Source organism: Streptomyces sp. E11-3 (assembly GCF_046540415.1).
In the GTDB taxonomy this organism is placed as follows: domain Bacteria; phylum Actinomycetota; class Actinomycetes; order Streptomycetales; family Streptomycetaceae; genus Streptomyces.
In genome coordinates this window covers 1,087,563-1,139,854 of record NZ_JAZGRL010000001.1, presented here as the reverse complement: position 1 = coordinate 1,139,854, position 52,292 = coordinate 1,087,563, and the positions used below count along the sequence as shown (strand labels likewise).

The window sequence follows — 52,292 nt, the reverse complement described above, 5'->3', positions numbered from 1 at the left end:
GTCCGGGGGCTTGCCCCCGGTTTCGGGAAGGGGCGGGGTGGGGAGAAGGCCCGCCGCAGGCGCACCCGCCCGCACGACCAACGCCGCCGGAGCCCGCTCACACAACCCCAGGCAGGGGCTGGCCTCCCACACGGAACTACCCGACGGAGTCCCGGCCGGGCCAAGCCGCGCGGCCAAGGACGCGCAGAGCGACCCCGCGCCGCGCGCCGCGCACGCCAGGTCCGTGCAGACGCGGAGCACCGTCGCGGGGCGGGGCCGCACCGAGAAGAGGGAGTAGAAGGTCGCCACCCCGTACGCCTCAGCAGGCGGCACCGTCAGCCGTCGGCACAGGTAGTCCAGGGCCCCCGCACTGATCCAGCCCACCCGGTCGTTCACCGCGTGCAGCCCCGGCAACAGCAGATCCCGCCGCTCCCGAGCGACCGCCCGCCCGCCCCGCGCCCAGCGCAGATCGGCGTCACTACGGTCGTCCGCGCCCTCCCACGCCGACGTGGGCGGCCCGAGCAGCGCGTCGACCGCGGCCCTCTCCTCGTCCGTCGGCTTGCTGTCACCGAAGTGCAGATCCACTGAACTCTCAGCTCCTCAACTCGACGCCGAAGCAGCGGGCAGCTTCTCGATGCGGATCGCGGACGCCTTGAACTCCGCCGTCCCCGCGATCGGACAGTTCGCCTCGATCGTCAGCTGGTTGGTGTCGACCTCGTCCGGAAAGTGCATGGTCATAAAGGCGAGCCCCGGCCGCAGTCCGGGATCGACCCACACCGGCGCGACCACGGCCCCCCGCCGCGATGCCACCCGTACCTCCTCGCCGACCACCACGCCGTACGCCTCCGCGTCCTCCGGACACAGCTCGACGTACTCGCCGCGCCGCAGCGGAGAGGCGAAACTCCCGCTCTGTACCCCGGTGTTGTACGAGTCGAGCCGCCGACCGGTGGTGAGTCGTACGGGATACGCCTCGTCGGTCAGGTCGACCGGTGGGTCGTGCTGGACGAGCCCGAACGGGGCGGGCGCCCCGCGCCGCGCCGGATCGGTCTCCCAGAGCCGCGCGTGCAGGAAGCTGGACGGCAACTCGTCCAGGTCCGGGCAGGGCCACTGGAGCCCCTGGTGCTCCTCCAGCCGGGAGTACGTCATCCCGAAGTGGTCAGGGGACAGCGACCGCAGCTCGTCCCACACCGATTCCGAGTCGGCGAACTTCCAGTCATGGCCGAGAAGTTCGGCGAGGGCGCACAGGATGTCGATGTCCTCGCGGGCCTCACCGGGCGGGGCCAGCGCGGCCCGTACCCGCTGAACCCGCCGCTCGCTGTTGGTGGTGGTGCCGTCCGTCTCCGCCCAGGCGGCGGTCGCGGGCAGTACGACGTCCGCCAGCTCGGCGGTCTTCGTCAGGAAGATGTCCTGGACGACGAGATGGTCCAGGGCCGCCAGGCGGCGCACCGCCTGCCCGCTGTCCGCCTCGGACTGCGCGGGGTTCTCGCCGATGCAGTACACGGCGCGCAGCCCGCCGTGCTCCATCGCCTCGAACATGTCGGTGAGGGTCATGCCGTACCGGGGCGGGATCGAAGTCCCCCAGGCCCGCTCGAACTTGATCCGCGATGACGCGTCCAGGATGTCCTGGAAGCCGGGCAGCCGGTTGGGGATGGCCCCCATGTCGCCGCCGCCCTGGACGTTGTTCTGGCCGCGCAGCGGCTGCACCCCGGACCCGTACCGCCCGACGTGCCCGGTGAGCAGGGACAGGTTGATCAACGCCCGTACGTTGTCGGTGCCGTTGTGGTGCTCGGTGATGCCCAGGGTCCAGCACAGTTGGGCGCGTTCGGCGGTGGCGTAGGCATGGGCCAGGTCCCGGATCGCGGCGGCCGGTACGCCGGTCACCTTCTCGGCCAGCGAGAGGGTCCACGGCTCGACCAGCTCGGCGTAGGCCTCGAATCCGGTGGTGGCCCGCTCGACGAACGCGCGGTTCACCAGGCCCGCGTGGATGATCTCGCGGCCGACCGCGTGGGCGAGCGGGATGTCGGTGCCGACGTTCGGCCCGAGCCAGCTCTCGGCCCACTCGGCGGTGCTGGTGCGGCGCGGGTCGACGGCGTACATCCGGGCCCCGTGGCGTATCCCCTTCAGGACGTGCTGGAAGAAAATCGGGTGCGCGAAGCGGGCGTTGGAGCCCCACATCACGACGAGGTCGGTGTGCTCCACCTCCTCGTACGACGAGGTGCCGCCGCCGGAGCCGAAGGCCGCGGACAGGCCCGCGACGCTGGGCGCGTGGCAGGTGCGGTTGCAGGAGTCGACGTTGTTGGTGCCCATCACCACGCGGGTGAACTTCTGCGCCACGTAGTTCATCTCGTTGATGGCGCGGGCGCAGGACAGCATCGCGAAGGCGTCGGCTCCGTGCGCGGCACGGGTGCGCCGGAACCCGTCCGCGGCCCGCGCCAGGGCCTCGTCCCAACTGGCCCTGCGCAGTGGGCCGCCGCGCTCGTCGCGGACCAGCGGGTGGGTCAGCCGGGTGTAGTTCACGGGTGTGCGGTCACGGTCGGACCTCCGGTCGCGTGTGCTCATGCTGCGCTCCTTACGGGCGTGGACCCGCGGGCCAGCAGGTCGGAGATGGCCCCCACCGTGCGCAGGGTCGGTACCGGGACGCCGGTGATCGCGGCGAGTTCCACCACCGCGGCGAGCAGGACGTCGAGTTCGAGTGGCTTGCCCTTCTCCAGGTCCTGGAGCGTCGAGGTCCGGTGGTCCCCGACCCGCTCGGCGCCCGCCAGGCGGCGCTCCACGGAAATATCCGGGCGGCAGCCCAGGGCCGCGGCGACGGCCAGGGTCTCGGTCATCATCAACTCGATGACCTCACGGGTCGATCCGTGCAGGCACATCTCCCGCATGGTGGCCCGGGTCAGCGCGCTGATCGGGTTGAAGGAAATGTTGCCGAGCAGCTTGATCCAGATGTCGTCGCGGATCTCCGGCTCCACGGGGCACTTCAGACCGCCCGCCCGCATCGCCTCGCCGAACTCCAGACAGCGCCCGGAGACGGAGCGGTCCGGTTCGCCGATGGAGAACCGGGTGCCTTCCAAGTGCCGTACGACGCCTGGCCCGGCGAGCTCGGTGGCCGCGTAGACGACACAGCCGATGGCGCGCTCAGGCGGCAGTACGGCACTGACCGTGCCGCCGGGGTCGACGCTCTCGACGCGGTGTCCGTCGTGCGGGCCGCCGTGCCGGTGGAAGTACCACCAGGGGATGCCGTTCTGGGCGGCGACGACCGCGGTGCGCTGGTGGAGCAGCGGCTCGATGAGCGGCCCGCACGCCGCGTACGAGTTCGCCTTGAGGCCGAGGAAGACATAGTCGGCCGGGCCGATGTCGTCCGCGCTGTCGGTGGCGTGCACCCGCGCGGTGAAGTCTCCGCGCGGGCTGTGCACCCGTACGCCGTGCTGCCTCATGGCCGCCAGATGCGGTCCACGGGCGATCAGATGGACGTCGGCACCGGCGCGGTGGAGCGCGGCTCCGACATAGGCGCCGATGGCACCGGCGCCGACGACTGCGACTTTCACGTGGCTCTCCGTTCGGTTCGAGGGATACCGAGGGAAGGGCGTCAGGAAGGGGATCTGCAGATTCTAGATGTCTACGAAATATTGTCTACAGTATGGAGTCATGGCCGACAAGGCTTCGGGATCGCATACGGTCGGCAAAGTTTCCGGCGCTTGTCGGCGGCACACCCCGCGCCGCCATGCAGATCATGTGAAGCCTCCAAGGGCAGCGTCGGAATCCTGTCGCTTCACGTGTCCTCGTACTGGTGAGTCGCTCCGCAGACTGTGTTTCTTGTACGTCACCGCTACGGAAGGCCCCCTGCACATGAACGGCTCTCGCATCGTCGCGGTCGGCCACTACCAGCCCGCCAAGGTCCTCACCAACGCGGAGCTGGCGGACCTGGTCGACACCAGCGACGAGTGGATTCGGAGCCGGGTAGGCATCCGTACGCGCCATGTGGCCGGACCCGACGAGCCGGTCGACGAGCTCGCCGCGCACGCGGCGGCCAAGGCGCTGGCCGCCGCGGGCCTGGGCCCCGAGGACATCGACCTGGTGCTGGTCGCCACCTCCACCGCCATCGACCGCTCCCCGAACATGGCCGCCCGGGTGGCCGCCAGGCTCGGCATCCCCTCGCCCGCGGTCATGGACATCAACGTGGTCTGCGCGGGCTTCCCGCACACCCTGGCCACCGCCGACCACACCCTGCGGGCCGGGGCCGCGACCCGGGCGCTGGTGATCGGCGCCGACAAGATGACCGACGTGACCGACTGGACGGACCGCACCAGCTGCGTCCTGACCGGCGACGGAGCGGGCGCCGTCGTCCTGGAGGCGGTTCCGGACGGCGAAGAGCCCGGCATCTCCCCCGTGCTGTGGGGCTCGGTGCCCGCCATGGGCAACGCGGTACGGATCGAGGGCACGCCGCCGCGTTTCGCCCAGGAGGGCCAGAGTGTCTACCGCTGGGCGACCACCCAGCTGCCCGCGCTCGCCCGGCAGGTGTGCGAGAAGGCGTCGCTGACGCCCGAGGACCTCGCCGCCGTCGTTCTGCACCAGGCCAACCTGCGGATCATCGAGCCGCTCGCCGCGCGCATCGGGGCGGTCAACGCGGTCATCGCCCGCGATGTCGTCGACTCCGGCAACACCTCGGCCGCGAGCATTCCGCTGGCCCTGTCGAAGCTCGTGGAGCGCGGCGAGGTCGAGCGCGGCGCGCCGGTGCTGCTCTTCGGCTTCGGCGGCAACCTCTCGTACGCGGGGCAGATCGTCCGCTGCCCCTGAGAGCCTTGCGCTCGGTAGACTGTAGACAATAACCAATGTCAAGTCGCCGACGAGGATGACGAGGACGAGGGGGACCGCGATGTTGTCCGCTGGACTGCCGCAGGGTGCCGTGCCCAAGCTCGAGCGGCCGGGACCGTTGCGCGAGCGGGTCTACGAGGCCCTGCTCGAGCTCATCACGACGCGCGCCCTGCGCCCCGGCCAGCACCTGGTCGAGAGCGAACTGGCCGGGCACCTCGGGGTGTCCCGGCAGCCCGTACGCGAGGCGCTGCAGCGACTGAACACCGAGGGCTGGGTCGATCTCCGCCCCGCCCAGGGCGCGTTCGTCCACGAGCCCACCGAGGACGAGGCCGACCAGCTGCTCACCGTGCGCACCCTCCTGGAGGCCGAGGCCGCCCGGCTCGCCGCCGCGGGCGCGGGCTCCGCGGGAATCGCCGCACTCGAAGAGCTGTGCGCCAAGGGGGAGCGGGCCGTCGAGGACGGCGACGTGGACGCGGTGGTGGCGACCAACGCCGCCTTCCACGCCAAGGTCATGGAGCTTGCGGGCAACGTGGTGCTCGCCGAACTCGCCGGTCAGGTCGACCGCCGGGTCCGCTGGTACTACACGCCGGTCGCCCGGCAGCGCGGCAGGCAGTCGTGGATCGAACACCGCGAGCTGATCGCCGCGATCGTGGCGCGCGACGAGCAGCGCGCCACGGACGTCATGCGGGCCCACACCGAGCACACCCGTACGACGTACCACCAGCGCGCCGAGTCCTGAGCGGACGCCACCGCTGCGCGCGGCTTTGTCCTGTGGGTGGAGAAAGTTGGAATGGATTGGTGCGCAAGTTCTTCCCACCCCCGACAAGCGCTGCTACGTTCCCCTCGAAAGTAGACGGCAGACGGCAGACGCCGCCGATGTCGATATCGATGTCGATGCCGTGAGCGGTGGGAGGGGTGACGTGAGACGGATGACGGCTCGACCCGGCAACGCGCACCAGGCGCGGCTGCTCCGCCTGCTGCGGGACGGCGGGCCCAACTCCCGTGCCCAGCTGGGTGATCAGGTCGATCTCTCCCGGTCGAAACTGGCCGTCGAGGTCGACCGTCTCCTTGACACCGGCCTGGTCGTCGCCGACGGGCTCGCCGCGTCCCGTGGCGGTCGCCGCTCGCACAACATCCGGCTTGCACCCGAACTGCGCTTCCTGGGCGTGGACATCGGCGCCACATCGGTCGACGTAGCGGTTACCAACGCCGAGTTGGAGGTGCTCGGGCACCTCAACCAACCGATAGACGTACGAGAAGGCCCGGTCCCCGTCTTCGAGCAAGTCCTGGCCATGGCCGCCAAGTTGAAGGCCTCCGGGTTGGCCGAAGGTTTCGACGGCGCCGGTATCGGCGTGCCGGGACCCGTGCGCTTCCCCGAAGGTGTACCGGTCGCTCCGCCGATCATGCCCGGCTGGGACGGCTTCCCGGTCCGCGAGGCGCTCAGCCAGGACCTCGGCTGCCCGGTGATGGTCGACAACGACGTGAACCTGATGGCCATGGGGGAGCAGCACGCGGGCGTCGCCCACTCCGTGCACGACTTCCTCTGCGTCAAGATCGGCACCGGTATCGGCTGCGGCATCGTCGTCGGCGGTGAGGTCTACCGCGGCACGACGGGCAGCGCCGGAGACATCGGCCATATCCAGGTGCAGCCCGACGGGCGGCCCTGCGCCTGCGGCAACAGGGGCTGCCTGGAAGCCCACTTCAGCGGCGCGGCCCTGGCCCGCGACGCACAGGAGGCGGCCGCGTCGGGGCTTTCGCCGGAGCTCGCGCTCCGCCTGGACGCGGTCGGCACCCTCACCGCCGCCGATGTCGCCACCGCGGCGGCCGCCGGTGACGCCACCGCCCTCGACCTCATCCGCGAGGGCGGCAACCGCACCGGGCAGGTCATCGCGGGCCTCGTCAGCTTCTTCAACCCCGGCCTGGTGGTGATCGGCGGCGGGGTCACCGGCCTCGGCCACACCCTGCTCGCCGCGATCCGCACCCAGGTCTACCGCCAGTCGCTCCCGCTGGCGACCGGCAACCTCCCCATCGTCCTGGGCGAGTTGGGCCCCACCGCAGGGGTCATCGGGGCCGCCCGCCTCATCAGCGACCACCTGTTCTCACCGGCCTGACCAGCAGGCAGGTCCCGCAGGAGCCGCGCCACCCGCCGTACATCCCGCAAGAGCCGCGCCACCCGCCGTACGTCCCACACGAGTCGCGCCACCCGCCGCACCCAGCACTGTACGACCCACCGCACAGCGTTCGCGTCACCGTACCCGGCTCCGCCCTGCCCGCTCACCGGCCGCACCCGCCGAGGGGACCCGCCATGGCACCCACGCTCCACAAGGCGTCGCACGACAGAACATCAGCCACCCCCCTGCTCAGCATGGACGGCATCACCAAGTCCTTCCCGGGAGTCCGCGCCCTGGACGGTGTCGCCCTGGAGGTCCAGGCGGGGGAGGTGCACTGTCTGCTCGGCCAGAACGGCGCGGGCAAGTCCACCCTGATCAAGGTCCTCGCGGGCGCCCACCAACCCGACACCGGAGAGATCACCTGGCGCGGCGAAAGCGTCACGCTGAAGTCGCCCATCGCCGCCATGCGCCTCGGCATCGCGACCATCTACCAGGAACTGGACCTGGTCGAAGGGCTCTCCGTCGCCGAGAACGTCTACCTCGGGCACGAGCTCACGGCCGCCGGATTCGTCGTACGCGGCAAAGACGCCCGCGCCGCGACGGCCCAACTGCTCAAGCGACTTGGCCACAGCGAGATCAGACCCGGCCGCCTGGTCGGCGAACTCTCCGCCGCGCAGCAGCAGATCGTCTCGATGGCCCGCGCGCTCTCCCACGACGTACGGCTGATCGTGATGGACGAACCGTCCGCCGCCCTCGACCCGGACGAGGTCGACAACCTCTTCCGCATCGTCGGCGATCTGACGGCGGACGGCGTCGCGGTCGTCTACATCTCGCACCGCCTGGAGGAGATCCGCCGCATCGGCGACCGGGTGACGGTACTCAAGGACGGCCGGGCCGTGGCCGTGGGGCTGCCCGCCAAGTCGACGCCGACCCGCGACGTCGTCACCCTGATGACCGGCCGCAACGTCGAGTACGCCTTCCCGGACCGGCCCCCGTACACCCCTCCGGGCGAGGCGGTGCTGAGGGCTGAAGGGCTCGCCAGGGACGGCGAGTTCGAGCCGCTCGACCTCGAACTGCACCCCGGAGAGATCGTCGGGCTCGCCGGACTCGTCGGCTCCGGGCGCTCCGAGATCCTGGAGACGATCTACGGGGCGCGTCGGCCCAGCGCCGGACATGTGCTGGTCGACGGGGTGCCGCTCAGGCCCGGCAGCGTACGCGCCGCCGTCCGGGCCGGACTCGGCCTCGCCCCCGAGGAACGCAAGGCGCAGGCCCTGCTGATGCTGGAGTCGGTCACTCGGAATGTGTCTGTCTCCTCCATGTCCCGCTACTCCAGGGCCGGTTGGCTCGACCGGCGCAGAGAGCGCGCCGCCGCCCACCGGGCCACCCGTGAGCTGTCCCTGCGCCCCGACAACCCGTCCGCGCCGGTACGCACACTCTCCGGCGGCAACCAGCAGAAGGCCGTACTCGCCCGCTGGCTGCTGCGCGGCTGCCGGGTGCTGCTCCTGGACGAACCCACCCGCGGCGTCGACGTCGGAGCCAGGGCGGAGTTGTACGCCGTCATCCGTCGGCTCGCCGACGAGGGACTCGCCGTACTGCTCGTGTCCAGCGAGGTGCCCGAAGTGCTGGGCCTCGCCGACCGGGTGCTGGTGCTCCGCGAAGGGCGTGTCGTCCATACGGCGCCCGCGCGCGAGCTGGACGAACACCGCGTACTCGACCTGGTCATGGAAGGGAGCCCGACGTCATGACGCAGCCCGCATCGCCGGCCCGGCCCGGAGGCTTCGGCGTGGAGCCCGCGCCACCCACCAAGCGCCCGGTGGGGGACGGCGTCCCCTGGTGGCGCGCCCTGCTCAGCGGCGCCGATGTACGGACCATGTCGCTGATCGGCGTACTGGTCGTGCTGGCCGCGATCGGCGGGTTCACCAAGCCCGACGAGTTCCTGGCCGTCAGCAATGTGCAGCTGATCCTCACCCAGGCGTCGATCATCGGTGTGGTGGTGGTCGGGATGACCTTCGTCATCACCAGCGGCGGCATCGACCTCTCGGTCGGCGCGATCGTGGCACTCGCCTCGGTGTGGGCCACCACCGTCGCCACCCAGGAGTTCGGCTTCGCGGGCGTGCTGTTCACCGCGGTGGTCGTCGGGTTGGGCTGCGGCCTGGTCAACGGCGTGCTCATCGCGTACGGGGCGATGGTGCCGTTCATCGCCACCCTCGCCATGCTCGCCTCGGCCCGCGGCCTCGCCCTGCAGATCACCGACGGCAAGACCCAGGTGGTCACCATCCCCTCGGTACTCGAACTCGGCGAGCGTGACGCGTACATCCTCGGCATCCCGCCGCTGGCGCTCATTTTCGCGGGCGTCACCGTCGTCGGCTGGCTGCTGCTGAACCGTACGACGTTCGGACGGCGCACCGTCGCGGTCGGCGGCAACGCGGAGGCGGCCAGGCTCGCCGGTATCGACGTACGCCGCCAGCGGCTCTACCTCTATCTGCTCTCCGGGCTGTGCTGCGGCATCGCCGCCTTCATGCTGATCATCCTGTCCGGCTCGGGACAGAACACCAACGGCAATCTGTACGAGCTCGACGCCATCGCCGCGGCGATCATCGGCGGCACCCTGCTGACCGGCGGCCGGGGCACCATCACCGGCTCCGTGCTCGGCGTCCTGATCTTCACCACCATCACCAACATCTTCGCGCTCAACAACCTGCAGAGCGCGGCGCAACAGATCGCCAAGGGCGCGATCATCGTCGCCGCCGTCCTGGTCCAGCGCCGTACTTCCACCACGCCGTAAACCTTCCGCGAAGGGGCTGTCATGCCAGAGATCACGAGCCGCAGAGGGCTGCTCTTCGGAGCCGCCGCCGTGTCCACCGGTGCTCTCCTCACCGGCTGCACGAGCAACGACCCCAAGGATGAGGGCGGGGACAAGACCCAGGACTCGGCTCCCGTCGCCGACGACAAGCCAGGAAAGCCCGTCACCATCGGTTTCGCCGGACCGCAGGCCGACCACGGCTGGCTCAACGCGATCAACGTCAACGCCCGTGAGCGCGCCAAGAAGTACTCCGAGGTGACACTGGAGATCACCGAGGGATCCAACGACACGGCGGCCCAGATCGGCCAGATCGACACGCTGATCAACAAGAAGGTCGACGTCCTGGTGATCCTGCCGGCCGACGGGAAGGCGATGACCCAGGCCGGACTCAAGGCCATGCGCGCGGGCATCCCGGTGGTCAACCTCGACCGGATCTTCGCATCGCCGCAGGCCTACCGGTGCTGGATCGGCGGCGACAACTACGGCATGGGCCTCAACGCGGGCCATTTCATCGGCGAGCAGCTCAAGGACAAGAAGAACGCACGGGTCGTGGAACTCGCCGGGCTCGACAACCTGGAGCTGACGCAGCAGCGCACAGAAGGCTTCGACGCGGCCCTGAAGAACTACCCGAACATCAAGAAGGTCGCCCGGCAGGCGGCCGACTTCACCGTGGAGTCCGGGCAGGCCAAGATGTCCCAACTCCTGCAGGCCCAGAAGAACTTCGACGCGCTGTGGAACCACGACGACGACCAGGGAGTCGGCGCGCTGCGGGCGATCAAACAGGCGGGCCGGGACGACTTCCTGATGGTCGGCGGCGCCGGCGCGCGCTCCGCCTTCGACGCGATCAAGGCCGACAGCGGCGTACTGAAGGCCACCGTCCTGTACCCGCCCACCATGGCGGCATCCGCGATCGACCTGGCCCGCGCCCTGGGCCAGGGCAAGGGCATCAGCGGCATGGCGGAGTTCGAGATCCCGTCCTCGCTGACCCTCTACTCGGCCGTGGTCACCAAGGAGAACGTCGACGCATACATGCCCACCGGCTTCAAGTGATGCGCGATACACCCGCCTTACGGGCGAATTCGCCGCCAGTACGGGCGGACCTGTCCCCAGCACGGGCGGACCTGCCCCCACCGAGCGTCGACCAGGAGGAGAAAGGTATGCAGGAGACCGAGATGGAGCCGGGGGCGGTGCCGCCGCTCGGAGTGGGCATGGTCGGCTACGCGTTCATGGGCGCCGCCCACTCACAGGGCTGGCGCACCGTGTCCCGCGTCTTCGACCTGCCGCGCCGCCCGGTCCTGTCGGCCGTCTGCGGCCGCGACGCCACCGCGGTCCGGGCGGCCGCCGACCGGCTGGGCTGGGCGGCCGCCGAGACCGACTGGCGCGCGCTCCTCGCCCGCGACGACGTACAGCTCGTGGACATCTGCACCCCGGGCGAGAGCCATGCCGAGATCGCCGTCGCCGCGCTGGACGCGGGCAAGCATGTGCTGTGCGAGAAGCCGCTGGCCAACACGGTCGAGGAGGCCGAGGCGATGGCCGAAGCCGCCCAGCGCGCACAGGTCCGTGGCCAGGTCGCCATGGTCGGCTTCAACTACCGCCGGGTGCCCGCGATGACACTGGCCCGCCAGATGGTCGCCGCGGGCCGGATCGGCGCCGTACGGCATGTCCGGGTGGCGTATCTGCAGGACTGGCTGGTCGATCCCAAGGCCCCGCTCACCTGGCGCCTGCAGCGCGAACGGGCCGGGTCCGGGGCGCTCGGCGACCTGGGGGCGCACATTGTGGACCTGGCGCAGTACGTCGTGGGGGAGCCGCTGGTCGGGGTGTCCGCGATGACCGAGACATTCGTACGGGAGCGGCCGCTGGCAGGCGGTGGCCTCGTACGCGGGTCGGTCACCGTCGACGACGCCGCGCTGTTCACCGGGCGGCTGGCCTCCGGCGCGCTCGCCTCCTTCGAGGCCACCCGGTACGCGGCCGGGCGAAAGAACGCCCTGCGCCTCGAACTCAACGGCGAGAAGGGCTCGTTGGCCTTCGATCTGGAGCGGCTGAACGAGCTCTCCTTCCATGACCACACCGAGCCCGCCGCCTCGTCCGGGTTCCGCCGGATCCTGGTGACCGAGCCGGACCACCCGTATCTGGAGGGCTGGTGGCCGCCGGGTCACGCCCTCGGCTATGAGCACACCTTCGTGCACCAGGCGCGCGACCTGGTGCACGCGATCGCGGACGGTGCCGCGCCCGCGCCCACCTTCGCCGACGGGCTGCAGGTGCAGCGGGTCCTGGCGGCGGTAGAGGAGAGCGCGGCCAAGAACTCCGCGTACACCGCGGTCCCGCACGCCGCGGTCCCGGACACCGCGGCCCCGGACACCAAGGTCCCGCACACCGCCGACCCTGACACCGCCGACCCGGCACAGGAGGCCCGGATATGACCCGCCCCTTCACGCTCTTCACCGGACAGTGGGCCGACCTCCCGCTTGAGGAGGTCTGCCGCCTGGCCCGCGACTTCGGCTACGACGGCCTGGAACTCGCCTGCTGGGGCGACCACTTCGAGGTCGACAAGGCCCTGGCCGACCCCTCGTACCTCGACTCGCGGCGCCAACTCCTCGACAAGTACGGGCTGAAGTGCTGGGCCATCTCCAACCATCTGGTCGGGCAGGCCGTCTGCGACGCGATCATCGACGAGCGCCACCGAGCGATCCTGCCGTCCCGCATCTGGGGCGACGGCGAGGCCGAGGGCGTACGGCAGCGGGCGGCGGCGGAGATCGCCGACACGGCACGGGCCGCGGCGGCCTTCGGTGTGGACACCGTCGTCGGCTTCACCGGGTCCGCGGTCTGGCACCTGGTCGCGATGTTCCCGCCCGTGGTGCCCGGCATGATCGAGCGTGGATACGAGGACTTCGCCGAGCGCTGGAACCCGATCCTGGACGTCTTCGACGCGCAGGGCGTCCGGTTCGCGCACGAGGTGCACCCCAGCGAAATCGCGTACGACTACTGGACGACCCACGAGGCCCTGAAGGCCGTCGACCACCGCCCCGCCTTCGGCCTGAACTTCGACCCTTCACACTTCGTGTGGCAGGACCTCGACCCGGTCGGCTTCCTCTACGACTTCCGCGACCGCATCTACCACGTGGACTGCAAGGAGGCCCGCCGCCGCCTCGACGGCCGCAATGGCCGCCTTGGCTCCCACCTCCCTTGGGGCGACCCGCGCCGCGGCTGGGACTTCGTCTCGGCGGGGCACGGGGACGTCCCCTGGGAGGACGTCTTCCGCATGCTCCACTCGATCGCCTATCAGGGCCCGATCTCGGTGGAGTGGGAGGACGCGGGCATGGACCGCCTCCAGGGCGCACCGGAGGCGCTGAGGCGCCTGAAGGCCTACGACTTCGACCCGCCGTCGACGTCGTTCGACGCGGCGTTCGGCGCGTCGGACTAGCCGCGCCCGCACACCCGAGGCCCGCTTTGTCCTCAACCAGGAGAAAGCTCAACTCACTTACTGCGCAAGCCCTTCCCGAGCCCGACAAAGCTAGCTACCGTCCTGAGGCGTACAGGACAAGCGAGGCCCCGGGGTGACGGCGCACCCCGGCGCCAAAGGAACAGCCACCCACCCGCACGACCGCCCCACCCGGAGGAATCCGTGCACAGGAAACGGCTCAGACTTCGCAAGGCACTCGCCCTCGTCACCGGCGCCCTCCTAGCCGGCGCATCCCTCGCCCTCACCCCCGCCGCCGGCGCCGCCGAACCGGACCGGGGCGCTCAGCCCCAGCCCGCACCCGCCGCGGAGAACTTCCAACAGGTCACCCTCGCCAAGGGCGAGCAGGAGGTCGGCGAGCCCATGACGCTCGCCGTACTCCCGGACCGCTCCGTCCTGCACACCTCACGCGACGGCACCCTCCGCCTCACCGACGCCGGCGGCACCACCAAGATCGCCGGAAAGATACCGGTCTACTCGCACGACGAGGAGGGCCTGCAGGGCATCGCCGTCGACCCCGCCTTCACCGAGAACCGCGCCCTGTACCTCTACTACGCGCCCCCGCTCGACACCCCCGAAGGCGACGCCCCCGAGAACGGAACCCCCGAGGACTTCAAGGCGTTCGAGGGCGTCAACCGCCTCTCCCGCTTCGTCCTGAACGAGGACGGCACCCTGGACGAGGCAAGCGAGAAGAAGGTCATCGACATCCCCGCCGACCGCGGTCTGTGCTGCCACGTGGGCGGCGCCATCGACTTCGACCAGGACGGCAACCTCTACCTGTCGACCGGCGACGACACCAACCCCTTCGCCTCCGACGGCTACAGCCCCCTCGACGACAGCCCCGGACGCAACCCCGCCTACGACGCCCGCCGCAGCGCGGGCAACACCAACGACCTGCGCGGCAAGATCCTGCGCATCAAGGTCGCCGACGACGGCTCGTACACGATCCCCGAGGGCAACCTCTTCGCCGAAGGCACCGACAAGACCCGCCCCGAGATCTACGCGATGGGCTTCCGCAACCCGTTCCGGATGAGCGTCGACAAGCCGACCGGCATCGTCTACGTCGGCGACTACGGCCCCGACGCGGGCGCCGCCGACCCCCAGCGCGGTCCGTCGGGCCAGGTCAAGTTCGCCCGCGTCACCGGGCCCGGCAACCACGGCTGGCCGTACTGCGTAGGCGACAACGAGCCCTACGTGGACTACGACTTCGCCACCGGCACCTCCGGCGCGCCCTTCGACTGCGCGGCGCCGAAGAACGACTCGGCGCACAACACCGGGCGCACCGACCTGCCGCCCGTCGAGTCCGCCTGGCTCCCCTACGACGGCGGCTCCGTACCGGAGTTCGGCGACGGCTCCGAGTCCCCGATGGGCGGCCCCGTCTACCGCTACGACGCGAACTCCGACTCTAAGGTCAAGTTCCCCGAGGCGTACGACGGCGACTACTTCGCCGGCGAGTTCGGGCGCCGCTGGATCAAGCGCATCGAGCACGACGCGGACGGCACCGTACAGTCCATCAACGACTTCCCCTGGACCGGCACCCAGGTGATGGACATGGAGTTCGGCCCCGACGGCGCGCTGTACGTCCTCGACTACGGCACCTCCTGGTTCGGCGGCGACGAGAACTCCGCGCTCTACCGCATCGAGAACGCCACCGACGGCTACTCACCGGTCGCCGAGGCGGCCGCGGACGTCACCAACGGACAGGCCCCGCTCAGGGTCAAGTTCACCTCCGAGGCCACCGACGCGGACGGCGACCCGCTGACGTACCGCTGGGACTTCGGCGACGGCAAGAAGTCGAAGAAGCAGAACCCCACCCACAGGTACCGGAAGAACGGCAGCTACCAGGCGACCGTGACGGCCAAGGACCCCTCCGGACGCACCGGCACCGCCAGCGTCTACATCACTGTCGGCAACACCGCGCCCACGGTGACCCTGGAACTCCCCGGTGACGGGCAGCTGTTCACCTTCGGCGACGAGGTCCCGTTCAAGGTGACCGTGACCGACCCGGAGGACGGCCCCATCGACTGCTCGAAGGTCAAGGTCACCCATGTCCTGGGCCACGACAGCCACGGCCACCCCATCACCTCGGCCAACGGCTGTGAGGGCACCCTCAAGACCTCGGCGGACAGCGAACACGACCCGAACGCCAACATCTTCGGGGTCTTCGACGCCGAGTACACCGACCAGGGCGGCGGCGGGCAGCCCCCGCTGACCAGCCACGACCAGAACATCGTCCAGCCGGGGAAGCGCCAGGCCGAGCACTTCGACGACTCCCGCGGCATTTCCGTCGTCGACCACACCCCGGCGCACGGCGGCAAGGCCGTCGGTAACGTCCACAACGGCGACTGGATCTCCTTCACGCCGTACATCCTGGGCGACGCCACCGCGCTGACCGCACGGGTCGCTTCGGCGGGGGCCGGTGGCACCTTGGAGGTCCGTGCCGGGGCGGCCGACGGTCCGCTGCTCGGCAGCGCGGCGGTCGAGCCGACCGGCTCGTGGGAGACGTACGAGGACGTGACCATGGACCTCGCCGGAGGCTCCGCGAAGACCACGACACTCTTCCTGGTCTTCAAGGGCGACGGCGGCGGTGCCCTCTACGACCTGGACGACTTCACCTTCACCACAGGCTGAGAAAGGGGTCACCATGCGCGCAGCGACACGGCTCGCCACGGCCACCGCGGCAGCCACCCTGCTCATCGGCTGTGTATCGGGCCCCGCCGCTTCAAAGGGCCCCGAGGAAGAAGCCATGGACAAGGGCAGCAAGGGCAGCGACGTCGGCAAGAGCAGCAACGGCAGCAAGGGCAGCGACGTCGGCAAGGGCAGGAAGCGGGAGGAGAGCCGCGTCCTGGTCTTCTCCAAGACCGCCGGCTTCCGGCACGACTCGATCCCCGACGGGATCGCGGCCATCCGGGAACTCGGCGCCGAGCACGGCTTCGCCGTCGACGCGACCGAGGACGCCAGAGTCTTCAGGCCCTCGCGGCTGCGCCGGTACGACGCCGTCGTCTGGCTCTCCACCACCGGCGACGTCCTCAACTCGGCGCAGCAGACCGCCTTCGAGGAGTACGTCGGCGACGGCGGAGGCTATGTCGGGGTGCACGCCGCCGCCGACACGGAGTACGACTGGGAGTTCTACGGCGGTCTCGCGGGCGCGTACTTCGTCTCGCACCCCGCGATCCAGCCGGCCACCGTCACCGTGGAGAACCACGCACATGCGGCGACGGAGCACCTCGGGGCGACCTGGGAGCGTACCGACGAGTGGTACAACTACCGCTCCAATCCACGCGACCGCGCCCGCGTCCTGGCCACGCTCGACGAGTCGTCGTACTCCGGCGGCACCATGGGCGACGACCACCCCATCGCCTGGTGCCAGGAGTACGCGGGCGGCCGCTCCTTCTACACGGGCGGCGGACACACCAAGGAGTCCTTCACCGAGCCCGCCTTCCGACGGCATCTGCTCGGCGGCATCCGGTACGCGACCGGCGCGGTCCAGGCCGACTGCCGCCCGGAGCGGGGTTACACGCCGCTCTTCGACGGCAGTTCGGTGGACGGCTGGAAGCAGGCGGGGCCCGGCTCCTTCGAACTGGGGGACGACGGGACGCTGCGGTCGGTCGGCGGGATGGGCCTGTTCTGGTACGAGGGCCAGGAGTTCGACTCGTACTCGCTCAAACTCGACTGGCGGATGACGGGCGACGACAACTCGGGGGTCTTTGTGGGCTTCCCGGCGTCGGACGACCCGTGGTCGGCCGTGCGCAACGGCTACGAGGTGCAGATCGACGCCACGGACGCGCCGGAGAAGACCACCGGTGCGGTCTACGGCTTCCAGTCCGCCGACATCGCGGCGCGCGACCGGGCGTTGAACCCGCCGGGGGAGTGGAACACCTACGAGCTGCGCGTCGAGGGCGAGCGGCTGCGGATCTGGCTCAACGGCACCCTGATCAACGACTTCACCAACACCGATCAGGCACGCAGCCTACCGGGCCACATCGGCATCCAGAACCACGGAGACGGTGACGACGTGTCCTTCCGCGACATCCGAGTCAAGCAACTGGCGCCGCCGACGGGGGAGGGAGGCCACTAGCCCGCCCGACCTCACCGCGCCCTCCCCGCGCCTTGCTCGCGCTCCCTATCCGTCCCGCTTGTTCCGTCCGTCCCGTCCGTCTGGAGGGATAGCCGGGCCGGGACAGTGGCCCTCTCGCGGGACTGGTCTGGGAGCGGGGCGGTGGGGGCCCATTCGGCGGGCCGTTCGCTGGCTGGTCCCGCGGGCCACTGATGGAGCCCGTCGGCGGCTACGTGTGAGGGCCCGCCAGGTGGGCCGTTCACCGGGCCGTTCACCTGGCCGGTCGACTCGGCCCGTGACGGGGGCAGGTCAGTCGTCCCGTGACGGGGGGCCAGTCGTCCCGTGACGGGGGTGGGCCAGCCGTCCCGTGCCGGGGGGCGGCCAGTCGTCCCGTGCCGGGGGGCCCGGTCCGGGGCCCCGCTCGGCCGACCGGTCACGCGGGCGGGGGCCGNCCCCCGACCAGGGACCGTCCCCTAACCAGGGCCCCGTCCCCGCCTGGGAGTTGAGGTTCGCGGAAGCCGGCCGCCGCTGCGGTGCCGAGCACGCGGATGCCGCCCGTGTCCTCCTGCTCCACACCATCAGAGCCGACCCCGCCACCCTCACCCGCTGCTACCGGCAGGGCACCGCCGACGAACGGCGCGCCGTCCTGTACGCCCTGCCCCACCTCGTACCGGGCCCCGAAGCGCTGCCCCTCACCGAGGACGCCCTGCGCACCCATGACACCCGCCTACTGGCCGCCGCCCTCGGCCCGTACGCGGCCGCCCACCTCGACCCGCACTCCTGGCGGCACGGCGTCCTCAAGTGCCTGTTCACCGGCGTCCCGGTGGACGCCGTCGCCGCCCTGGCGGAGCGCGCCCACGGCGACACCGAACTGGCCCGCATGCTCGGCGCCTACGCGGACGAACGCACCGCCGCGGACCGCCCCGTCCCCACCGACCTGCACCGCGTCCTGGCCCTGACCGTCCCCCTGACCGGCGAGGAGTCCTGATGCGCATCTTCGACCCCCACATCCACATGACCTCCAGGACCACCGACGACTACGAGGCGATGTACGCCGCGGGCGTCCGCGCCGTCGTCGAACCGTCCTTCTGGCTCGGCCAGCCCCGCACCTCACCCACCTCCTTCCTCGACTACTTCGACGCGCTCCTCGGCTGGGAACCCTTCCGCGCCGCCCAGTACGGCATCACCCACCACTGCACGCTCGCCCTCAACCCCAAAGAGGCGAACGATCCCCGCTGCACCCCCGTCCTCGACCAACTGCCGCGCTATCTCGTCAAAGACAACGTCGTCGCCGTCGGCGAGATCGGCTACGACTCCATGACCCCCGCCGAGGACACCGCACTGGCCACCCAGCTCCAGCTCGCCGCCGACCACGAGCTGCCCGCGCTCGTGCACACCCCGCACCGCGACAAGCTCGCGGGCCTGCGCCGCACCCTGGACGTCGTCCGCGAATCCGCACTCCCACCGGAGCGCGTGCTGCTCGACCACCTCAACGAGACCACCGTCAAGGAAGCCAAGGACGCCGGCTGCTGGCTCGGCTTCTCCATCTACCCCGACACCAAGATGGACGAGGGCCGCATGGTCGAGATCCTGCGGACCTATGGACCGGAGAACGTCCTGGTCAACTCGGCCGCCGACTGGGGCAAGAGCGACCCGCTGAAGACCCGCGCCACCGGTGACGCCATGCTCGCCGCGGGCTTCGACGACGACACCGTCGACCAGGTGCTGTGGCGCAACCCCACCGCCTTCTACGGCCTCAGCGGCAGGCTCGCCCTCGACACCCGGCACCCCGCCCCCACCCACGAGGGGAACTCCATCCTGCGCGGCGGAGCGTGACCGATGCGCTTTCGCCACCCCGACGGCTCCACCGTCCACCTCGCGTACTGCACCAACGTCCACCCCGCCGAGACCCTCGACGGCGTGCTCGCCCAACTCCGCGACCACTGCGAACCGGTGCGCAAACGCCTCGGCCGGGACCGTCTCGGCATCGGCCTCTGGCTCGCCAGGGACGCCGCGCGTGCCCTGGTATCCGACCCGGCCGCCCTGCGCTCCCTGCGCGCCGAACTCGACCGGCGAGGCCTTGAGGTCGTCACCCTCAACGGCTTCCCCTACGAGGGCTTCGGTGCCGAAGAGGTCAAGTACCGGGTGTACCAGCCCGACTGGACCCACCCCGAGCGACTGACCCACACCACCGATCTGGCCCGACTGCTCACCTCCCTCCTTCCGGACGATGTCACCGAGGGCAGCGTCTCGACCCTCCCGCTCGCCTGGCGCACCCCGTTCGATACCGATCCCGCCGCCGCGGAGTCCGCCCGCACAGCACTGGTCACCCTGGCCGAACGCCTCGACGCCCTGGACGAGCTCACCGGCCGGTCCATCCGGATCGGCCTGGAGCCCGAGCCCGGCTGCACCGTCGAAACCACGGCCGACGCCATCACCCCGCTCACCGACATCGGCCACCCCCGCATCGGGCTCTGCGTCGACACCTGTCACCTCGCCACCTCCTTCGAAGACCCGCAATCCGCACTCGACCGGCTGGCCGCCGCGGCCATCCCCATCCCCAAGGCCCAGCTCTCCGCAGCCCTGCACGCCCAGCACCCCCATCTCCCCGAAGTGCGCCAGGCATTGGCCGCCTTCGACGAACCCCGCTTCCTCCACCAGACCCGCACCCGCACCCCCGCGGGGCTGCGCGGCACCGACGACCTCGGCGAGGCCCTCACCTCCGGCGCCCTGCCCGACACCGCACCCTGGCGGGCGCACTTCCACGTCCCCCTGCACGCCGCACCCGCCCCGCCACTCACCTCCACTCTCGCTGTACTCCGCGACACCCTGGCGCACTTGGTCGGCGGCCCGACCCCACGCACCCGCCACCTGGAGGTCGAGACCTACACCTGGCAGGCCCTGCCACCCCAGCTGCGCCCCCGAGCGCGTCCTCAGCTCGCCGACGGCATCGCCGCTGAACTCACCCTCGCCCGTGACCTCCTGACGGACCTCGGCCTGAAGGAGCTCCCATGACCGCCCCCACCGAGCAGAACAGCCCCAGCGCCAGCACCGGCCCCGCTGGCACGCCCACCTCCGTCACCCCCCTTCTCGTACTCGACGTCGTAGGCCTCACCCCCCGTCTCCTCGCTCATATGCCACGGCTCACGGCCCTGGCCCGGTCAGGTTCCAGCGCCCCGCTCGGCACCGTCCTGCCCGCCGTGACCTGCGCGGCCCAGTCCACCTTCCTCACCGGCACCACCCCCGCCGAGCACGGCATCGTCGGCAACGGCTGGTACTTCCGCGAGCTCGGCGACGTCCTGCTGTGGCGCCAGCACAACGGCCTGGTCTCCGGCGACAAACTCTGGGACGCCGCCCGCCGCGCACACCCCGGCTACACCGTCGCCAACATCTGCTGGTGGTACGCCATGGGCGCCGACACCGACCTCACGGTCACCCCACGCCCCGTCTACTACGCCGACGGCCGCAAGGAACCCGACTGCTACACCCGGCCGCCGGACCTCCACGACGAACTCACCGAGAAACTCGGGACCTTCCCCCTCTTCCACTTCTGGGGCCCCGGCGCCGACCTCACCTCATCCCGCTGGATCATCGACGCGACCCGCCACATCCTCGCCACCCGTCACCCCGACCTGGCCCTGTGCTACCTCCCTCATCTCGACTACGACCTACAGCGCTACGGCCCCGACGACCCCCGCTCGCACCAGGCCGCCGCCGACCTGGACGCGGCACTCGCCCCGCTCCTGGACGACGCACAGGCGCAGAGCCGCACGGTCGTCGCCCTCTCCGAGTACGGCATCACCCGGGTCAGCCGTCCCGTCGACATCAACCGTGCACTGCGCCGGGCAGGCCTGCTCGAGGTCCACACCCAGGACGGCATGGAGTACCTCGACCCGATGGCCTCCCGCGCCTTCGCGGTCGCCGACCACCAGATCGCCCACATCTACGTACGACGTCCCGAGGACCTGGACACGGTCCGCGTGGCTCTGCGGGGCGTAGCAGGCATCGAGCGGCTCCTCGACGACGAGGGAAAGAAGCAGCACGGACTGGACCACCCGCGCTCCGGCGAACTCGTCGCCGTCGCCGAACCCGACGCCTGGTTCACGTACTACTACTGGCTCGACGACGCCCACGCTCCCGACTTCGCGCAGCTCGTCGAGATCCACCGCAAACCCGGCTACGACCCGGTCGAGCTGTTCATGGATCCGCTCGATCCGTATGTACGCCTCAGGGCCGCGGGAGCGCTCGCACGCAAGAAACTCGGCCTGCGCTACCGCATGGCGGTCGTGCCCCTGGACCCGTCACCTATTCGCGGGAGCCACGGCAGGCTCCCCGACGACACCCAAAACGGTCCGCTCATCCTGTGCTCCACCCCCCGCGCCGTCACCGGCCCGCTCCGGGCCACCGACGTGAAATCGCTGTTGCTCCAACTCGCTGGTCTCCACTGAACCAGACACCACTGACAACGCTCTGTGACAACGAGGAGTTCCCCGCAATGAACCGCTTGAGCCGCACCTCGGCAGACCCGGAACTGACCCACAGACTCAGCAGACGCGGCATGCTCGGCGTGGCCGCCGGAGCCACCGCCGCCGCCATCCTCGGCACGACCGCAGCCGCCACCCCGGCCGCGGCACAGCCCGCAGCCGGGCCCGCCACGGCCGGCAGCCGCGGCAAGGGCCGCCCCGTCCTGCCCGAGGGCCGCCTCGGCATCCAGCTGTACAGCCTGCGCGACAAGGTCTCCACCCTCGGCTTCGCCCCCGTCTTCGCCGAGCTGCGCAAGTACGGCTACGACGAGGTCGAGTACGCCGGATACACCCAGGGCACGGCGGGCCCCATCACGCTGGCCGAACTGCGCCAGCTCACCGCGGACCACGGCCTCAACGCCATCGGCAGCCACGTCGGCTACTACTCCGACAACCCCGAGGCCTACACCTTCGCGCAGAACCTGACGCGCGTACTCGACGACGCCGAGGCCCTCGGCCTCAAGCACATCGGCACGGCGTCGGGCCCGTGGCGCTACGGTGCGACCGTCGACGGCTGGAAGCGCTGCGCCGAGGAGTTCAACACGTACGGGGTCGAGGCCAGGAAGCGCGGCATGAAGTTCTACCAGCACAACCACGCGGAGGAGTTCTCCTTCGCCACCGACCAGCCCGGCGTCCGGCTCTACGACGTCCTGCTGGCTGAGACCGACCCCGAGCTGGTCCACCTGGAGATGGACATCTACTGGGCCTACGCGGGCCAGTTCCGCTTCTCTCAGCAGGTCGACGGCACTCCCGCTCCCTTCGACCCCCTCGACTACGTCCTGCGCCAGCCCCAGCGCTATCCGCTGTTCCACGTCAAGGACGGCATACGCGACGACTCCGTACGCGATGGCTATCGCATGGCGGACGTCGGGGACGGGGACATCGACTACCAGCGGTTCCTCTCGGCGGTCACCCGCAGGACGCACGGCGGGCGCCGCTACCACCACTGGCAGGCCGAGCACGACAACCCCGTCGAGTCCTTCGCCTTCGCGCGCAAGTCCAGCGCACATCTCCATTCGCTGCGGGAGAAGTGCGGCTGACCTGGCCCCCTGGGAGGGGGCCGGGGGTGTGGTGCCCACGGTCCCTTCCGAATCGCACATGCGTTCCCAGATTGCCTTCCGGAGCCCGCTTTCCGGGCCGAATGGACCCTGACCAGGGACGTTTGTACCGCTCCTGGAAGGAGGGGATGGCGAGACGGTGATCGCATGTTCACTTCAGGCCAGAAGCGACGGAAACCGCATAGATGGCTGGCCATGCCGCAGAACACGAACATCGACAAGGCCGGTGCCATCGCGTTCGCCCGCGTCCTCATCGGAGTCCTCTGGCTCTTCGAGGTCACTGTCGGGCACAACTGGAAGATCGGCGGATTCGGCTCCGGGACCAACCCCGGCTGGATAGGACCCGGGGCCGGAGACACGGTCCGAGAGTCGATCGGAGAGGCCGTCGACGACGGCACCTGGCAGTGGGCCGCCTGGTTCTACGAAAACGCCATCGAACCCAACGCCACCGCCTTCAGCTACCTGGTCATCGTGCTGCAGGTCGCCCTGGGGCTGTTCTTCATCTTCGGCTTCATGGTCCGGCCGATGGCGCTGCTCGCGCTGACCTTCGACCTGAGCGTGTTCTTCCTCGGCAACTCCCGCATCCCGCCGTTCTTCAGCGCCTTCCACCTGTTCCTGCTCTACACCGGGGCCGGACGGTACTTCGGTGTGGACGGCTGGATCGAACAGAGGTGGAAGGACGCCCGTAGTCGTACGGCCCGGACGGTGCGCTGGCTGATCGACCTGCCACCGCTGGCGAAGGCGCGGACACAGACCGCGATCCTGGCGGCGTGTGTGCTGCTGTCCGCGTACTTCCTGATGCAGATCGCGCTGCGTGAGACACCCCGGATGAACATGGTGGCCATGGACCTGGCGGTGCTGTTCGGGCTGGTCGCGGCCGGGCTCTACTTCGCACGTGCCACCAATGACCGGTTCGCGGTCGTGATGGCACTGCTGCGGATCTTCGTCGGCTACAAGTTCCTGCACGAGATCTGGGTACGCAGCGAACCAGGGATCAACGGACTGCCGGGCTGGGCCGCCAAGGGCGAGCAGACCACGCTCTTCGAGACGATCTCCGACAACCACTGGGGCCCGTTCGCCTGGCTCGTGGACACGGCGTTCCTCCCGGCCATGTCGCTGTGGGTGGTCGTCTTCGGCGTGGTGCAGTTCGCCGTCGGAGCCCTGCTGATCCTCGGCTACCGCACCCGGCTGACGGCCATGGTCGGAACCGGATATCTGGGCCTGCTGCTGATCCTGGGCTTTACCCGGTACGTGCCGTTCATCCTCGGGCTGATGGTGCTGGTCCTCGCTCTGGACGCCGGGCGCGCCCTGGGCCTGGACGCCGCCGACGCCCGGCGACGAGCGCCCCGCTACGGGCTGCCGATCCCGCACAAGGCGGTGCCCGTGCTCGCGGTCATCGCCGCGGCGAACGCGGTGGCGGCAGGCATCATGGTGGTCACCAGCGGCGGTATCGCCCCGGACGGCTACACCGAGTCGATGGGGCAGATGACCACGGCCATGGTGGCGATCTTCTCCGGGATGTTCGCCCTCATCGGATGGCTCGACCTGACCGCCGAACACGATCGGGACAGGGCCCCCGAGGCGGTGACCGGAAAGCCACCCGGATGACCCGCACGTGAGGGGCCGCCCGACCGCAACGGCCGGGCGGCCCCTCACTGTTCGCCGGCCCTGGTGTCACATCACCTCACGGCTGACCGGAGAGGGATTGGGCGTGATGGCGCCCCGCCGGGGCCGCCCCGGCTGATACAGGAACAGCGCCATGAAACCGGCCAACAGCGAGATCGAACCCGCCAGGACGAACGCCCCGCCGTAGCCCCACGCACCCACCACCACGGCGCCCATCCCGGAACCCAGCAGTCCGGACACCAGCTTGGAGCTGTAGACCAGACCGTAGTTGGAGGCGTTGTTGTTCTCCCCGAAGTAGTCGGCGGTCATCGCCGCGAACATCGGGAAGATGGCGCCGCCACCGAACCCGGAGATGGACGAGAACAGCAGGAACAGCGGCAGGTTGTGGATGTTCCCCGACCAGAGAATGCCGTACTGGGAGAGCCCCAGGACGATACAGACGAAGATCAGGCACTCCTTGCGGCCGTAGCGGTCGGAGAGCCAGCCGATCACCCCGCGCCCCGTGCCGTTCACGATGGCCTTCATCGACATGGCCGTCGCCACGATGCCGCCCGCGAAGCCGACCTCCTTGCCGAACGGCACCTGGAAGGCGATCCCGAAGATGTTCACGCCCGAGGTGCACAGCAGACAGAACCACATCAGCCCGACCCGGCCCGTCTGCCAGGCCTCCCTGGGCGTGTACTGCCGCACGGCCGGGGGGTTCTTCTCCAGCGCACGTCGCGCGCGTGGATCGTCGGGCTTCCTCAGGGGATCGATCTCAGCGGGCCACCAGTTCTTGGGCGGGTCCCGGAAGAAGTACCCGGCGACGGCCACCATGGCCGCCAGGAAGACCCCCACCGACACCAGCACCCAGCGGAAGTTCGTCAGATCCATGTAGCCGGTGAAGAGGTACACGAACGGCACCGAGCCGTAGGCGAATCCGCCGTTGACGAAGCCGGTCTTGCCTCCCTTGCGTTCCGGGTACCACTTGCCGACCATGTTCACGCAGGTCGCGTAGACCATGCCCGCGCCCATACCGCTGAACATGCCGAAGCCGATGTACGCGACGATCACATGCGGCGCGTACGCGAGCGACAGATAGCCGAGCAGCGTGCCGAGCGCGCCCAGCATCATCGCCCAGCGCGCGGGCAGCTTCCCCGACTCGCGCAGCTTGCCGGCCGGAAAGGCCACGGCGGCCTGGAAGAAGACCCACACGCCGAGCATCCAGAAGATGTGCCCGCTGCTCCAACTGTGCGCGGTGTGCAGGGTGTCCTCGGCGGACGCGAACGCGTACTCCGCCGAGCTGATGCCCATCATGCCCACCCACGGCAGGATGACCATCCACTTGCGTGGGCGGCCCATGATGTCGATATCGGTCTCGCCGATCCGGTACATCCGGCCGCCGGCGTCCGTCACCTCCCTGTAGGGGACGGAAATGGAGATGTCCGTTGTCGCCATGTCGATCGAACCCCTTGCGTCGAAGAATCCTGGCCAGCGCCCCCTGTCCGGTCCTTCTCGTGCCGGGACCCGCGGTGAGCGGCCGCCGCGGGCCCCGTGGTCCGAGCTCGCTCAGCTCATCGACCACCCCCGAGCAGCCCTGCGGCCCGCGCCCACCGGTACTTGGCGCCGAGCACCGCCACCGGCTTCTCGGTCGTGTACGGATACGCCACGACACCGCGCTCGTAGAGGTACTGGCACGCCTCCTCGACCTCGACATCGCCCGCCAGCGACGCCACCACCGGCTTCTCGATCCCGCGCTCCCGGAACTCCGCGACCACGCGGGCCGTTAGTTCGGCGAAGACCATGGGAGGGGTGACGATGGTGTGCCAGTAGCCGAGCACGAGAGCATGAATGCGCGGGTCTTCCAGGCCGAGCCGGATCGTCGCCTCATAGGTTGACGGAGGCTCCCCGCCTGTGATGTCCACGGGGTTCCCCGCGGCCCCGAAGGGCGGGATGAACGTCCGGAAGGCCGCGTCCAGATCCTCGGGAATCTCCATCAGGGACAGTCCGTTGTCGGTCACCGCGTCCGAGAGCAGCACCCCCGAGCCGCCCGCGCCCGTGATGATCACGATGTTGTCGCCCTGGGGCGTCGGCAGGACGGGCAGCGCCCGCGCGTACTCCAGCATCTCGTTCAGCCCGGGCGCCCGGATCACGCCCGCCTGCCGCAGGATGTCGTCGTACACGGCGTCGTCGCCCGCGAGCGCACCGGTGTGTGAGCCCGCGGCCTTCGCACCCGCGGCCGTACGTCCCGCCTTGAGGACCACGACCGGCTTCTTGGGGACGGTCGCCCGGGCCGCCGCCACGAAGGCCCGCCCGTCCTTGAGGTCCTCCAGGTGCATGGCGATGCACTCGGTGTGGGGGTCCTCGCCGAACCACGTCAGCAGGTCGTCCTCGTCCAGGTCCGACTTGTTGCCCAGACCGACGATCGCCGAGACACCCGTCCTGGTGGTCCGCGCGAACCCCAGGATCGCCATCCCGATGCCCCCGGACTGCGAGGTCAGGGCGACCGGGCCCTTGACGTCGTACGGCGTACAGAAGGTCGCGCAGAGGTCCTGCCAGGTGGAGTAGTAGCCGTAGATGTTCGGCCCCAGCAGCCGCACGCCGTGCCGCTCGGCGATCTCCACGATCTGGTCCTGCAGCGCGTGTTCCCCGGTCTCCGCGAAGCCCGAGGGGATCAGTACCGCGTTGGGAATCCCCTTGCGGCCCACCTCTTCGAGAGCCGAGGCCACGAACTTGGCGGGGATCGCGAAGACCGCCACATCCACCTCACCGGGAACGTCCGTGACACTCTTGTACGCCTTGCGGCCGAGAATGTCATCGGCCTTGGGGTTCACCGGGTGGATCTCCCCGGAGAAGCCGCCGTCGACCAGGTTCCGCATCACCGAATTACCGATCTTGCCCTGCTCGTTGGAGGCTCCGATCACGGCCACCGACCGGGGCTGCATCAGCCGGCGCATGGACGCCAGGATCTCCTCGCGGCTGTATGTACGGCGCTCCTTGACCGCGTCCGACGCGAGGAGCACCCGGATGTCCGCCGCCAGCGCCCCGTCGGGTGTGGCGATCACCGGGTTGAGGTCCACCTCGGCGATCTCCGGGAAGTCGGTGACCAGCTCCGAGACCCGCCGTATCTGCTCGGCCAGCGCCCACCGGTCCACGCGCGGTGCGCCGCGTACACCCCGCAGGATCTCCGCCGCCCGGATCGAGTCCAGCATCGAGGACGCCTCGTCCGCGTCGAGTGGTGCCAGCCGGAACGTGACGTCCTTCAGCACCTCGACCAGGACGCCACCCAGTCCGAAGGCCACCACCTTCCCGAACGTCGGGTCGGTCACCGCACCGACGATGACCTCCGTGCCCTGCGGCAGCAGTTGCTGCACCTGCACCCCGTCGATCCGCGCGTCGGGAGCGTGGGCGCGGGCGTTGTCGACGATCTGCCGGAAGGCGGCGCGCACCTGGGCCGGGCCCTCGACCCCGACCACCACCCCGCCCGCGTCGGTCTTGTGCAGGATGTCCGGCGACACGATCTTCAGTACGACGGGCCCGTCGAAGCGGGCCGCGTACGCCACCGCCTGGTCCACATCGCGGGCCAGCTCCTCACCGGGCACCGCGATGCCGTACGCGTCCGCGAGGACCTTGCCCTCGGGTGCGGTCAGTGCGGTGCGCCCGTCGGCACGTACGGAATCGAGCAGCGCCCGTACCGTCCGCACGCGGTCCTGAGCCATCACGTCAGATCACTCCGTTCGACTTGAGCAGGCGCAGCTCCTCGTCACCGAGGCCGAGCTCGCCGATGTACACCTCTTCGTTGTGCTCGCCGAGCAGCGGTGAACTGGCGATGTCCGCGGGGGAGTCGGAGAGCTTGAGCGGGCTGCCGACGGTGGTGAACTCGCCCCGCTGGGGATGCGGAACCTTCACCACCATCTCGTTCGCGGCCAGCGACTCGTCCTCGAAGATCTCCTTGGTGGAGAGGATCGGGCCGCACGGGATGCCCAGCGCGTTGAGCCGCTCCAGGACCTCCCACTTGGGCAGCGTCGAGGACCACTCCTCGATCAGCTGGAACATCTTGTTGAGCTTGGGCAGCCGAGCCCGCGGCGTCGCCCACTCGGGGTCGTCGGCCAGTTCGGGCCGGCCGATCAGTTCGCTGATCGGCCGCCATCCGACGGGCTGCACGATCACATACACGTAGTCGTTCGGGCCGCCCGGCGCGCACTTGACCGCCCACCCCGGCTGACCACCGCCGGAAGCGTTTCCCGAGCGGGGAACTTCCGTACCGAAGTCCTCGTTGGGATATTCAGCGAGCGGGCCATGGTCCAGGCGCTGCTGATCGCGCAGCTTCACCCGGCAGAGGTTGAGCACAGCATGTTGCATGGCCACATTCACCCGTTGCCCACGCCCGGTGTTCTCCCGCTGGAACAGCGCGGCCAGTATCCCGGCGACGGCATGAATGCCCGTACCCGAGTCGCCGATCTGGGCCCCCGTCGCCAGCGGCGGCCCGTCCTCGAAACCCGTGGTCGACATGGACCCGCCCATGGCCTGCGCCACGACCTCGTACGCCTTGAAGTCGGTGTACGGGCCCTCACCGAATCCCTTGATGGAGGCATAGACGATACGAGGATTGATCTCCTGGACGCGTTCCCAGGTGAACCCCATACGGTCCACGGCGCCCGGGCCGAAGTTCTCGACCATGACGTCGCTGCGCCGGATCAGCTCGGTCAGGATCTCCTTGCCGCGCTCGGTCTTGGTGTTGAGGGTGATGCTCCGCTTGTTGCAGTTGAGCATCGTGAAGTAGAGCGAGTCGACCTCGGGCAGATCCCGCAGCTGATTACGGGTGATGTCGCCGGTCGGGGCCTCCAGCTTGACCACGTCGGCGCCGAGCCAGGCGAGCAGTTGGGTCGCCGAGGGACCGGACTGGACATGCGTCATGTCGAGGACGCGGATACCTTCCAGAGCCTTGGTCCGCGTCGTCGCTGTCGTCTGCGTCATGGCACAGCGCTCCTCTACTTGTACATGGTCTGGTTCATGGTTCCGGGGGCGTACGCGTCCGGGTCCACCCAGACGTTGATCAGCGACGGCTTGCCCGACTCGCGGGCGCGCCGCAGGGCGGGGCCGATGTCGGCGGGGTCGCGGACCTCCTCGCCGTAACCGCCCAGCATCTGCGCGAACTTGTCGTAGTGGACGTCGCCGAGGGTGTTGCCGACGCGCTCGCGCGCGTCGCCGTACTTGGCCTTCTGGCCGTAACGGATCTGGTTCATCGAGGAGTTGTTGCCGACGATGCCGACGAAGGGGAGGTTGTAGCGGACGAGGGTCTCGAAGTCCCATCCGGTCAGTGAGAAGGCGCCGTCGCCGAAGAGCGCCACCACCTCCTTGTCCGGCCGCGCCTGCTTGGCGGCGAGGACGAAGGGGACACCGACGCCGAGGGTGCCCAGCGGTCCGGGGTCCATCCAGTGGCCGGGTGACTTGGGCTGCACCACCTGCCCGGAGAAGGTGACGATGTCCCCGCCGTCGCCGATGTAGATGGAGTCCTCGGTGAGGAAGTCGTTGATCTCGCTGACCAGCCGGTAGGGGTGGATCGGTGACGCGTCGGACCTCAGGCTCGGCAGGCGCTTCTCGATCGCCGTCTGCTCGGCCGCGCGCAGCTCGTCCAGCCACTCCTTGCGCCGGGACGCCCCGCCGCCACTGTGTCCGTTGAGGACACGACCGGAGGCGGCCTCGGTGACCGACTTGAGGATCAGCCCGGCGTCGCCCACGATCCCCAGGTCGATGTCCCGGTTCTTGCCCACCGTGCGGTAGTCGAGGTCGATCTGGACGACCGTCGCGTCCGGTGAGAGCCGCTTGCCGTACCCCATGCGGAAGTCGAAGGGAGTACCGACGATGACGATGACGTCGGCGCCCGCGAAGGCGTAGCGCCGTGACAGCTGGAAGTGGTGCGGGTCCCCGGGCGGCAGGGTGCCGCGCCCCGCGCCGTTCATATAGGCCGGGATGTTGAGGGTGCGGACGAGCTCGGTGGCCGCCTCGGTGCCCCGCGTCGTCCACACCTGGCTGCCGAGCAGGATCGCCGGCTTCTCGGCGTGCACCAGCAGGTCGGCGAGCCGCTCGATGGCCTCGGGGTCTCCGGCCGTGCGGGTCGACGCCCGGTACTGCCCGGCCTGCGGCACCCGGGCCGTGTCGACCGGCACCTTGGCGTCCAGGACGTCGCGCGGGATCTCCAGAAAGGACGGGCCAGGAGCACCGTGGTAGCACTCGCGGAAGGCCATCGACACCATGTCGGCCGCCCGCGCCGTGTCCGGCACGGTGGAGGCGAACTTGGTGATCGGGGTCATCATGTCGACATGCGGGAGGTCCTGCAGCGACCCCATCTTGTGCTGGGTGTGCGCCCCCTGGCCGCCGATCAGCAGCATCGGCGACTCGGCACGGAAGGCGTTCGCGACACCGGTGACCGCATCGGTCGTACCGGGGCCCGCGGTGACCACGGCGCACCCCGGCTTGCCGGTGAGCCGGGCATAGCCGTCGGCCGCGTGGGCGGCGACCTGTTCATGGCGTACGTCGACGACGTCGATGCCCTCGTCGACGCATCCGTCGTAGATGTCGATGATGTGGCCGCCGCAGAGGGTGTAGATGACCTCCACACCCTCCGCCTTGAGTGCCTTGGCGACCAGGTGCCCACCGGAGATGAGGGATTGGCTGGTGTCGCTGCTGTCGTCGGGCATGGCGAAGTCCTGTCCCTTCGTAGGGGAGTTGGGGTACTCACGCATCGCTCTCGGTGCTGCTCACGCGGGCACTGACGTGCTCTCGCGGCAGATTGCATACAGTCGACGAATACTGTATGAAGCTTGTTATCCCCCATCCGGTGGGTGGTGTCCAGGGGGTGTGCGGCACTTTCACAGGAGGAGCCGAGATGGATCTGTATGAACACCAGGCGAGGGAACTCTTCGAGGACTACGGCGTGCCGGTACCGAAAGCCGAGGTCACGGACTCGGCGAAGGAGGCCCGACAGATAGCGGAACGCCTCGGCGGCCGCGCCGTCGTCAAGGCCCAGGTCAAGACGGGCGGACGCGGCAAGGCGGGCGGGGTGAAGCTCGCGGCCGACCCGGCCGCCACCGAACTCACCGCCCGCCAGATGCTCGGCATGGACATCAAGGGCCACACCGTCCGCACGGTCATGCTGGCCCAACCCGTCGACATCGAGGCGGAGTTCTATGTCGGCTACGCCCTGGACCGCGCGGCCGGGCGCTTCCTCGCGATGGCCTCGGCCGACGGCGGCATGGACATCGAGGAGGTGGCCGAGGCGCGCCCCGAAGCCGTCGCCCGGATCGCCGTCGACCCCGCGCTCGGCGTCACCGCGGACAAGGCGGCCGAGATCACCGCGGCGGCGGGCCTGCCCCCCGAAGCCGCCGACGTCCTGACCAGACTCTGGACCGTACTCGTCGAGGAGGACGCGGTCCTGGTCGAGGTCAACCCCCTGGTACGTACCCGCGACGGGCGGCTGCTGGCCCTGGACGGCAAGGTCACCCTCGACGACAACGCCCGCTTCCGGCAGGCACGTTGGGGCGCGTCCGAAGTGACGTACGACGACCCGCTGGAGGAGCAGGCGGCGGCCAAGGGCCTCAACTACGTCAAGCTCGACGGCCAGGTGGGCATCATCGGCAACGGCGCGGGCCTGGTGATGTCCACCCTCGACGTGGTCGCGGGCTGCGGCGCGCGGCCCGCCAACTTCCTGGACATCGGGGGAGGGGCATCAGCGCAGGTCATGGCCGACGGCCTGACCGTGATCCTCTCCGACCCGGACGTGAAGTCCGTCTTCGTGAACGTCTTCGGCGGCATCACCGCCTGCGACGCCGTGGCGGACGGCATCGCCCGGGCCCTGGACTCCGTCCATCTGACCAAACCCCTGGTCGTACGCCTCGACGGAAACAACGCCGCACGCGGCCGCGCGATCCTCGACGGCCACGCCCATCCACTGCTCGAACAGGCCACGACGATGGACGGTGCCGCCCGTCGAGCCGCCGACCTTGCCAAATAGGGCCCGCCCCGCACTTCAAGACGGCAAGGGCCCAGCAGGGGTACCGACCAAGGACACCCACCAAGGGACAGGAGTACGAGATGGCCATCTACCTGACCAAGGAGAGCAAGGTCCTCGTCCAGGGCATGACCGGCGCCGAGGGCATGAAGCACACCCGCCGCATGCTGGCCGCAGGCACCGATGTCGTCGGCGGCGTCAACCCCCGCAAGGCCGGACAGCGCATCGACTTCGACGACCGCGCCGTCCCCGTCTTCGGCACCGTACGCGAGGGCATCGAGGCCACCGGAGCCGACGTCACCGTCGTCTTCGTACCGCCCGCCTTCGCCCGCGCCGCGGTCACCGAAGCGGCCGACGCCGGAATCGGCCTCGCCGTCGTCATCACCGAGGGCATCCCGGTGCACGACGCCGTCGCCTTCCACACGTACGCGAAACAGCGCGGCACCCGCGTCATCGGACCCAACTGCCCCGGCCTGATCACCCCCGGCCAGTCCAACGCCGGCATCATCCCGGCCGACATCGCCAAACCCGGCCGCATCGGCCTGGTCTCGAAGTCCGGCACGCTCACCTACCAACTCATGTACGAGCTCCGCGACATCGGCTTCTCGACCTGCGTCGGCATCGGCGGCGACCCCGTCATCGGCACCACGCACATCGACTGCCTGGAAGCCTTCCAGGACGACCCCGACACCGAACTCATCGTGCTCATCGGCGAGATCGGCGGCGACGCGGAGGAGCGGGCCGCCGCGTACGTCCGTGAACACATCAGCAAGCCGGTCGTCGGCTACGTCGCCGGGTTCACCGCGCCCGAGGGCCGGACGATGGGCCACGCGGGCGCCATCGTCTCCGGCTCCGCGGGCACCGCCACGGCGAAGCGGGACGCCCTGGAGGCCGCGGGCGTACGGGTGGGCACGACGCCGACCGGGACGGCTCGGCTGGTGCTCGACCGGCTCGCCGGATGATGACCCCCAGCCCGTACAAAGACCACCGTGTCCAAGAAGCGAGGTGTCCAAGCGGCGAGGTGCCCAGGAGGCGAGGTGCCCGAGAAGTGCCGCCGCCCACCCCTATAGGTGACGTCACTCATAGGTGACGGCCGCCGAGCCCACTACCGTCCTGCGGACAAGCCACGCACCCCCCGCCCCCGACTGTGCACCGTGAGCGGAGACACCCCGATGGCATCCACCCCGACCCCCACCCTGGCTCTCAAGCCGGGCACCTCCTGGTCAGACGCCTGGCAGCGCTGCCTCGCCGTCGCCCCCGAGGCCTTCGCCGACGACCGCGTACGCAACCTCTGGGCAGCCGACTGGCACCCCGACGGGCGCTCCCTGTCCGCGACTTCACCGGTGGACGGCAGCCCCATCGCCGGCCCGCCCCGGCTGGACGCGGCCACCGCCCACCAGGCCGTACGCGCCTCACTCGACCAGCACCGCGCCTGGCGCCACGTCCCCCTCGAAGAGCGCCGCGCCAAGGTGGCCGCCACCCTCGATGCCCTCACCGAACACCGCGAACTCCTCGCGCTCCTCCTGGTCTGGGAGATCGGCAAGCCCTGGCGGCTCGCGCAGGCCGACGTCGACCGCGCGATCGACGGAGTGCGCTGGTACGTGGACGGGATCGAGCCGATGCTCGAAGGCCGTACGCCCCTTCAGGGCCCGGTCTCCAACATCGCCAGCTGGAACTATCCGATGTCGGTGCTCGTTCACGCCATGCTGGTCCAGGCCCTGGCCGGCAACGCGGTGATCGCCAAGACCCCGACCGACGGCGGCCTCGCCTGCCTCACCCTGGCCTGCGCACTCGCCGTACGCGAAGGCATCCCCGTCACCCTCGTCAGCGGCAGCGGCGGCGAGCTCTCCGAGGCGCTGGTGCGAGCCCCGGAGATCGGCTGCGTCTCCTTCGTGGGCGGCCGTGACACCGGAGCCGCGGTGGCCACCGCCGTCGCCGACCTCGGCAAGCGCCACATCCTGGAACAGGAGGGCCTGAACACCTGGGGCATCTGGAACTACACGGACTGGTCGACCCTGTCCGCCGTCATCCCCAAGCTCTTCGACTACGGGAAACAGCGCTGCACGGCCTACCCGCGCTTCGTGGTCCAGCGCTCGCTCTTCGACGCGTTCCTGTCCGCGTACCTTCCGGCGGCCCGCTCGATCCGCATCGGCCACCCCCTGGCCGTCGCCGACCCGGCCGACCCCCTCCCCACTCTGGACTTCGGCCCGCTCATCAACCCCGCGAAGGCCAAGGAACTCACCGACCAGGTCACCGAGGCCATCGACCGAGGCGCCGTCCCCCTCCATCGCGGCGCCCTCACCGAGGGCCACTTCCTCCCCGGCCAGGACACCTCGGCCTACGTCCCACCCGTCACGCTCCTCAACCCGCCCCCGTCATCGCCGCTCCACCACGCGGAACCCTTCGGGCCCGTCGACACCATCGTCCTGGTCGACACGGAGGCCGAGCTGCTCGCGGCGATGAACGCCTCCAACGGAGCCCTGGTCGCCACCCTCTCCACCGACGACCGGGCCACGTACGAACGCCTGGCCCCCCAGATCCGCGCCTTCAAGGTCGGCCACGGCAAACCGCGCTCCCGGGGCGACCGCGAGGAGCTCTTCGGCGGCTTCGGCGCGTCCTGGCGCGGCGCCTTCGTCGGCGGCGAGCTCCTGGTCAGGTCCGTCACCCAGGGCCCGGCGACCGAACGCCTCCCCGGCAACTTCCCCGACTACCACCTGATGCCATAGGCCCCACCGCACCCCATACGTGACCGACCCTTCACGCACCGTAAACCTCTGACGCCACCCGCCCCGGACCCGGTGTACCCGGCAGATACGCAGGTGAAAGGCACCGGGAATCCTTGGTATTGTTGTCCATGTCGCCGCGGGGCCCGCCCCGAGGCCGACAGGCACCTAGTCCGGGTGGCGGAATGGCAGACGCGCTAGCTTGAGGTGCTAGTGCCCTTTATCGGGCGTGGGGGTTCAAGTCCCCCCTCGGACACCGTCAGTACACCAACAAAGTGCTGGTCAGGAGCGATCCTGGCCAGCACTTTGCGTTGTCCGTAGCGCCAGCCCGGTCGCGCTGGGTCAGCCTGGTCGCGCTGGGCCAGCCCGGTGGCGCTGGAGGGACGCGCGCGGTGCCCGAGGCCGGGATCGTGGCCGAGGCGATGGTCGCGCTGGTCCTGGCGGACGCGGTCGCGGGCCGGGATCGTGGCCGAGGCGATGGTCGCGCTGGTCCTGGCGGACGCGGTCGCGGAGAAGTTCGGCGGCGACAGCGTCCCCGAGACCCGCCGCAACGTACGCGGTCGCGGAGAAGTTCGGCGGCGACAGCGTCCCCGAGACCCGCCGCAACGTCGAGAATGTTCTTGATCGTCGGATTTCGTGACCTTCACGAGCAACCTTCCCGCAGTGTCCGGAGTCTCATGAAGTGAGTACTGATTCCACACAACACATCAGGAAATACGGGGGATTCGTATGACTGATCGTCGTTTCGCCGCGCGTGACGCGCGGATCCGGGCCGCCGAGGTGGAGTTCCAGCGCCCCGTGCCGGTCCAGGCGGCCAACGGGGAGGAGACGGACCACCCCTTCGTGGCCAACTACTCCAAGGCACTTCCGCACAACGAGTACGGAGAGGTCGACCCGGCCGCGTACCGGCTGCTGCGCCGGGCGCTGGCCACCGGGAGTTTCGAGGACTTCGAGCGGATCCCGCTCGGAGGTACCCGCAAACTGGTCAATCCGCAGGCCGGGCTGGCTTTCGACCCCGAGGGGCCGGACGCCCAGGCGCTGTCCATCCCGCCCGCTCCACGGATCGACAGCGCGCAGAACTCCGCCGAGGCGGTCGAGCTGTACTGGATGGCGCTCTGCCGTGACGTGCCGTTCACCGAGTTCGGTGACAACGAACTCGTCGGCGAGGCGGCCACCGAGCTGAGTGGTCTCGCGGACTTCCGGGGGCCCGGCCAGCACGGCACGGTGACCGCGCGGACGGTCTTCCGCGGGGACACACGGGGCGACCTGGCGGGGCCGTACGTCTCGCAGTTCCTGCTCAGGGATGTCCCGTTCGGCACGCTGCTGGTCCCGCAGCGGCAGGACACGCTGGTCGACCCGGTCGACCACCTGACCGCCTGGGACGAGTGGCTGGCCGTGCAGAACGGCGCCGAACCCGCGGCCGACGCCCGCGACTTCGCCCTGCGGCGGTACCTCCAGACCCCGCGCGACCTGGCGCACTACGTGCACTACGACGCGCTGTACCAGGCCTACCTCAACGCCGCGCTGATCCTCATGGGGATGAAGGCGCCGGTGGACGCGGGCAATCCGTACAACTTCTCGCGTAACCAGATCGGTTTCGGGACGTACGGCGACCCGCACCTCCTGACCTTGGTGACCGAGGTGGCCACCCGGGCGCTCAAGGCGGTGTGGTTCCAGAAGTGGTACGTGCACCGGCGGCTGCGGCCCGAGGAGTTCGGCGGCCGGGTACACCAGCAGCTGTGCGGAGGGCGTGAGTACCCGATCGACCCCGCGGTGCTGGAATCGGCCGCCGTCAAGCGGGTCTTCGGCAGGTACGGCAGCCATCTGCTGCCGCAGGCCTTCCCCGAGGGGAGCCCGACCCATCCCGCGTACGGCGCCGGGCATGCCACCGTCGCCGGGGCGTGCGTGACCGTGCTGAAGGCCTGGTTCGACGAGTCGTACGTGCTGCCGGACCCGGTCGTGCCCACGACGGACGGCATGGCCCTTGAGCCGTACGACGGGGCGGACGCCGACCGGCTCACTGTCGGCGGCGAGCTGAACAAGGCCGCCGCCAACATCGCCATCGGCCGCAACATGGCAGGTGTCCACTGGCGTACGGACTACAGCGAGGCCGTCCGGCTGGGCGAGGAGATCGCCATCGGCGTCCTGCGCGAGGCCAAGGAGGCCACGCTGGAGGACGCGGTCCTCACCCTCAGCCGCTTCGACGGCACCACTATCGCCGTCTGAGTCGCGCCGTCTGACTGGCAGCGGGGGAGCCTCGCCTGGTGCCGTCGTGGTGCCGTCGTGGTGCCGTGGTGCCGCGATGTCGCTGTGGCACTGCGGCACCAAGCGGGCCGTGTCTGTTCGTCTGCCTGCCTGCCCGCTCTACCGGGCAGCCAGCGAGCCATCGACCAGAGTCTCCTCGACAGCCTGAGCGAACGCCCGCGCCGGTGGCGACGGGTTGCGGCGGTGCCAGACCAGGCCGAGCTCGGAGTCTGGCAAGCCCTCGACCGGCACGAAGGCGAGGGAGCCGCGTCGGTCGTGGTAGTTGGCGGTGGCACGGCACAGCAGCATCGCCCCGTGGTCCGCCGCCGCCAGACTCAGCCCCTCCTGCAGCGTGTTGACCAGCGGGCCGGTCGGCACGGGCCGGCCGCCGGGAGTCCGGCCGGGGGCCTGGGCGTGCCGCCAGTACTCGGGCGCGGGCCCGGACGCCCCGCCGACGCCGATGAGCCGACAGTCGGTCAGTTCCTCGGCCGCCACCGACTCCCGGGCCGCGAAGGGATGCCGAGTCGACACGGCCAGTGTCTGCGGCTGCCGGGAGAACACCGGGCCGAGTACGAGATCCTCTTCCCGCACCGGCAGCAGCACCACCGCGCAGTCCACCTCCTGGCGGCGCAGTGCCCCAAAGGGGTCCGACAGCGGGATCTCGACCAGCTCGATGGCGCAGTCCGGGTACCGGCGCTCGAACACCGAGATGGCGCGGGCGAGACAGTCGTCCACGGTGCCCTGGAACCCGATGCGTAGCGGGCCCCCGATACCGCGGGCGGTGGCCCGGGCCGCGTCGACGGTCTCCCGCAACGCCTCGTACGCGGGCCGGAGCTCGGACAGGAAGCTCTCGCCGAGCGGGGTCAACCGCACCCGGCGGCTGGTCCGTTCGACCAGCGGGGCCCCGATCCGGCTCTCCAGCGAGCGGAGCAGCTGACTGACCCGGCTCTGGGACACGTACATCCGCTCGCCGGCCCGGCCGAAGTGCAACTCCTGTGCGAGTACGAGGAATGCCTCCAGCTCGCGGATCTCGATCCCGCGCATGAGACTCCTTGGTGCGGGGGACGGCAGGGGCGTGCCGGGTGTCCCCGCGTCGACGATCGATGAGCCCTGCTTATTGAAGGATGAGAGATCGGCCGTTGTTCCCGCAGGTCGCGGCGGGTTGGCTGGATGCATGGCACAGACAGAGGAATGGACAGACACGGCACCGGAGGCGAAGCGTCCGGCCGCCGGAGGGTGGCCCGGAGTCGTCGCGGTCGCCGGTGCGACCTTCACCGTGGTCACCTCCGAGATGCTGCCGGTGGGCTTGCTCACGCCCGTCGGCGACGCCTTGGGCGTGACGGAGGGAACGGCCGGACTGACGCTGACGATCACCGGTCTGGTCGGCGCGGTCTCCGCGCCGTTGCTGACCCCCGTGCTGGGACGGTTCGACCGGCGGCGGGTGTTGTGTCTGCTGATGGCGGTGCTGGCCGCCGGGAACCTGCTGGCGGCCTGGTCGCCGAACTTCGGTGTGATGGTGGCTGCCCGCGTGTTGGTCGGCATTGGCATGGGCGTGGTGTGGGCGATCGCCGCGGGCCTCGCGGTACGGCTGGTGCCGGGCAGGTCGGTGGGGCCCGCCACCTCGCTGATCTTCAGCGGGATCGCGGTGGCCTCCGTCCTGGGCGTCCCGGCCGGCACGTACATCGGTGAACTGACCGACTGGCGCACGGCCTTCGCCACGGTCGGTGTGCTGGCGCTGCTGGTGCTGGTGGCCCTGGCGGTGCTGCTGCCGCCCCTGCCCGCCGAGCAGCAGCTCCGGCTGGGCGGCGTGCTGCGGCTGGTCGGCAGCCCCCGGGTGGCCACCGGGCTCGCAGTGGTGACCCTGCTGGTCACCGGACACTTCGCCGCCTACACCTATGTACGGCCCGTCCTGGAGGAGATCTCGGGGGCGAGCGCCGGAATGATCGGCACCCTGCTGCTGGTGTACGGAATCGCCGGTGTCGTCGGAAACTTCGCCGCGGGGGCCGGAGTCGGACGGTCGCCGCGCGGCACGCTCGTAGTGATCAGTCTGGTGCTGGCGGCGACCGTCGGCCTGCTGCCGCTGCTGGGCGGTTCGGTGCTGACCGCCGCGGTACTGCTGGCCGTCTGGGGCCTGACGTACGGCGGTGTCTCGGTCAGCACCCAGACCTGGCTGTTGGCATCGGCGCCCCAGGCCCGTGAAGCGGCGTCCTCGCTGTTCGTCGGCGTGTTCAACGGGGCGATCGCCCTCGGGGCGCTGGTGGGCGGACTGATGGCGGACCGTGTCGGCATCGAGGCCGTGCTGTGGCTGGGTGGCGCGCTGGCGGCCGGGGCGCTGGGCGTGACGGCGCTGGGCCGTGCTCCGGGGAGCGGGACGCTGTGACGCCTGGTGGAGTCAGCCGCGTTCCCGCGTTCCCGCGCTGGCGGGCTGGCGAAGTGGTCAGGCGTACCGGTCGAAGAGGGCTTGGACGTACTCCTCCAGACGCCTGGTCAGCACCTCGGCGGTCAGGTCGGCGCGGCCCAGCTCGCGCCAGGGCACGGCGACCTTCTCGGCGTCCGGAGCGAAGGCCAGCGCGTCCAGCAGCCGCCAGTACAGGTGGGCGGCGCGGTCTTCGGTCAGGGTGCCGCCCGCCGCGGTGTACTGGTCGGCGAAGCGCATGCCGGTGGGGACGCCGTGCAGCAGTGCCAGGGCCGTCGAGCAGTGGGCCACGTCCAGGTCGGCCGGTCCCCAGGAGGTCTCCACCCAGTCGACGACGCCGGTGATCCGGGGGCCGTCGCCGTCCGTGGAGAAGAGGACATTGCCGGGGTGGAAGTCCCGGTGCAGAAAGCAGGGTTGGTGGGCGGGGGGCTCGCGGCGGATGGTGTCCACGGCCCGTTGCCACAGCTCAGGGCGTCGGGTGTCTGAGGGTGGGCTGACTCGCTCGGGTGAAGTCCATGCCTGGTAGGCGCGGGGGCGGTCCTCGGCGGCGGTCACCGGCAGTCGGTGGATACGGAGCAGTTGACCAGCCATCAGTTCGGCGCGCTGGTCAGCACCTTCATCGCCCACGTGCACGGTTCCGGGCAACAGTGACATCAGCAAGGACGGATGGTCGCAGTACTGCGCGGTCGCGTCCACCGCCAGCAGCGTGGCCGCGGGCACGTTAGCGTCGGCGAGCAGTCGCAGAATCGCCGCCTCGCGGGTCAGCAGGCCCTCCGCATGCCGTACGAAGAAGGGCTTGACGAAGGAGCGGAGTACCAGCGAACGGCGGCCGTCCGGGCCGGAGATGTCCAGACGGCGCATCTGCGATGTCCATCCGCCGCGCAACCGCGCGACATCCTCGATGCGCTCCGCACCGGACAGCCCCTTCTCCACCCAGGCACGCGTCGCGCCCCAGGCCCGCCCCTCAAGATCTGCGTCCTCACCTGTCTCCGTACCTGTCTCCATGAGGGCAGATTAGCCGCGTGCGGAAACGGTGCGAGGTCAGCGTGTGGGCCCGATCGCGAGATCACCGGCGGCCCGTACCCGCGGCGGGTCGCCGTCCGTCTGCTCGCTCGTCACCTGCACCGCCGCCGAGATCAGCGCGGTCAGCGCCGCGTTCCCCGCGTTCGCCTTGCGCCAGGCGATCTGTGTGTACGTCTGGAAGTCGGCGGTCCACGCGAGAGGGCACAGGCGGCCGTCCGCGATCTCGCGCCGTACGGTGACGGTGGGCAGTAGCGCCATCCCCATACCCGTGGCGACGCTCTGCTTGACCGCGTCGACCGAGTCGAGCTCGAACACCCGGGGGGTCTCCGCGGACCCGGACAGGCCGATGGACCGCTCGAAGAGACGGTGGTACGTGGCACTGTTCTCGGCGCGCAGGAGCGGGGCCGTGAGCAGGTCGTCCGGGGTGACCTGAGGCTTGTCCACCAGGAGGTGGTCGCGGCCCCCGACGAGCACCAGGGGCTCACGGCACAGCACCTCGGTCGCCACGCCCTCCCACTCCTCGACCGTGTCGATGAAGAACGCGCAGTCCAGCCGCCCGTCCCGCACGTCGGTGACGGCGTCATGGCGAACGGCGGAGCGGAGCGAGACCTGCATCTGCGGATAGCGCCGGTACAGGTACTCCACCAGGGGCAGCAGCCGGTACTTCGTCAGGCTCTCGACCGTGCCCACGACCAGCCGCCCGTGCGGCTGCCCGCCGGCGCGGACCGCCTGCTGGGCACGGTCGGTCAGCGCGACGATCTCGCGGGCGTACGGGAAGAGTTCGCTGCCGGTGCGCGTCGGCCGTACACCGCCGGGCAGGCGTTCCAGGAGGGTGGTGCCCAGGCTCTGCTCCAGGGACTTGACGCGGGTGGTCACCGTGGGCTGGGACAGCCCCAGCCGCGCCGCCGCTCTGGTGAAACTCCCGATGTCCACGACAGCGGCGAAAGCGGCGAGCTGCGGTACGTCCACGGCTGGCACCTCCTGGGCCTGACGTACGCCTGACGTGACTGCGATGACCGACACGCCTGACGTACGCGAGTGGGGGGACTTCCAGGATCGCCGGGCCACTAGAGGCGCACTCGTGAGGTGATGCTCACCTCCCTCGGACAGGGCCGCTGAACTGGCGCGCCCCCGCGGAATCGCCGGACGGCGCCGCGAGAGCCGCGAGAGCCGCGCGGTCCACCTTTCCGTGCTCGGTGACCGGGAGTTCGCCGACCACGCGCAGCTTCTGCGGCACCATGTAGCCAGGCAGCGCCTCGACACAGAAGTCCGTCAGCGCTCCCTCCGTGATCTCGTCCGCCTCGCGTTCCAGGACGACGTACGCGGCCAGTTCCAGCTCGCCGTCCCGCCGTTCCAGGGTGAGCGAGGCGGCCGCCGCGACGCCGGGGAACTCCAGGAGCCTGCGCTCCACTTCGCCGAGCTCCACCCGGTTGCCCCGGATCTGTACCTGCGAGTCGACCCGGCCGCAGAAGTACATTTCGCCGTCGGGCCCCCGGTAGGCCAGGTCGCCGGTGCGCAGCACCTTCTGCCCGGAGCGCGGGACCAGCGGATCGGGCACCAGGGCGCGGGCGGTGGCGTCCGGGTCGTCCCAGTACCCGGTGAACAGAGCAGGGCTGCGCAGATGGATCTCGCCCACCGCGTCCGGTTCCGTGACGGCACGGCCCTGTGGGTCGATGAGGATCATCTCGGCGCCCGGATGCGCGTAGCCGATCGAGAGCCTGCGCAGGTCGTCGGGGAGCGGCTCGGGTACGTCGGTGAAGGAGCAGGCCATCGACTCGGTCGCGCCGTAGCAGTTGACCAGCCGCGCCCCGGGCAACGCCTGTTGCAGCTGGCGCAGTTCGGGCAGCGGGAAGTCCTCGCCGCAGAACAGCACCCCGCGCAGAGCGGTCAGCTCGGCCAGCTGGCCCGGCAGATGCCGCAGGGTCTGCCGCCAGATCGACGGCACCCCGTCGACCTGCGTCGCCCCCGTGTCACGCAGCACCCGCAGAAAGCGCCGCGGCCAGCGCAGCAGCGTACGCGGCACCGGCACCACGGCCGCGCCGCTGCCCAGCGCCAGACCGATGTCCAGGAGGGAGAAGTCGAACTGGAGCGGAGAGGTGGTGGCGACGCGGTCCTCGGGGCCGACGATGCGGTGGCTGAGCATCCCCCGGTAGAAGGAGACCACCGCGCGATGGCTCATCACCACGCCCTTGGGGCGTCCCGTCGTCCCCGAAGTGAAGATGATGTACGCGGTGTCCGTGCAGGTCACCTCGCGCCTGAGCCGGGCGGGCCGGGGCGCGGCACGCTCCACCGTCAGCCCGTACGCGTCGAACCGGCCCAGCGCGAGGTCCTCGGGCAGACCGGCCCGTGGCCGCTCGGGCGCCCGGACGTACAGCGCGGGCTCGGTGGCCTCGACGATCTTGAGCATGCGCTGGTCGGGAGCCTCCGGGCTGACCGGGACGAACGCGAGACCCTGCACCGAACAGGCCAGGAACATCGCGATGGCCGCGGCCGATGTGTCCGACTCCAGGACCACCCGGTCGCCGATGTCGAGGCCGAGACCGTCCAGCGTGTGCGCGAACTGGTCGACCAGGTGCTCCAGTTGGCGGTACGTGGTGGTGCGGATGTCGTCGTTGCCCGCGAACTCGACCACGGCCGGGTGGTCCGGCGTCGTCTGCGCGGCGGCCAGCAGGAAGTGGTGCAGCAGGAAGTCGGGCAGCTCGGGCAGTGGGGACTGGGGGAGCAGGGACGTGCGAAGCGGCGTGCAGTCGTGCGTCGTGGGGTCGTGTGGCGTGGGGTCGTGTGGCGTGAGGTCGGGCAGCGCCGTCGCCATGGGGTCCATCCTTTCCTTCGGGGTCAGGGGGCGACGTTCAAGCGGCGACCGGCCGGGTCGACTGGCTCGGCTGGGCCGACTGGTTCGGCTGGCTCAGCTGCTCCAGCAGCGCGAGCAGCGCCTTGCGGTCGACCTTGCCGTTCGGGTTGAGCGGCAGGGCGTCCAGTGGCTCGGCGCCGCGCGGCACCATGTAGGTGGGTAGCCGCTCGCGCAGGGCGCCGAGGAGTTCGTCGGCCGGGCGCGGGGTGCCGGTGTAGAAGGCCTCCAGGAAGAGCGCGCCGTCCCGGCCGGTCACCGCGACGACAACGGCCTCGCTCACTCCGGGCTGTTCCAGCAGGACGTTCTCGATCTCGCCGAGTTCGATGCGGTAGCCGCGGATCTTGACCTGGTGGTCGAGGCGGCCCAGGTGCACCAACTGCCCGTCCTGCGGCCGGACCCGGTCGCCGGTGCGGTACCAGTGCGCGTCGGTCAGCGGCGTAGTGCCGTCGTAGACCGTGGCCCGCTCGCCGTCGAAGGACACGAACCGCCCGGCGTTGTTGGCCGGGTCGAGATAGCCGGGGAAGCGCTGCGGGCCGCGTACGCACAGCTCGCCGTCCTCGGCCGGCACCCCGTCCTCGTCGAGTACCAGGTGTTCCAGGCTCGGATACGGGGTGCCGATGGGTACGGTGCCGTTGCCGGTCCGCGGCCAGTCCTCCGGGTTGCCGGGCAGCCGGAACTCGGTGCAGGTGATGGTGAGTTCGGTGGGCCCGTAGATGTTCTCCAGGGTGCTCTGCGGGGCCGCCTCCTGCCAGGCCTTCGCGTGCGCCACGGTCAGCGCTTCGCCGCAGAACAGGCTCCAGCGCAGGGTGGGCATGCTGCCGGGGGTCAGGGCGCGCAGCCGCAGCGCGATGGAGGCCACCGACGGTACGGAGTTCCAGTGCGTGATGCGCTGCCGGTTGACGTAGCGCACCGGCGAGAGGATGTCGTTCGGGGTGGGCACCACCAGGGTCGCGCCCGAGCCCCAGGCCGCGAAGAGGTCGTACACCGACGGGTCGAAGGTCAGGTCGAAGGTCTGCGAAACGCGGCAGTCCGGGCCCAGTTCATAGCGCGGGATGATGTGCTCGAGGTAGGCCGAGACATTGCGGTGCAGGACCGGCACACCCTTGGGCCGTCCGGTGGACCCTGAGGTGAACAGGATGTACGCGACGTCGTCGGGCCCCGCACCGCAGGCTGGCAGGTCCGGCACCGGGCCGGTACGCAGCGCCGCCGCGCCCTCGGCGTCGTACGCCAGGACCGGGACCGGCAGTTCGGCGTCGCCGAGTGCCTTGGCGTCGGCGACCACCAGGTCGAGCCCGGCGGATTCGGCGACCACGGCATGGCGGGCCGGAGGGAACGACGGGTTCAGCGGTACGAGCGTGGCGCCCAGCCGCTGCACGGCCAGATACCCGGCATAGGCGAGCACACTGCGGCCGGCCAGCAGCCCGACCCGCTTCGGCACCCCGCCGTGCCGGGCCGTCAGCGCACCGGCCAGCCGCCCGGCCATCGCGTCCAGATCGGCATACGTCAGCTGGTCACCGGCCACTTCGAGGGCCGGCTGCCGGTCGCCGTGTGCGGCGACCGAAGCGGCGAACCAGGCGTAGAGAGTCGTGCGGTCGCTCATCGGGATCGTTCCTCCGTCACTACACGGGACATGGTGTCGAGTACGTCGTCGAAGGCCTTGGCCACGACGCCGGGCCGGGGCCGACCGCGCTCGGCGGAGACCACGGCGAACCGCAGCGAACGCGGCAGCTCACCCCAACTCGCCGCCGCCTCCCGAGCGGTGGCCGACGACAGCTGTCCGGCCTCGGCGAGCACGGCCAGCCGGTGCTGGTGGTGGCGGGCCGCCGCCCACAGATCGTCGGCGTTGCGGGCCAGCGCGTCCGCGTCCTGGCCGAGGCGCTCGGCGAGGAAGGAGAGCACGGCCCGCGGCTCGCTCAGCCAGGTGCCACGGCGCGGATGCGCGGCGGTCACCGGCTCGCGCACCAGCCAGCGGTACTCCATAGGGCTGGACACGGGGACCGCCTCGCCGAGCGCGTAGGTGTCGCGCAGCGCGTACTCGGGCTCCTGGCGGCCCACCGGTGTCAGCGCGGCCCGCAGCTCCTCATCATCCAAGGTGCCGTCGTACGGCCGCTGTTCGCCCTGCGGGAGCAGCGCGCTGAAGTGGTCGGTCAACCGCCACCGGCCGCGAGCCGCGCGTTCGAGCAGCACCCAGTGCGGCACGTCCGCCAGTCCGTACACCGGGGACCAGCGCAGGAACCGGGTGTTACCGCAGGCCAACACCTGCCCGTGCAGGCTGATTTCGCGTTCCAGAGCCGTCGTGGCGTACTCCCAGGACCTGCTGCCCCGGTAACCGAGCTGCCGGCCGTCCGGGGTGTGGTCGATCCGGCTGTGGTGCGCGAACACCAGATGGCCGCCCGGCGCGTCGGTACGGACCGCGAGCCGTACGGCATGCGCGAGCCGTACCTCCACGTCCGGGACGGACGGGCGGAGATAGCTGACCAAGTTGGTGGTGTAGCAGCTCAGTTCGGGGGCAGCGGTGAGCGTCGGGGCGGTCATCAAAGTTCCTTCCAGGCGCAGCTGAGCGGGGTACGGGACAGCTCGCGGAGGCTGCGCCAGCGCAGGCCTCGCCAGGTCCCGGTGCGGCGGCCGGGCGGCACGTCCACCGCCCAGGGCCCGCGGGCGATGCCCTCCGCCTTCACGCAGGCCTCCTGTGCGGTCCAGATCCAGGCGAACTCCCGGGCCCGTGCGGGCGCGGGCAGCGCGTCGAGCGCGGCCTGCCAGTCGGCGCGGCCGCGCAGGCAGCGGCGCAGTACGGCGTCGTCCAGGTGGTCGGGCGCGCGTTGCACATCGATGCCGACGGCGCGCCCGCGCGCCGCGCAGGCCGTCACGGTGTGCCGGTCGTGGGCCACGCTGACGGCGATGCCGGGGAAGCCCGCCAAGCGGGGCTTTCCGTACGCCCCGGCCAGCACATGCGCCTCCGCCGCCTCCGGTGCCACGGCGGCGAGCAGCTCCCGCAGCACAGCGCGCCCGGCCAGGAACTCATCCGCCCGCCAGCCGGGCATGCCGGTGGCCGCAGCCGCGTCGCCGGGATGGGCGCCGGTGCCGTCGGGATGGGCGGCCGCGCCGTCCCCGACCCTGGTGCGGACCAGGGCCCAGACATCGTGGGCGACCCGCAGGACCGTCACGGGGCCAGCTCGGCGAGTACCGTGTCGGCCGACCCGGCCACGGTCGACAGGACGACCTCGGTCGTACCGCCGCCGATGCCCCACAGGGCGGCCTGGGCGCGCACCTGCTGGATGCCGGACGTGGTGAAGCCCTCGGCGCCCCGGAACTGCGCGCACTCGGCGAGCACCCGCTCCAGGGTGAAGGCGGCGCTGCTCTTCAGCAGCGCGGCGGCGGTGGCGTCCTGCTTGTCGACCACGCGTGGGCCCAAGTCCCGGGTCATCGCGTGGAGTTGCCGTACGAGCACCAGGCAGGTGGCGTACCGCTGGCGGACGCTGGCCAGCTGCCACAGCGGTCCCTCCCCGACCTGCCGCCCTTCCAGCCAGCGCTTGGTGTCGGCCAGCACCCGGCGGCACAGGGCCACGCCCCACAGCGCGCCCGCGAGCCGCTCGACCGAGATATGCGCGGCGAAGGCGGCCAGGCCACGGCCCGGGCGGCCCACCAGATGCTCGCGCGGCAGCCGTACGCCGTCGAAGCGGATATGGCCGGTGCCAGACCCGGCGAACAGCTCGGATTCGGCCGCTTCGACCCGTACGCCTGGAGCGTCGGAGGGCACCAGGACCCAGGTGAAGCTGGTGAAGTGGCGCCCGGGCCGGTGCCGGGCGAGTACGAGGAGCTGGTCGGCGTGGGTCGCGGCGGCGATCCAGCGCTTGGTGCCGCTCAGCTCCAGCTCGTCGGGTCCGATCCGTACCTCGGTGGACAGGGCTGTCAGATCGGAACCCGCCGCCTCGTCGCTCGCGGCGAGCGCGGTGACCGAGGCACCGGTCAGGGCGGCCGACAGCGCCCGCGCGGCCGGGCCCTGCGCGGGCGCGAGGGTCAGCAGAGGTACGGAGGTGGCGAGCTGGACGACCACGGGCAGCAGTGCCGGGATGCCGACGCGGGCGTCCGCGTCGGCCAGCAGGGCGGCCAGCCGGGCCTGGTCCACGCCCGCGGCCGGGTCGCCGCCGCGGTAGACCTGGGCGGTGCGTCCCGTGGCGCCCAGGGCGGCCCACACCTGGCGGCCGTCCGGGTGCGGACCGAGCCGGTCCAGCGCGGCGGCCAGCACCTCGGGCGGGCCGGCGAGCGGATGCCCCGGGCGCGTCGGGAAGCGCAGTACCGCCTGGTCAGACAAGGTGCACCTCCGGGTCGAGCAGGGCCAGCCGGCCGTCGGCCAGGTGCAGCCGGTCGTTGCTGTAGTTCAGGGCCGCTGAGCGCAGATCGCGCAGCGCCCGCTCCAGGCCCGTCGGGGAGTCCTTGAGATAGCCGTGGCGCAGCCCGACCGCGTCGACCAGATCGTTGACGGCCGCGTGGCACTGCTCGGCCGCGGTGATCTTCAGGGCGTTGAGCAGCAGTTGGTTGCGCGGCGTGGACAGGTCACCGGATGCGGTCACGGTCCGTTCGGTGTGGCGCAGCAGCGCGTGCACCGTGTCGAGGCGCTGCCGTGCCGAGGACAGCCGGGTCAGCAGCAGCTCGGACGAGAGGTCGAACCGCTTGCGACCGGCCGGGCTGCGCAGCATGCCCAGCACCCGGGACAGCGCCCCGCTCGCCGTGCCCAGCCAGCAGGCCGACCAGCCCAGGTGCGCGAGCGGCCCGAACACCTCGGTGGCGATCCGCGAGAACCTGCCGTGCTCGCCCACCACTTGGTGTCCGGGCACCGTCCCCTCCAACTGGAGCGCGATGCTGTGGCTGGCGCGCATGCCCATGGGCTGCCAGTCGCCGCTGGCGGTGATGCGCAGCTGGTCGCGGCGGGCGTAGACCAGCGACACCTGCGTGGGCGAAGTGGCGTGCGGACTGCGCAGGGTGACCAGGAAGCCGTCGGCGTACCCGCCGCCGGTCACGATCGGTGCGAACCGGTCGATGGTCAGCGTGTCGTCATCGGCCGTCAACTCCGACTCGGCGCTGAGGAGATGGCCGCCCTTGCCCGCCTCCGTGGTCACCGACGCGAGATAGACCCGGCCAGCGGCGAGTTCCGGCAGCAGCTCCTCGCGCAGGGCCGGGCCGCCGTGCTCGACCACGGCGGCCACCTGCTGGCAGTGCATCGCGAAGATCATCGCGGCCGACATGTCCGCGCGGCCGATGCGCAGCGACACATCCAGCAGATCGCTGAGCGAGCCGCCGAGTCCGCCGTACTCGACCGGCACCAGCAGCCCGAGCAGACCGGTCTCACGCATCGCGGTCAGCGCGTGGACCGGGAACTCCGCGTCCCGGTCGGTGCGTTCGGCGTGCTCGGCGGCGGTATCGGCCACCAGCCGCGCCCGGTCGGCCAGGCTGACGGGCGGGGCCTCGGGGGCAGAGGCGGGGGCGCTCATGCCGCTGCCACCGCGCCCGCCGAGCCGCCCTCGGCCTCGCGGGCGGCCTGCACCGCCGCCCACAGACTCCCTGCTGTGGCGAAGGTCGTGTCGTTGAGGTCCTCGTCCGGCAGCGGGACGCCGAACGTGTCCTCGATGGCGAACAGCAGGTCGATGGAGTGCATGGAGTCAAGACCGAGCTCCGGCAGCGTGGACTCGGGGGTGAGCTCCCGGCCGTCCAGGAAGGGCAGGAAGCCGGAGAGCAGTTCGACGAAACGCGGTTCCATGGCGGTAACTCCTTAGCGCGGGACGGCCCGCAGCCGGGACGATTTGGCGATCAGCAGACACAGGGCGTCGATGTGGTGCAGGTTCTCCGGGAGCAGGTCCTCCGAGTCGAACTCGATGCCGAGCCGCAGCTCCAGGCCGTCGACGATGTCGACCACCTTGAACGAGTCGAAGCCGGGCAGTTCGGGAAACTCGACGCCCGCCAGTACGGTGTCGGCATCGGTGCCGAGTACGGCCGCCACGACCTCCGCGACCGACTCGCGCAGCGGACTGTCCCCGCCGCCACCGCCGAACACCTGGCGGTCGGCCTTCAGTGCGGCGGCCACATCGTCGAGCAGCCGCTTCGGCTCGGGCCGCCCGCGCTGTACCCGGCGCAGCGTGAGGAAGGCCTGCTCGGCGAGCCGGTCCAGCTGCCCCAGATGCTCGGACACCTCCGGCGGCGTCGGCTCGCCGAGCCGCTCGGCCCGGAAGGCCGTGTGCAGCCTGCGCGACCGGGACAGGAACCAGGTCTCCATGGTGAGTTGGTCCAGCGCCGCCAGCCGGTCGGCGTGCTCGGCGTAGGCGGCCACATAGGGCTCGTACGGGTCGTGCTCGACGCTGGGCGTGACGCGCGGGGCCGCGGCGGACGGCGTCAGCGCGACGACCAGCGAGGAGTCCGGCAGCTCGGCCCAGTCGTACTCCCACCGGCCCGGCCTGGCCAGGCCCCACGGGGTGTGGTTGTGGTAGGCGTCGATGACCGCGGCCCGGCCGTCGTCGCCCGGCTCCACCAGCCAGCTGTGGTCGATGTGCCGCTGCTGGTGGTACGGGAGCCACGGCATGGCGTACCCGTCGGCGATGGCGTACAACGTGCCGTACTCCGCGCAGAGTTCGCGGAGTCGGGACGCCGGTACGTCCTGCCAGCGGGCGTGTTCGGTGAGGCCCAGTCGGTCGGCTTCGCCGAGCACCTCCGTGACCGACGGCGCCACGGTGGGCAGTCCGCGGGAGGTGCCGGAGACCGCGGGGCGGAAACGCAGTGCCGCACCGATCGCCAGATGGGTGCCGGGCCCGTGGTGCCGGTCGGCCAGTACGGCCAGACTGGTCTGAAAGCAGTTGAGGAGCTCGGCGCGTACCCCGCTCAGCGCCGACGCTGATCCGGGCGCGGTGGTCGTGGTCATCGCACGCGCCCTCCATTCGCATCGGCGGGCACGCGCTCGCCGTACACCGGAGTGAGCCCGGCGACGGCCGATAGGAGTGCCTCTTCCACCGGTGCCTCGTCGCCCAACTCCCCGTTCAGCAGCTGCTCGTACGCGCCGAGGTCGAGGTAGCCGTGCCCGCTGACGCAGACCAGCACCCCCTTCCTGGCCCGCATGCCGTCCGCGCCGGTGGTGGCGATACGGGCCGCGGCGGCCAGCGCGTGCCCGGACTCGGGCGCGGGCAGCACCTGCTCGTGCAGGGTCAGCAGCTGCCCGGCGTTGAGCGACTCGGTCTGCCCGACCGCGGTCGCCGCGACGTCCCCGGTGTGCCGCAGTGCCGAGACGACCTTCGCCGCGCCGTGGAAGCGCAGCCCGGCCGAGTGCGCGTCCGGGATCGGGTAGTCGCTGCCGATGGTGTACATCGCCTCCATCGGGCCCGTACCGGTGGCGTCGGTCTTGTCGTACGCGTACACCCCACGGGTGAGCTTGGGAGAGGTGCTCGACTCCGCCGCGACCAGCAGCGGCGGTGTGGTGCCGGTGGCGGCGGCCTCCGCGTGGAACGGCAGCGCGATCCCACCGAAGTTGGAACCCGCACCCACGCACCCGACCACCGCGTCCACCTGGGCGTCCAGCTCCGCCAGCTGCGTCTGGGACTCCAGGCCGATCACCGACTGGTGCAGGATGCTGTACGTCTCGCCGCTGCCGATGCAGAAGGCCACCCCGTCGTGGTTCCTGGCGTACTCGACCGCCTCACCGATCGCCAGCGACAGACTGTTGCCGAGCGCGGTGGTGCGCTGCCCGGACACCTCGGTGAGGCCGCTGGGGCTGGAGTGCACCTGGGCGCCCAGCATCCGCATCAGCACGCCACGGTACGGCTTGCGACGCAGGCTCGACTCGACCATGAACACCCGGCAGCGCAGCCCGAACAGCGCACAGGCCGCGGCCATCGCGGTGCCCCACTGCCCCGCCCCGGTGCCGGTGACCAGCTCCCGGACCCCGGCCCGCTTGTAGTAGTACGCCTGGGCCAGCGCGGTGTTGAGCTTGTGGCTGCCGGAGATGTTGCCGCCCTCGTACTTCACATAGACCGGCACCCGCGCCCCGATGGCCCGCTCGAAGCCCTGCGCCCGCCACAGCGGCGTGGGCCGGTAGTGCCGGTAGGCGGCCTGGACCTCGTCCGGAATCGTCCAGTACTCGCGCGGCAGCACGCTCTGCCGCACCAGCTCCATCGGCAGGTTCACACCTACCTCGGACCCGCTGGCGCTCGGCGGCGTGCGGTCCGGTGGCAGCGGCTCGGACAGATGGGGCAGTACGCTGCGCCAGGCCGCGGGCAAAGTCGCGGTCATCGGGAGGACTCCGCACCCTGCAGGACGACGTCCACCAGGTCACCGACGACCTTGAAGGCACGCCCGACGAACAGGTCGTCCGGCAGCGTGATGTCCAGCGCGTCCTCGATCTTGACGAGCATGCCCACGAACCCGAGCGAGTTGACCCGCAGCAGCTCGCCGACCAGCGGCTCGGACTCGGAGATCCGCTCGGGGTCGATGGAGAGCCGGGACTCGGTGATGACGACCCGCTTTACGGCGTCGGCCACCGCGGGCCGGTCGAACTGTTCCACAGCGGTCATGACGTGCCTCTCAGCTTCGGGTTGAGGGTTCGTGTGTGGGTGTGGGTGTGGGTGTGGGTGTGGGTATGGGGGT

Annotated in this window: 41 protein-coding genes and 1 tRNA gene; 22 read left to right on the top strand and 20 right to left on the bottom strand. The window is 70.7% G+C overall.

From position 1 onward, the window contains the following. The 3 genes from U9R90_RS05030 to U9R90_RS05020 all read right to left on the bottom strand — a co-directional run. A partial coding sequence (locus U9R90_RS05030) for an NAD(P)H-dependent oxidoreductase subunit E (RefSeq protein WP_411055148.1) occupies positions 1-564 on the bottom strand: 564 nt, incomplete at its 3' end. A 15-nt stretch (positions 565-579) separates the two neighbouring features. Further along, positions 580-2,538 (bottom strand): molybdopterin oxidoreductase family protein, encoded by a 1,959-nt coding sequence (locus U9R90_RS05025; RefSeq protein WP_411055147.1) that lies wholly within the window; start codon positions 2,536-2,538, stop codon positions 580-582. Then, positions 2,535-3,521, bottom strand: a complete 987-nt coding sequence (locus U9R90_RS05020) for a 2-dehydropantoate 2-reductase (RefSeq protein ID WP_411055146.1) — start codon at positions 3,519-3,521, stop codon at positions 2,535-2,537. The genes U9R90_RS05025 and U9R90_RS05020 overlap by 4 nt, the downstream gene beginning before the upstream one ends. A 301-nt stretch (positions 3,522-3,822) precedes the next feature. Here U9R90_RS05020 and U9R90_RS05015 point away from each other — a divergent pair, with 301 nt between their 5' ends. The 16 genes from U9R90_RS05015 (at position 3,823) to U9R90_RS04940 (ending at position 24,405) form a co-directional block, all read left to right on the top strand. Beyond that, entirely contained in the window at positions 3,823-4,770 is a 948-nt protein-coding gene (locus U9R90_RS05015) for a beta-ketoacyl-ACP synthase III (RefSeq protein ID WP_411055145.1), read from the top strand. Positions 4,771-4,849: 79 nt separating this feature from the next. Beyond that, complete coding sequence (locus U9R90_RS05010; protein WP_411055144.1) at positions 4,850-5,527, top strand: GntR family transcriptional regulator; 678 nt, start codon at positions 4,850-4,852, stop codon at positions 5,525-5,527. Positions 5,528-5,717: 190 nt separating this feature from the next. Then, complete coding sequence (locus tag U9R90_RS05005) at positions 5,718-6,899, top strand: ROK family protein (protein WP_411055143.1); 1,182 nt, start codon at positions 5,718-5,720, stop codon at positions 6,897-6,899. A gap of 254 nt (positions 6,900-7,153) precedes the next feature. Then, a complete protein-coding gene (locus U9R90_RS05000; protein ID WP_411057647.1) occupies positions 7,154-8,644 on the top strand; it encodes a sugar ABC transporter ATP-binding protein in 1,491 nt (496 codons plus the stop codon). Beyond that, positions 8,641-9,684: an ABC transporter permease gene (locus U9R90_RS04995; protein WP_411055142.1), complete on the top strand. Its 1,044-nt coding sequence runs from the start codon at positions 8,641-8,643 to the stop codon at positions 9,682-9,684. Before U9R90_RS05000 ends, U9R90_RS04995 begins: the two co-directional genes overlap by 4 nt. A gap of 21 nt (positions 9,685-9,705) precedes the next feature. After that, entirely contained in the window at positions 9,706-10,752 is a 1,047-nt protein-coding gene (locus U9R90_RS04990) for a substrate-binding domain-containing protein (protein ID WP_411055141.1), read from the top strand. Positions 10,753-10,859: 107 nt separating this feature from the next. Beyond that, the gene (locus U9R90_RS04985) at positions 10,860-12,122 is read left to right on the top strand and encodes a Gfo/Idh/MocA family protein (RefSeq protein ID WP_411055140.1); all 1,263 of its coding nucleotides are present in this window, start codon (positions 10,860-10,862) and stop codon (positions 12,120-12,122) included. Continuing rightward, positions 12,119-13,123: a sugar phosphate isomerase/epimerase family protein gene (locus tag U9R90_RS04980; RefSeq protein ID WP_411055139.1), complete on the top strand. Its 1,005-nt coding sequence runs from the start codon at positions 12,119-12,121 to the stop codon at positions 13,121-13,123. The genes U9R90_RS04985 and U9R90_RS04980 overlap by 4 nt, the downstream gene beginning before the upstream one ends. Before the next feature lie 201 nt (positions 13,124-13,324). Continuing rightward, positions 13,325-15,790 (top strand): PQQ-dependent sugar dehydrogenase, encoded by a 2,466-nt coding sequence (locus U9R90_RS04975; protein ID WP_411055138.1) that lies wholly within the window; start codon positions 13,325-13,327, stop codon positions 15,788-15,790. Between the two features lie 13 nt (positions 15,791-15,803). Then, on the top strand, positions 15,804-17,237 hold the full coding sequence (locus tag U9R90_RS04970) for a ThuA domain-containing protein (RefSeq protein WP_411055137.1): 1,434 nt from the start codon (positions 15,804-15,806) through the stop codon (positions 17,235-17,237). A gap of 346 nt (positions 17,238-17,583) precedes the next feature. Then, positions 17,584-18,204, top strand: a complete 621-nt coding sequence (locus U9R90_RS04965) for an EboA domain-containing protein (RefSeq protein WP_411055136.1) — start codon at positions 17,584-17,586, stop codon at positions 18,202-18,204. Continuing rightward, positions 18,204-19,052 carry a TatD family hydrolase gene (locus U9R90_RS04960; RefSeq protein ID WP_411055135.1) on the top strand — a complete coding sequence of 283 codons (849 nt, stop codon included), beginning with the start codon at positions 18,204-18,206 and terminating at the stop codon, positions 19,050-19,052. Before U9R90_RS04965 ends, U9R90_RS04960 begins: the two co-directional genes overlap by 1 nt. A gap of 3 nt (positions 19,053-19,055) precedes the next feature. After that, positions 19,056-20,231, top strand: a complete 1,176-nt coding sequence (gene eboE, locus U9R90_RS04955) for a metabolite traffic protein EboE (RefSeq protein ID WP_411055134.1) — start codon at positions 19,056-19,058, stop codon at positions 20,229-20,231. Further along, positions 20,228-21,664: an alkaline phosphatase family protein gene (locus tag U9R90_RS04950; protein WP_411055133.1), complete on the top strand. Its 1,437-nt coding sequence runs from the start codon at positions 20,228-20,230 to the stop codon at positions 21,662-21,664. The genes eboE and U9R90_RS04950 overlap by 4 nt, the downstream gene beginning before the upstream one ends. 56 nt (positions 21,665-21,720) lie before the next feature. Then, on the top strand, positions 21,721-22,779 hold the full coding sequence (locus U9R90_RS04945) for a sugar phosphate isomerase/epimerase family protein (protein ID WP_411057646.1): 1,059 nt from the start codon (positions 21,721-21,723) through the stop codon (positions 22,777-22,779). A 213-nt stretch (positions 22,780-22,992) separates the two neighbouring features. Beyond that, positions 22,993-24,405, top strand: a complete 1,413-nt coding sequence (locus U9R90_RS04940; RefSeq protein ID WP_411055132.1) for a hypothetical protein — start codon at positions 22,993-22,995, stop codon at positions 24,403-24,405. A 66-nt stretch (positions 24,406-24,471) separates the two neighbouring features. Here the strand turns inward: U9R90_RS04940 and U9R90_RS04935 are convergent, their stop codons facing one another. The 4 genes from U9R90_RS04935 to U9R90_RS04920 form a co-directional block, all read right to left on the bottom strand. After that, entirely contained in the window at positions 24,472-25,860 is a 1,389-nt protein-coding gene (locus U9R90_RS04935; protein ID WP_411055131.1) for an OFA family MFS transporter, read from the bottom strand. A gap of 116 nt (positions 25,861-25,976) precedes the next feature. Further along, a complete protein-coding gene (locus U9R90_RS04930) occupies positions 25,977-28,121 on the bottom strand; it encodes an acetate--CoA ligase family protein (protein WP_411055130.1) in 2,145 nt (714 codons plus the stop codon). A 4-nt stretch (positions 28,122-28,125) separates the two neighbouring features. Further along, positions 28,126-29,379 carry a formyl-CoA transferase gene (gene frc / locus U9R90_RS04925; RefSeq protein ID WP_411055129.1) on the bottom strand — a complete coding sequence of 418 codons (1,254 nt, stop codon included), beginning with the start codon at positions 29,377-29,379 and terminating at the stop codon, positions 28,126-28,128. A gap of 14 nt (positions 29,380-29,393) precedes the next feature. Continuing rightward, the gene (locus U9R90_RS04920; RefSeq protein WP_411055128.1) at positions 29,394-31,103 is read right to left on the bottom strand and encodes a thiamine pyrophosphate-binding protein; all 1,710 of its coding nucleotides are present in this window, start codon (positions 31,101-31,103) and stop codon (positions 29,394-29,396) included. A 188-nt stretch (positions 31,104-31,291) separates the two neighbouring features. Between U9R90_RS04920 and sucC the strand changes: the two genes are divergently transcribed. The 5 genes from sucC to U9R90_RS04895 all read left to right on the top strand — a co-directional run bounded on the left by sucC (position 31,292) and on the right by U9R90_RS04895 (position 37,362). Continuing rightward, positions 31,292-32,416: an ADP-forming succinate--CoA ligase subunit beta gene (sucC, locus tag U9R90_RS04915; protein WP_411055127.1), complete on the top strand. Its 1,125-nt coding sequence runs from the start codon at positions 31,292-31,294 to the stop codon at positions 32,414-32,416. 80 nt (positions 32,417-32,496) lie between these two features. Then, positions 32,497-33,375 carry a succinate--CoA ligase subunit alpha gene (sucD, locus tag U9R90_RS04910; RefSeq protein ID WP_411055126.1) on the top strand — a complete coding sequence of 293 codons (879 nt, stop codon included), beginning with the start codon at positions 32,497-32,499 and terminating at the stop codon, positions 33,373-33,375. Between the two features lie 210 nt (positions 33,376-33,585). After that, a complete protein-coding gene (locus U9R90_RS04905; RefSeq protein WP_411055125.1) occupies positions 33,586-35,139 on the top strand; it encodes an aldehyde dehydrogenase family protein in 1,554 nt (517 codons plus the stop codon). A gap of 168 nt (positions 35,140-35,307) precedes the next feature. Beyond that, positions 35,308-35,392, top strand: a tRNA-Leu gene (locus U9R90_RS04900). Positions 35,393-35,865: 473 nt separating this feature from the next. Then, a complete protein-coding gene (locus tag U9R90_RS04895; protein WP_411055124.1) occupies positions 35,866-37,362 on the top strand; it encodes a vanadium-dependent haloperoxidase in 1,497 nt (498 codons plus the stop codon). Positions 37,363-37,500: 138 nt separating this feature from the next. Here the strand turns inward: U9R90_RS04895 and U9R90_RS04890 are convergent, their stop codons facing one another. Next, positions 37,501-38,424: a LysR family transcriptional regulator gene (locus U9R90_RS04890; protein ID WP_411055123.1), complete on the bottom strand. Its 924-nt coding sequence runs from the start codon at positions 38,422-38,424 to the stop codon at positions 37,501-37,503. Between the two features lie 130 nt (positions 38,425-38,554). Here U9R90_RS04890 and U9R90_RS04885 point away from each other — a divergent pair, with 130 nt between their 5' ends. Beyond that, the gene (locus tag U9R90_RS04885) at positions 38,555-39,760 is read left to right on the top strand and encodes an MFS transporter (protein ID WP_411055122.1); all 1,206 of its coding nucleotides are present in this window, start codon (positions 38,555-38,557) and stop codon (positions 39,758-39,760) included. Between the two features lie 57 nt (positions 39,761-39,817). On the opposite strand, the gene U9R90_RS04880 is transcribed toward U9R90_RS04885, so the two are convergent. The 12 genes from U9R90_RS04880 to U9R90_RS04825 form a co-directional block, all read right to left on the bottom strand. Next, positions 39,818-40,801 carry a phosphotransferase family protein gene (locus tag U9R90_RS04880; protein ID WP_411055121.1) on the bottom strand — a complete coding sequence of 328 codons (984 nt, stop codon included), beginning with the start codon at positions 40,799-40,801 and terminating at the stop codon, positions 39,818-39,820. A 36-nt stretch (positions 40,802-40,837) separates the two neighbouring features. Then, positions 40,838-41,788, bottom strand: coding sequence for a LysR family transcriptional regulator (locus tag U9R90_RS04875; protein WP_411055120.1), 951 nt, complete (start codon positions 41,786-41,788; stop codon positions 40,838-40,840). Positions 41,789-41,912: 124 nt separating this feature from the next. Further along, entirely contained in the window at positions 41,913-43,631 is a 1,719-nt protein-coding gene (locus U9R90_RS04870; protein WP_411055119.1) for an AMP-binding protein, read from the bottom strand. Between the two features lie 37 nt (positions 43,632-43,668). Further along, the gene (locus tag U9R90_RS04865; RefSeq protein ID WP_411055118.1) at positions 43,669-45,270 is read right to left on the bottom strand and encodes an amino acid adenylation domain-containing protein; all 1,602 of its coding nucleotides are present in this window, start codon (positions 45,268-45,270) and stop codon (positions 43,669-43,671) included. Next, entirely contained in the window at positions 45,267-46,205 is a 939-nt protein-coding gene (locus U9R90_RS04860) for a hypothetical protein (protein WP_411055117.1), read from the bottom strand. The genes U9R90_RS04865 and U9R90_RS04860 overlap by 4 nt, the downstream gene beginning before the upstream one ends. Then, positions 46,205-46,834 carry a 4'-phosphopantetheinyl transferase family protein gene (locus U9R90_RS04855; protein WP_411055116.1) on the bottom strand — a complete coding sequence of 210 codons (630 nt, stop codon included), beginning with the start codon at positions 46,832-46,834 and terminating at the stop codon, positions 46,205-46,207. The genes U9R90_RS04860 and U9R90_RS04855 overlap by 1 nt, the downstream gene beginning before the upstream one ends. Next, a complete protein-coding gene (locus tag U9R90_RS04850) occupies positions 46,831-47,982 on the bottom strand; it encodes an acyl-CoA dehydrogenase (RefSeq protein ID WP_411055115.1) in 1,152 nt (383 codons plus the stop codon). The genes U9R90_RS04855 and U9R90_RS04850 overlap by 4 nt, the downstream gene beginning before the upstream one ends. Then, the gene (locus U9R90_RS04845; protein ID WP_411055114.1) at positions 47,975-49,159 is read right to left on the bottom strand and encodes an acyl-CoA dehydrogenase family protein; all 1,185 of its coding nucleotides are present in this window, start codon (positions 49,157-49,159) and stop codon (positions 47,975-47,977) included. Before U9R90_RS04845 ends, U9R90_RS04850 begins: the two co-directional genes overlap by 8 nt. Next, positions 49,156-49,425 carry an acyl carrier protein gene (locus U9R90_RS04840; protein WP_411055113.1) on the bottom strand — a complete coding sequence of 90 codons (270 nt, stop codon included), beginning with the start codon at positions 49,423-49,425 and terminating at the stop codon, positions 49,156-49,158. The genes U9R90_RS04845 and U9R90_RS04840 overlap by 4 nt, the downstream gene beginning before the upstream one ends. Positions 49,426-49,437: 12 nt before the next feature. Next, on the bottom strand, positions 49,438-50,577 hold the full coding sequence (locus U9R90_RS04835; protein WP_411055112.1) for an acyl carrier protein: 1,140 nt from the start codon (positions 50,575-50,577) through the stop codon (positions 49,438-49,440). Next, positions 50,574-51,938 (bottom strand): TrpB-like pyridoxal phosphate-dependent enzyme, encoded by a 1,365-nt coding sequence (locus tag U9R90_RS04830; RefSeq protein ID WP_411055111.1) that lies wholly within the window; start codon positions 51,936-51,938, stop codon positions 50,574-50,576. Before U9R90_RS04830 ends, U9R90_RS04835 begins: the two co-directional genes overlap by 4 nt. Further along, positions 51,935-52,219, bottom strand: coding sequence for an acyl carrier protein (locus tag U9R90_RS04825; protein ID WP_411055110.1), 285 nt, complete (start codon positions 52,217-52,219; stop codon positions 51,935-51,937). The genes U9R90_RS04830 and U9R90_RS04825 overlap by 4 nt, the downstream gene beginning before the upstream one ends. Between the last annotated feature and the right edge of the window lie 73 nt (positions 52,220-52,292).

What these genes read in the sequence shown, in the direction of transcription:
- U9R90_RS05025 (WP_411055147.1), bottom strand. Translation starts at nt 2,538, where the DNA reads ATGAGCACACGCGACCGGAGGTCCGACCGTGACCGCACACCCGTGAAC.
- U9R90_RS05015 (WP_411055145.1), top strand. Translation starts at nt 3,823, where the DNA reads ATGAACGGCTCTCGCATCGTCGCGGTCGGCCACTACCAGCCCGCCAAG.
- U9R90_RS05010 (WP_411055144.1), top strand. Translation starts at nt 4,850, where the DNA reads ATGTTGTCCGCTGGACTGCCGCAGGGTGCCGTGCCCAAGCTCGAGCGG.
- U9R90_RS05005 (WP_411055143.1), top strand. Translation starts at nt 5,718, where the DNA reads ATGACGGCTCGACCCGGCAACGCGCACCAGGCGCGGCTGCTCCGCCTG.
- U9R90_RS05000 (WP_411057647.1), top strand. Translation starts at nt 7,154, where the DNA reads ATGGACGGCATCACCAAGTCCTTCCCGGGAGTCCGCGCCCTGGACGGT.
- U9R90_RS04995 (WP_411055142.1), top strand. Translation starts at nt 8,641, where the DNA reads ATGACGCAGCCCGCATCGCCGGCCCGGCCCGGAGGCTTCGGCGTGGAG.
- U9R90_RS04990 (WP_411055141.1), top strand. Translation starts at nt 9,706, where the DNA reads ATGCCAGAGATCACGAGCCGCAGAGGGCTGCTCTTCGGAGCCGCCGCC.
- U9R90_RS04985 (WP_411055140.1), top strand. Translation starts at nt 10,860, where the DNA reads ATGCAGGAGACCGAGATGGAGCCGGGGGCGGTGCCGCCGCTCGGAGTG.
- U9R90_RS04980 (WP_411055139.1), top strand. Translation starts at nt 12,119, where the DNA reads ATGACCCGCCCCTTCACGCTCTTCACCGGACAGTGGGCCGACCTCCCG.
- U9R90_RS04970 (WP_411055137.1), top strand. Translation starts at nt 15,804, where the DNA reads ATGCGCGCAGCGACACGGCTCGCCACGGCCACCGCGGCAGCCACCCTG.
- U9R90_RS04960 (WP_411055135.1), top strand. Translation starts at nt 18,204, where the DNA reads ATGCGCATCTTCGACCCCCACATCCACATGACCTCCAGGACCACCGAC.
- eboE (WP_411055134.1), top strand. Translation starts at nt 19,056, where the DNA reads ATGCGCTTTCGCCACCCCGACGGCTCCACCGTCCACCTCGCGTACTGC.
- U9R90_RS04950 (WP_411055133.1), top strand. Translation starts at nt 20,228, where the DNA reads ATGACCGCCCCCACCGAGCAGAACAGCCCCAGCGCCAGCACCGGCCCC.
- U9R90_RS04940 (WP_411055132.1), top strand. Translation starts at nt 22,993, where the DNA reads ATGCCGCAGAACACGAACATCGACAAGGCCGGTGCCATCGCGTTCGCC.
- U9R90_RS04935 (WP_411055131.1), bottom strand. Translation starts at nt 25,860, where the DNA reads ATGGCGACAACGGACATCTCCATTTCCGTCCCCTACAGGGAGGTGACG.
- U9R90_RS04930 (WP_411055130.1), bottom strand. Translation starts at nt 28,121, where the DNA reads ATGGCTCAGGACCGCGTGCGGACGGTACGGGCGCTGCTCGATTCCGTA.
- frc (WP_411055129.1), bottom strand. Translation starts at nt 29,379, where the DNA reads ATGACGCAGACGACAGCGACGACGCGGACCAAGGCTCTGGAAGGTATC.
- U9R90_RS04920 (WP_411055128.1), bottom strand. Translation starts at nt 31,103, where the DNA reads ATGCCCGACGACAGCAGCGACACCAGCCAATCCCTCATCTCCGGTGGG.
- sucC (WP_411055127.1), top strand. Translation starts at nt 31,292, where the DNA reads ATGGATCTGTATGAACACCAGGCGAGGGAACTCTTCGAGGACTACGGC.
- sucD (WP_411055126.1), top strand. Translation starts at nt 32,497, where the DNA reads ATGGCCATCTACCTGACCAAGGAGAGCAAGGTCCTCGTCCAGGGCATG.
- U9R90_RS04905 (WP_411055125.1), top strand. Translation starts at nt 33,586, where the DNA reads ATGGCATCCACCCCGACCCCCACCCTGGCTCTCAAGCCGGGCACCTCC.
- U9R90_RS04895 (WP_411055124.1), top strand. Translation starts at nt 35,866, where the DNA reads ATGACTGATCGTCGTTTCGCCGCGCGTGACGCGCGGATCCGGGCCGCC.
- U9R90_RS04890 (WP_411055123.1), bottom strand. Translation starts at nt 38,424, where the DNA reads ATGCGCGGGATCGAGATCCGCGAGCTGGAGGCATTCCTCGTACTCGCA.
- U9R90_RS04885 (WP_411055122.1), top strand. Translation starts at nt 38,555, where the DNA reads ATGGCACAGACAGAGGAATGGACAGACACGGCACCGGAGGCGAAGCGT.
- U9R90_RS04880 (WP_411055121.1), bottom strand. Translation starts at nt 40,801, where the DNA reads ATGGAGACAGGTACGGAGACAGGTGAGGACGCAGATCTTGAGGGGCGG.
- U9R90_RS04870 (WP_411055119.1), bottom strand. Translation starts at nt 43,631, where the DNA reads ATGGCGACGGCGCTGCCCGACCTCACGCCACACGACCCCACGCCACAC.
- U9R90_RS04865 (WP_411055118.1), bottom strand. Translation starts at nt 45,270, where the DNA reads ATGAGCGACCGCACGACTCTCTACGCCTGGTTCGCCGCTTCGGTCGCC.
- U9R90_RS04860 (WP_411055117.1), bottom strand. Translation starts at nt 46,205, where the DNA reads ATGACCGCCCCGACGCTCACCGCTGCCCCCGAACTGAGCTGCTACACC.
- U9R90_RS04845 (WP_411055114.1), bottom strand. Translation starts at nt 49,159, where the DNA reads ATGAGCGCCCCCGCCTCTGCCCCCGAGGCCCCGCCCGTCAGCCTGGCC.
- U9R90_RS04840 (WP_411055113.1), bottom strand. Translation starts at nt 49,425, where the DNA reads ATGGAACCGCGTTTCGTCGAACTGCTCTCCGGCTTCCTGCCCTTCCTG.
- U9R90_RS04835 (WP_411055112.1), bottom strand. Translation starts at nt 50,577, where the DNA reads ATGACCACGACCACCGCGCCCGGATCAGCGTCGGCGCTGAGCGGGGTA.
- U9R90_RS04830 (WP_411055111.1), bottom strand. Translation starts at nt 51,938, where the DNA reads ATGACCGCGACTTTGCCCGCGGCCTGGCGCAGCGTACTGCCCCATCTG.
- U9R90_RS04825 (WP_411055110.1), bottom strand. Translation starts at nt 52,219, where the DNA reads ATGACCGCTGTGGAACAGTTCGACCGGCCCGCGGTGGCCGACGCCGTA.